Source organism: Microbacterium sp. NPDC056234, from assembly GCF_042267585.1.
Classification (GTDB): Bacteria; Actinomycetota; Actinomycetes; order Actinomycetales; family Microbacteriaceae; genus Microbacterium.
This window is the reverse complement of record NZ_JBHJTE010000005.1, coordinates 298,824-356,494: the sequence shown is the minus strand read 5'-3', so window position 1 is coordinate 356,494 and position 57,671 is coordinate 298,824. Positions and strand designations below refer to the sequence as shown.

Genomic DNA, 57,671 nt, shown 5'->3' with positions numbered 1-57,671 from the left:
CGGTGCGATCCGCACGCTCGGCCCGAATCCGGCGACCGCGCCGATCATGCTGCACCCCGGCGATGCGATCACGACGCGTCGCCGCACCGTCTACATCATCCTGCTCGGCGCACTGACCGCCCTCGGACCGTTCACGATCGACCTCTACCTGCCGGCGTTCCCCCTGCTGGAGAGCGACTTCCAGACCACTGCGGCGGCGATCCAGCTGACCCTCACCGGCACGATGATCGGATTCGCGATCGGTCAGCTCGTCGTCGGCCCGCTCAGCGACAAGGTGGGCCGGCGCATCCCGCTGATCTCGGTGACCGCGCTGCACGTGCTCGCGAGTCTCGCGGCCGCGCTCGCTCCCGATCTGATCCTGCTCGGGACGGCTCGCGTGTTCATGGGCATCGGAGCCGCTGCCGGCGGCGTCGTCGCGATGGCGATCGTGCGCGACCTGTTCGGCGGGCGACGGCTCGTCGTGATGCTGTCGCGCCTCGCTCTCGTCTCCGGCGTCGCGCCCGTGGTGGCACCGCTGCTGGGCTCGGCGCTGCTGGCGATCATGGACTGGCGCGGCATCTTCATCGTCCTGGCCTGCTACGGCGGGGCGATGCTCGTGTGCGGTCTGTTCCTGATCCCCGAGACGCTGCCCAAGGAGCGCCGTCACGACCGCGGCTCGTCCACCGTGCTGCAGCGCTACAAGAGCGTGTTCACGGACCGCGTGTTCATCGGCGTTCTCGTCATCGGCGGTATGACGTTCTCGGGTCTGTTCTCGTACCTGTCGGCATCCTCGTTCCTCTTCCAGCAGACGCACGGCCTCAATGCGCAGCAGTACGGCTGGCTGTTCGCGGCGAACTCGGTCGGCCTCGTCGTCGGCGTGCAGACCGCCTCGCGCCTGGCGGCCCGATTCGGTCCGCAATGGGTGCTGGCGTTCTCGACGTCGGCCCTGCTGCTCTCGGGCGCGGCCATCATCGTCACCGATCAGCTCGGGCTCGGGCTGTGGGGAACCGTGATCCCGCTGTTCCTGTTCATGACCTCGTGCGGCTTCACCTTCCCGTGCGTGCAGGTGCTCGCGCTCGACCGTCACGGCAAGGCGGCGGGGACCGCGGCATCCGTCCTCGGCGCCTGCAACAACGGTGTCGCGGCGATCATCTCCCCGATCGTGTTCCTGATCGCCGGCAGCGGAGGCGTCACGGCGACGACCATGGCCTCGGTCATGGTCGGGTGTGCGGTCATCGGCATCCTCTCGCTCTGGCTGATCGTGCGACCGCGCACCGTCGGAATGCTGAACCCCTGAGGCGGATGCCGGCATCCCCGGCGTCGCACGGCAGAATGGGCGGATGAGACGGCACTTCCTGTGGTGGGGGCTCGGCACCCTCCTGGCGGCGATCGCCCTGGGCGCGTACCTGACGATCGACGGAGGCGCGGCCGAGCCGTCCACGGTGGACAGCTGGTGGCACGACCTGATGGTGGACGTCGCGCCTGATGAGCTCATCACGCTCGCGCACGTGATGAATCGCATCGGCGGGGGGTGGATCGCGATCCTCGTCGTCCCTGCGGTGGTCGCCGTCGGGCTGCTGCTCGCGAAGCGCTGGCGTTCGGCGGTGTACGCGCTCGCCGCCTTCGCGGCCAGCGCTCTGCTCGTGCAGCTGCTCAAGCAACTGTTCGGGCGCGCGCGCCCCGAGGACATGCTCGTGCTGAGCGACTACGGCTCGTATCCGTCCGGGCACACGGCGAACGCGGCGACCATCGCCGTGGTGCTGTGCGTGCTGTTCCCCCGTGTGTGGATGTATCTGCTCGGCGTGCTGTGGGTGTTCACGATGGCGCTGTCGCGCACCGTGCTGTCGGTGCACTGGCTGACGGATACGGTGGGCGGCGCGCTGGTCGGAGCATCGGCCGCGCTGCTGATCGCGGCGCTGCTGGTGCCGTGGGTGCGACGAGACGTGATGCCCGTCGCGCCGGCTCGGCACGACGGCACGGATAGGGTGGGTGCGGCCGACGACGCAGCCGGCCGCACGCATATCGCGAAGGAGCAACCCGTGCCGCAGATCCGCCCGTATCGCCCAGAGGACCGCGATGGCCTGTTCGAGGTCTGCGTGAAGACCGCGGACTCCGGAACGGATGCGACCGGCATCTTCCCTGACGACGAACTGTGGGGGCTGCTGTTCGCCGTGCCGTACGCCGAGCGCGACCCGGACCTGTGCTGGGTGGTCGAGGCCGACGACGGTCGCGTCATCGGCTACATCGTCGCCACCGACGACACGGATGCCTTCGAGCGATGGTTCCGGGACGAATGGTGGCCGCGCTACACCGAACGTTTCCCGAGGGCGGTCGATCCGCAGACCCGCGAGGAGAAGATGATCGACTACGCGTACGGTCGGGCGCCAGGGCGCGAAGCACACGCGGCGGAGTACCCCGCGCACCTGCACATCGATCTGCTGCCCGAGACCCAGGGGCAGGGCCTCGGCCGTCGTCTCATCGAGACGCTGTTCGCCGAGTTGCGCCACCGCGGGGTTCCGGGGCTGCACCTCGGCATGAGCCCGACGAACACCGGAGCGGGGGCGTTCTACGACCGCATCGGGATGCATCGGCTGCCGAGTCCCGAGGGGACCGTGGTGTACGGAGTCCGGTTCACGGAATGACCAGCATTCGGCGGTGACGGCGGGATCCGGTCCCTCGTCGCGGGACGTGCCAGCTGCCGACGAAGAACGCCGAAGGGCCCCACTTCGTGAGGCCCTTCGGCGTTCTGGCGGTGACGGCGGGATTCGAACCCGCGGTTGCTTGCACAACACACGCTTTCCAAGCGTGCTCCTTCGGCCGCTCGGACACGTCACCAGGGAACAACCTGTCCATCTTATCCGATCGCCCGCGCGCTCGTGACCACGATCGGTCCGCCGCGCTGTTCCGCGAGATGTGCTTTGCGGGGTGACGCGTGGCCACGGCGGCCGAGTCCCATGCCCCCGAGTACGTCTCGCGGGCCGGGCGCAGCGACGGCGCCTAAAATTGCCGGGTGGCAACTCCCAAGATCGTGCTGTTCTACGTGTTCACCCCGCTCGCCGACCCCGAGGCGATCCGGCTGTGGCAGCGTGACCTCGGCGAAGCACTGCGCCTGCGAGGCAGGCTGATCATCTCGAAGGACGGCATCAACGGCACTCTGGGCGGCGATCTCCCGGCACTCAAGAAGTGGGCCCGTTCATTCCGCTCCTATGCCCCGTTCAAGAACGCCGACATCAAATGGAGCGAGGGCACGGGCGTGGATGACGCCGGGCACAGCCTCGACTTCCCCAAGCTCAGCGTGAAGGTGCGTGACGAGATCGTCTCGTTCGGCGCCCCCGGCGAACTGCGAGTCGACGATCACGGCGTCGTCGGCGGTGGCACTCGTCTCACACCCGAAGAGCTCCATGAACTCGTCGCCGAACGCGATGATGTCGTCTTCTTCGACGGCCGCAACGCGCTCGAGGCGCAGATCGGACGATTTCGGGATGCCGTCGTCCCCGACGTCGATACGACCCGCGACTTCGTGGAACTGCTGGATTCCGGTGCCTACGACGACCTCAAGGGCAAGCCCGTGGTCACGTACTGCACCGGCGGGATCCGCTGCGAGGTGCTGTCGAGCCTCATGACCGCCCGCGGCTTCGGCGAGGTGTACCAGCTGGAGGGCGGCATCGTCCGATACGGCGAGACGTTCGGGGATGATGGGCTGTGGGACGGCTCGCTCTACGTCTTCGACGGCCGGGGGGCGGTCGAGTTCTCAGACCATGCCGCCGTCATCGGGGAGTGCGTCGGATGCCGCACGCCGACCAAGCGCACCGCGAACTGCCCTGACCCCTCATGCCGTGTCCAGCAGGTCGTCTGCGAGAGCTGCGATGCGCTGGCGTGCGCTGCCCACGCCGATGCCGCCGGGCGTGAGGCCACGCCGACAGCCTGACCTCACACGCCGACCGGGGCCGTCGGGCGCGCCACGAACAGCGATCGCGGCGCGAACAGTGCGCCGAACCGGGACCTGGCGTCGACCGACGCGTGCAGCTGCCCGAGAACGCGATGCAGCGGCTCGGCGAGATCTTCGGCATCCCGTGCCGGTCGACCGGGTGCGGTGCGCGCGTAGCTGGCACGTTCGATCGCGTGCACCAGCACGCCGAGCGAGGCCGGATCCGCACCTCGTTCCCTGGCGAGCTCCGCTGCGCGCACCCGAGGGCTCTGCGCGTCGGACGGATTGAGCCCGAGATCGACCATCGTGTCTCTCAGCTCGAGCCAGGCGCTCGCGGCGTCGCCGTGCCGCGCCCGTCCGGCCCTGGCGGCGCGGCGCAGGCTTCTCGCCGCCAAGGGCAGAAGGAGAACGATGAGGATCGCCCCGACCGTCAACAACACGGGTGTCGGGTCGAGCCGCTGGCGGACGACGTCTCCGCCGAGCGCCTCGTCGGGATTCTCGGGCGCGATCGTCGGAACATCGGACGGCGCGGCGGAGGGCGCGGTGGTCGGCGTCGGGGTCTGGCCCGGGCCGGAGCCGGTTCCCCCGGTCGTCGCGCCCCGCGCGAAAGCAGTGGGTGTGCCGAGGGTGGCGGTCGGCTCGAACGGCACCCAGCCGATCCCATTGAAATGCACCTCCGGCCACGCGTGCAGCTGGTCGCTCATGACGGCGTACACGTAGTCGTCCCCGCGCTTCTCATCGGTCAGCTGGCCGGGCAGATAGCCGACCACGATGCGCACCGGCATCCCGAGCGTCTTGGCCATCAGTGCGAAGGCGCCGGCGAAATGCACGCAGTAGCCGGAACGGACCTCGAGGAACGTCGCGACGGCGTCCGTGCCCGTTCCGTCGAAGTCCTCTTCCACGGGGGTGTCGATCGAGTACTCGAATTCACTGCGGAACCAGTTCTGCAATGCGATCAGCTTCTCGTAGTCGCTCGCGGAGTCGGCGGTGACCTCGGCCGCCGTCTGCGGGATGATGGCCGGCAGATCGGTGATCTCGTCCGTGTCGACCTCGCCGCCGGCCGCCGAGGTCGCCGCCACCTGCTCGAACGTCGGCTGCACGATGGCGGAGGTGACCGTGTAGTCGCGACCCGATGCATCGACCACGTCCGACACGACGGTGCGGTTGGAGGGCATCACTTCCCAGCCCGCCGAGACGCCGACGAGCCGCTCGGCGGGGTACGGGACGGGAAGCCGGGAGCTCGACAGCCCGAGCACGCGGATCGACGTCCGGCGGTCATCTCCCGTGAACTCCTCGTTCCACTCCGGATCGCCGAAGCCTTCGGACAGCGACTGAGTGGCTTCCCGATCCGGGCGCCAGACGTCGCCGTCGAACCGCGACAGCGTGGCGATCCGCAAGTACGGAGCGGTCTCGGACGTCGTCGCGAGCGACATCACCTGCGTGGCGTTCGGTCGTCGCAGATCGTCGCCCAGACGCAGCGACGCATCGACGGTCACACCGGAACCCGGCACCATCCACGAGGCGGATACCGGGAGCGTCGGCGCTACGACCACGGTGAGCGCGATCGCTCCGACACCGACTCCGGCCATCAGTGCGGTCGAGGTGCGCCGTGCCGATCGGCGATCGTGGCCGGCGCTGCTGCGCAGCAGCATCAGGATCAGCACGGCGAGCACGACGAACCACGCCACGTTCGCTTCGCCGAGCGTGATGATGATCGGCAGCGCGCCGACGACGGTGACGAGCACGGCCGCCGGCAGCGCCCTGCGGTGTGCGATCAGCAGGTCGATGAGGATGATGACGATCGCGAATGCCGTGCCGATCACCGTGCGCAGCGCCAGCGTGTCCGGCAGCGGCGCCGAGCCGTTGTAGACCTCGACGCCCGCCTGCACGGCGAGCTCGGCGAACACCGTCGCCGTGGCAGGCGTCGGGAGGACGCCCAGCAGCGCGGTCTGCGGCAGCAGCATCGCCGTCAGCAGGAAGACGGATGCCGCGAGCTGCACGAGCAGCGTCGTCAGCGTCCGCGCGAGCGCCGGGCGATCCGCCATGAGGACTCGGACGATCGCACCGGCGAGCGTCACGACGAAGATGAGCGTTCCCACGATGAGGGTCCATTGACCGGCCTGCACGACGGGCACGTACGGCCACAGCGCGACCACAGCCGCGAACGCGGCCAGCAGCGACCGGCCGACGATCCCCTCCCGGCTCGGTTCGACGTCCATCGCCCAGGCGCCCGTCGGCGTCTCAACGCGGGACACGGCCGCCTCCGGTCAGCATCCGCTCGGGGAGCGCGAGCTCCCACGATGCCGAGATGTCGTCCGTGAGGACGGCGCTGGTCCAGCCGGCCGCGGTCGCTGCGGTGATCACATCGGGTCCTGGGGCGGTGGCGAGCAGGATGGGCACGGCCGCGCCGCCGTGATGCAGCACGGAGTGGTCGGCCTCTGCGATGCGGCCTGTGATCACGACCAGTGGTCCTGGCGGTGTGCCGCCGACGATGGTCGCCAGGTCGCGGGCCTCGCCGCGCGGTGCGAGCATCGCGAGCGCCACGAGGAGTTCGTCGCGATCGTCCTCATGACCGCGCAGCGTGCCGATGGTGGACGCGGCGCTGTCGACGACGTCGACGCTGTACCCCTCGCTCGCGAGGTGCAGCGCGATCGACGCGCATGCGGAGACGGCGGCTTCGAAGGCGGGGTCGACGCCACGATCCGCTCGCGCCCAGCGGGCCGCCGCGCGGTCGATCACGACGATGGCGTCCGGGCTCGACTCCTCTTCCTCCTGGCGCACCATGAGCTCGCCGCGGTGCGCGGTCGCGCGCCAATGGATGCGCCGCATCGAATCGCCGGACACGTAGTGCCGCGGCGAGAGGTTGTCGCTGCCCTGGCCGAGCCTGCTGGAGGAGGTGTGGGCCGTGCCGCCGGCGGCGCCCCAGTGCGCGGCCAGCGGCGCCAGCGGGATCACCTCGGGGACGACGGTGACGGTCCTGGTCTCGCCGAACGCCTGCTCGCGCTGAGCGAGACCGAACGGATCCACCGTGCGCAGGATGAGCGGTCCGACCGGCCAGATCCCGCGGCGCACGCCCGTGATGGGGTACCGGAGGACACCGGCCTCCGGCGGGTATTCGCCCGCAGCGTCGCCCGTCACGGCATCCGGAAGCACATCGCGCCAGCGTCCATGCGGGATGCGCAGGGAGCGCAGCGCGAACCGCACCGTCACGCGGGACTGTTCGCCGACGGTCAGCAGATCCGTGGAGATCTGGCGGGTGACGGTGCCGCTGCGGCGCGGGAGGTGCACGACGAGGATCGCGAGCGCGGTGAGGACGAACAGCAGCACGGCGACGTAGACCAGGATCGGTGCCGAGACGATGTTCGCCGCGATGGCGAACAGCACGCCGAGCACGAGCGCACCGAGCCCGCGGGCGGTGAGAGGACGTCGACGGCGATCGGACATCGGCAACCGCTCAGAGGCGGGTCGCGACGGGCACGCGCACCCGGTCGATGATCTGCGCGAGCGCGGCCTCGACGGGCTGCGCCCCCGCACGGTGGACCCCGCGCGCAGGCAGCAGCCGGTGCGCGAAGACCGGGACGAGGAGGGCGGTGAGGTCATCGGGGATCACGAACTCACGGGCGTCCAGGGCCGCCCACACCTTGGCGGCGCGCACGAGCTGCAGGGTGGCACGAGGGCTCGCGCCCAGATGCAGGCTCGGGTCGGACCTGGTCGCCTGCGCGAGTGCGACCGCGTACTCCTCGATGCTCCCGGCGACGTGCACGGCGCGGGCGGCTTCGATGAGGGCGCTGACGTCCTGCGAGCCGACCACCGGGCGGATCGCCGCGAGCGGATTGACCGTGTCGCGCTGCCGGAGCATCAGCGCCTCGGCGGCGGGGTCGGGGTAGCCCATCGAGATCCGCATCATGAAGCGGTCGCGCTGGGCCTCCGGCAGGGCGTACGTTCCCTCCATCTCGAGGGGGTTCTGGGTCGCGACGACGAGGAACGGATCGGGCAGCGGGTGCGTGCGGCCGTCGACGGTGACCTGCTGCTCCTCCATGGCCTCCAGCAGCGCCGACTGCGTCTTGGGGGAGGAGCGGTTGATCTCGTCGGCGATGACGATGTGGGCGAAGATGGCGCCCTGTTTGAATTCGAACTCGCGGTCGACGGGGTTGTAGACGCTGACACCGGTGACATCGCCCGGCAGGAGGTCCGGTGTGAACTGGATGCGTCGCACTGTCGCGTCGACGCTCGCCGCGAGCGCGCGCGCGAGCATGGTCTTGCCGACGCCCGGGACGTCCTCGATGAGCAGGTGGCCCTCTGCGAGCAGACACACCAGAGCGCTGCGCACGGCATCCGCCTTGCCGTCGATGACCTTGCCGACGGAGTCGAGGATGGCGGAGGTCTGCTCCGCGAATCGCTCGGCCGTCATGGCGGATGCGTCCTGGTGCATGCGTCCCCTCTCGCCCTGCCTTCGACCCCTCATCGGGTGTGAACCGATCGTAACGCGCTCAGCACGCGGGCGTACCGCTGGATGCCGGATGCGGTTAGCCTCGAGGGCATGGGACTGTTCCGCAATGATCCGCAGCGCGTGCGACTGGAGTCGCAGGACGTCGAGCTGAAGGCAACGCGAGCACCGTGGAGCCTCTGGGCCGACGGGTTCGGCAAGCTGGGCATCCGTGCCATTCAGATCGTCGTCGTCGTGATCGTGGCCGCCGGAATCATCTTCGCGATCCAGCAGCTGACGCTCGTGACGATTCCGCTCATGATCGCCCTGATCCTCGCCTGCGCGTTCACCCCGGTCATGAACTGGATGCGCCGTCGGGGGGTGCCGTCGGTGCTCGCGACGCTGATCACCCTGCTGGCGATCGTGATCATCCTCAGCCTCCTGGGCTGGTTGATCGTCTGGGCCGTGCGCGACCAGTGGGACGAGCTGTACTCGCAGGCCGAGGAGGGCGTCCAGCATCTGATCGCCTGGCTGCAGACCCTGCCGTTCGAGTTCCTGCAGCCGGAACAGATCGACGAGTGGCTCGCGACGCTCACCGACTTCGTCACGAGCGCCCAGTTCGGCTCCGGCGCGCTCGCGGGCGTCAGCGCGGTGGCGAACTTCGTCACCGGGTTCGTGCTGATGGTGACGATCCTGTTCTTCTTCCTCAAGGACGGCCCGCAGATGTGGGAGTTCCTGCTGCGGCCGTTCCGCGGCGAGAACTACCTGCGCGCTCGCCGCATCGGCGACAAGACGGTCAGCACGCTCGGATCTTACGTCCGCGGCACGGCCACGGTCGCCGCCGTCGACGCCATCGGGATCCTGATCGGACTGATGATCCTGCAGGTGCCCCTGTACATTCCGCTGGCAGTGCTGGTCTTCCTGCTCGCCTTCATTCCCATCGTGGGTGCCACCGTCGCCGGAATCCTCGCCGCGCTCGTCGCGCTCGTGGCCAACGGCTGGGTCAACGCGCTCTTCGTCGTGGGGGTCGTCGTGCTGGTCAACCAGCTCGAGGGCAATTTCCTGCAACCGTTCCTGATGGGACGGTCCATGAAGTTGCACGCCTTCGTGATCCTCGTCGCCCTGACCGTGGGCACGGTGCTCGGCGGCATCGTCGGCGCGATCCTGGCCGTGCCGATCACCGCAGCGCTGTGGGGCGTGGTCCAGGTCTGGGACGGTCCGGACACACCCGCGCGGTGGGCGAGGGCGAAAGCACCCTCCGAAGCCCGGTAGACTGTCGGAAGCCCTCCGCGTGACGGCATCCAGGCCAATTCCCCCAGGACGGAAACGTAGCAAGGGTAACCGGGCTCTGTCGGGTGCGCGGAGGGTCTTTCCGTGTCCGGACGCTTGTCCTCTCAGCATCCTTCGGGTGCGCACTGACAGGATCTGGATGTGACCACACCGCGGACCCCAGCCGGACAGAGCGCCGTCGCCCGTTTCGCGTCGCCGGTGATCCTGCTGGCGCTGATGTGGGCGGTCCAGCTCGCGGACGCCGTGCTGCCTGGGTCGTTCACCGGATTCGGGCTCCGCTCGTGGGATCTGTCCGGCCTGGGCGGCGTCGTCCTCAGCCCGTTGCTGCACGCGAGCTGGGCGCACCTGGTCGCGAATTCGGTGCCGTTCCTCGTGCTCGGCTGCCTCGTCGCGATCGAGGGCGCCGCCCGGTTCTGGCTCGTGACGGCGATCATCGCACTCGTGGGCGGGGTGGGGACGTGGCTCGTGAACGCACCCGGCACGCTCACGGTCGGCGCATCCGTCCTCGTGTTCGGATACTTCGGTTACGTCGTCATGCGGGTGTTCGCGCCGGGCCGTGTGGCGCATCGCATCGGCTACGCGCTCATCGCCGTGGCGGTCATCGCGCTCTACGGCGCCGCGATGTTCATCGGCGTGTTCGGCGCAGCGGACGGCGTCTCGTGGCAGGCGCACCTGTTCGGCGCGATCGGCGGTGGTCTCGCAGTGTTCATCGGGCGATCCTCCGGACGATGGACGTGACCAATCGCCGCACGACAGCGACCCGGCGGCGTCCGGTGAAGCGTCGCCGCGCGCGTCGCCGCCGGCTCAGCGCCCGCAAACGGGCGGCGCTGCGGCTGCGGCGCCGGCTCATGCTGCGGCGGGTGCTGATCGGCGCCGGTGCCGTCGCGGCCATCGCGGCCCTGGCGGTGCTGCTGCCCATGACGACTGCACAGGCACCCGTGTGCGCCGCCGATCCGACGAGCTTCCCGACCGCAGGGATCGAGGGATGGCAGGGAGAGCAGCTCGAGAACGCCGCGACGATCGTGCTCACCGCGCGCGAGCTGGGCTTCGACCGCGCAGGTCAGGTCATCGGCGTGATGGCGGCGATGGGCGAGAGCTCGCTGCGCGCGATCGACTACGGAGACTGGGAGACATCGCGCGTCACCAACCCGGATGGCTCCCGTACCAGCAGCATCGGTCTCTTCCAGCAGCAGGAGTGGTGGGGAAGCGCCGAGCAGCGGATGGACCCGGCATCCTCGGCGGCGCTCTTCTTCGACCGCCTTGCGCGGTTGCCCGCCTGGCACGACATGGAGCCGTCGCTCGCGATCCATCGGGTGCAGATCAACACCGACCCGGCGCACTACGCCCCCTTCCGATCGGATGCCGAAGCCATCGTCGACGCGCTGTCCGGCACATGCGAGGTCACCGGCTGAACTTCTCCGGCACGCGGGCCATCCCGGCGCGGCGCGCCGCGCGTAGGCTGGGGGCGTGGCTCGGAGCATCTACATCACCTCGGCTGAGGGGCACACCGGCAAATCCACGATCGCCCTGGGGGTGCTCGACGCGCTCATGCGCGTGACGCCGCGTGTGGGGGTGTTCCGCCCGATCGCGCGCTCGTCCGCCGAGCGCGACTACGTCCTGGAGCTGCTGCTCGCACATGACGGCGTCCACCTCGACTACGAGGACTGCGTCGGCGTCACGTACGACGACGTCCGCGCCGACCCTGACAAGGCGCTCTCCACGATCATCGCCCGGTTCAAGGCCGTCGAAGCCCAGTGCGATGCGGTGGTCGTCCTCGGCAGCGACTACACGGATGTCGGCAGCCCGGCCGAGCTCGGCTACAACGCCCGCATCGCCGCGAATCTCGCCGCACCAGTGCTGCTCGTGCTGTCCGGCCGCGACCAGCAGCAGCATGCGGAGCAGCTCGGTACGACGACGGCGCGCACCCCCGCTGCGGTGAGCCAGCTGGCCGCTCTCGCGCTCGCCGAACTCGCCGCCGAGCGGGCCGAGTTGTTCGCGGTGATCGTCAATCGCGCGGATCCGGATGCCGCGGACGAGACCATCGACGCCGTGCACGCGGTGCAGTCGGAGGCGACACCGGTGTGGACGATCCCCGAGGACCGTTCGCTCGTCGCGCCGTCGATCCGCGGCATCCTCACCGCCGTCGACGGCCGCCTCGTCAAGGGCGACGACGACCTTCTCGCGCGGGAGGCTCTGAGCGTCGTCGTGGCGGGCATGTCGATGGTCAACGTGCTGCCCAGGCTCACGGCCGATTCGGTCGTCATCATCCCCGCCGACCGCACCGAGGTGCTGCTGGCCGCGCTGCTGGCCGACGCGGCGGGTACCTTCCCCTCGATCGCGGGCATCGTCCTCAACGGGCCGTTCCCGCTCCCGGAGTCGATCGAGAAGCTCCTGGACGGTCTGGCCTCGCGCGTGCCGATCATCGCGACCGACCTCGGCACGTACGACGCGGCCGTGCGGGTGATGGGGGCGAGGGGGCGCCTGGCCGCGGATTCCCGTCGCCGTTACGACACCGCGCTCGGTCTGTTCCAGACGCACGTCGACATCAGCGAGCTGACGCGACTGCTCGGGCTGGCCGAGGCCACGGTCGTGACGCCGCTCATGTTCGAGTACGGGCTCATCGAGCGGGCGCGCTCCGACCGCAAGCGCATCGTGCTGCCGGAGGGCGGTGACGACCGCATCCTCAGGGCGGCTGCCACTCTGCTGGCCCGTGACGTCGCCGAGCTCACGATCCTGGGCGACGAATCCGCGATCCGTGCGAGAGCCGTCGAACTGGGGCTGGACATCGCGGCGGCCGAGATCATCAGCACGACGGATCCGTCGTATGTCGAGAAGTTCGCCGCCGAGTACGCACGGCTGCGTGCGCACAAAGGCGTGACGCTGGCGCAGGCGGCCGACACCGTCACCGACGTGTCGTATTTCGGCACGATGATGGTGCATCTCGGACTGGCCGACGGAATGGTGTCCGGCGCCGCGCACACCACGGCGCACACGATCCGACCGTCGTTCGAGATCATCAAGACCCGACCGGGCGTCGACGTCGTCTCGAGCGTGTTCCTGATGGCGCTCTCCGACCGGGTGCTCGTGTACGGCGATTGCGCGGTGATCCCCGATCCGACCAGTGCGCAGCTGGCTGATATCGCGATCTCCTCGGCGCAGACGGCACGGCAGTTCGGCATCGATCCGCGGGTCGCCATGCTGTCGTACTCGACGGGGGAGTCCGGGTCCGGCGCTGACGTCGACAAGGTGCGCGAGGCCACGGCGCTCGTGCGCGAGCGGGCGCCGGAGCTTCTCGTCGAGGGCCCGATCCAGTACGACGCCGCGGCCGACGCCGCTGTCGCGAAAGCCAAGCTGCCGGAGTCCGACGTCGCCGGCCGGGCGACCGTCTTCGTCTTCCCCGACCTCAACACCGGCAACAACACCTACAAGGCCGTGCAGCGCTCGGCCGGCGCCGTCGCGATCGGACCGGTGCTGCAGGGATTGAACAAGCCGATCAACGATCTGAGTCGCGGCGCGCTCGTGGACGACATCGTGAACACGGTCGCGATCACGGCGATCCAGGCGCAGGGCGGTGCGGCGTGAGTGTCGTCCTCGTCATCAACAGCGGCTCCTCGTCGCTGAAGTACAGCCTGATGGACATGGATCGCGAGCTCCCGCTCGGCGAGGGGCTGATCGAGAGGATCGGGCAGGACGCCGGAGACATCACGCACACCGTGCGCCGACTGTCCGACGGCTCTGCGGCACCGACCGTCCTCGATGAGAAGCACCGCGGCTCGCGGGCGATCGCGGATCACGATGAGGCGTTCCGGGTGATGCTCGAGCAGTTCGACGAGCACGGACCGGACCTGGGCGATAATCCGCCCCTCGCGGTCGGCCATCGTGTCGTGCACGGCGGCGCGCGGTTCTTCGCCCCGACGCTGATCGACGACCTCGTGGAGATCAACATCGAGGACCTGTCGGAGCTCGCACCTCTGCACAATCCCGGCGCCGTCGCCGGGATCCGCGCGGGGCGCCGGGCGTTCGCAGATGTGCCGCACGTCGCCGTGTTCGACACGGCCTTCCATCAGACGCTGCCACCGGCTGCCTACACGTACGCGATCGACAGGACCGTCGCAGAGCGACACAGGGTGCGCCGCTACGGCTTCCACGGCACGAGCCACAAGTTCGTCTCCGAGCAGGCCGCGATCTTCCTCGATCGCCCGCTCGAGGGTCTGCGGCAGATCGTGCTGCACCTCGGCAACGGCGTGTCGATGACCGCTATCGACGGCGGGCGCTCCGTCGAGACTTCGATGGGCATGACGCCGCTCGAGGGGCTCGTGATGGGGACCCGGTCCGGTGACATGGACCCGGCGGTGCTGATCCATCTCGCGCGCCGCGCCGGGATGAGCGCCGACGATCTCGACACGCTGCTGAACAAGCGCAGCGGACTGCTGGGGCTGGCAGGGCGCAGCGACATGCGCGACATCCTCGCGGGAGTGGATGCCGGAGAGGATGCCGCGACGCTGGCGTTCGACGTGTACATCCACCGCCTGCGTGCGTACGTCGGGGCGTACATCGCGCAGCTCGGGGGAGTGGACGTCATCTCGTTCACCGCCGGGGTGGGCGAGAACGCGGCGCGGGTGCGCGCCGAAACGCTGGCCACCTTCGCATTCCTGGGACTGCAGATCGACCAGGGGCTCAATGAGCAGCGGCGACCAGGCATCCGGCGCATCTCGACGGCGGAGTCGACCGTCGAGGTTCTCGTCGTCCCCACGAACGAGGAGCTCGAGATCGCGCGACAGGCCCTCAGCCTGGCCTGACGCGTTCCGATCCCCGCCTCCGCGGCATAAGTGGCTCGCCACCCCTCTGAGCACAGATCAAGCTAACTGTTTCAAACAGTATCGAACTTCCTGTTACCCAAGCGTTACCGTTCTGAATTGACGCGCCCGCGTGATTCCGCGAAGCTTGAGCCGCACACACAGCGGAAAGTCGCTCAACAGCGACAAAGTCCACACAGAGACGTGGGATCAATGACTTCACAATTAACAACAGAAGTGAACAAGCCGAGGCGCATCTCGGACAAGGTCTTCGCCTTCCTTCTCGTCGTCCCCGGGCTCGCACTGCTCGCGGCCGTCGTCGTCTATCCGCTGATCACGAGTCTCGTCACCGCCTTCTTCGAGCAGAGCCTGCTGTACCCGGGCCGCGAGTTCGTCGGGCTGCAGAACATCATCGACGTCCTTCAGGGCGAATTCATGACGCTGTTCGGTCAGACGATGGTCTTCACGATCGGCACGACGGTGCTGCCGTTCATCATCGGGTTCGGACTGGCGCTGGCGCTCAACACGCGTATCGCCGGGTCCAAGGTGATGCGCGGGCTCATGCTCATCCCGTGGCTGGTCCCCGGTGTCGTCGTGTCGTTCCTGTGGATGTGGATCTTCAACGCGAACTACGGCGTCATGAATGCGCTGCTGCAGGGGATCGGTCTCATCGACGAACCCCAGGCGTGGCTCGCTCAGCCGGGCACGGCGATGCTCGCCGTGATCGTCGCCAAGACATGGCAGTCGTTCCCCTGGATGATGGTCATGCTTCTCGCCGGTCTGCAGACCGTGCCGCGCGAACTGCACGAGGCCGCCGAGATCGACGGCGCCGGCACGATCCGGCGCTTCTTCTCCATCACGGTTCCGCAGATGCAGGGCATCATCGGTCTCGTCCTGCTGCTCGAGTTCATCTGGAACTTCCAGCACTTCGACATCATCTACGTCCTCACCGGCGGGGGACCGGCCGGCAGCACGCAGACGTTCGCGACCGCGGTGTACGAGACCGCCTTCCACAGCTTCGACCTCGGCCACGCCGGCGCGCTGGGACTGCTCTGGCTCCTGCTGCTGATGATCCTCGTCGTCGTCTATGTGCGCTTCTCGGAGAAGGGGGAGAAGAAATGACCGCCACGCTGCTGCCGGAGAATCCGGCCGCCTCAGCGGGCGCCACCGCTGCCCAGGTGCTTCCGCCCCGGAAGGTCCGCAAACCGCGTCCGGCATCCGCCGAGCGGCGGGAGCGGCCTGGCGTGCGCATCGCCGCCTGGCTCACGATCATCGTGTTCGGCGGATTCGCGCTGCTGCCGGTGTACTGGCTGCTCGCGACATCGCTGACGCCGAAGACCGACGTCTTCGCGTATCCGCCGAAGCTGTTCCCGACGGAGATCTCGTTCGAGGCGTACGCGTCGCTGTTCTCCAACCCGCAGCTGTTCGTCTATCTGCAGAACAGCGTCATCGTGTCCGTGATCACGGCGGTCCTCTCGGTGCTGGTGTCCGCCTACATGGGCTACTCGTTCTCGAAGTTCCGCTACACCGGGCGCCGCGCCCTGATGTACTTCGTGCTCGCGTCGCAGATGTTCCCGCAGGCGCTGCTCCTGGTGACGCTGTACACGGTGTTCTCGGCCTACAACCTCCTGAACACCTACACGGCACTGGTGCTGTCGTTCACGACCTTCACGCTCCCGCTGTGCGTCTGGATGCTGAAGGGCTTCTTCGACACGATCCCGGACGAGCTCATCGAGGCCGCGCGCGTCGACGGCGCGTCGCGGCTGCGCATCATCCACTCGATCGTGCTGCCGCTGTCCGCACCAGGGCTCGTGGCGGCCGGCCTGTTCGCGTTCGTCCGCGGGTGGAACGACTTCATCTTCGCGCTGACGCTCGCCGGGCCCGAGAAGCAGACGCTGCCGCCGGGACTCGTCAACACCTACGTCGGCGAGGCCTCCACAGCGTGGCCTGAGCTCATGGCGGCATCCCTCGTGGTCTCGCTCCCCGTCGCCATCGCCTTCATCCTGCTCCAGCGCTACCTCGTCGGCGGCATGACCGCCGGCGCTGTCAAGGGCTGATCCGCACCGACTCTCCACTCACCAGACACATCGACAAGGAGGACGATATGTCCGCATCACCCCTCATGAGCCTCGAGCTCAACCGTCGTCGCGCGCTGCAGCTGTTCGGCATCGGCGCCGCGGCCGTGACGCTGGCGGCGTGCGCGCCGACCGGGACCGGTTCCGCCACTGGGCCGGCCGCCGGCGGCAGCTCGACAGCCGGACTCAACGGCGCAGACCCGACCGACTTCTCGTTCGCCTCGTGGTCGTTCACGGAGGAAGCCGCAGCACCCGCGCTGGAGGCCATCGTCGCGTCCTACCAGGACAAGCAGTCCGTGACGGTGACGGATGTCTCGTTCCCGTACAACGAATACTTCAATCAGCTGCTGCTCCAGGTGCGCGGCGGGCAGTTCACCGGTGCCGCGCACGTGGACGTCGCATGGCTCGGCTCGTTGGCCGCGCTCGGCAAGCTCCAGGACCTCTCGCCCCTGGCGGAGGGCCGAGGTTACACGGACGCCGCGCTGAAGGCCGCGCAATTCGACGGCACCCAGTACGCGCTCCCGTGGACGATCGGTGCGATCGGGCTCGTCACGAATTCCGAGATCCTCGCCAAGGTGGGCGTGACGCCCGAGGAGTTCCCGACCACGATCGACGCGTACGAGAAGACCCTCAAGGATCTGAAGGGGCTCGGCGGAGGACTCATCCCGTACGCCGCATCCACCAAGGCGGCGCAGCTGAAGGACATCCTGATCTGGATGCAGACCTTCGGGAGCCCGCTCGTCGAAGGCGACACCGTCACGATCGGCGACGACGCCTCGATCGAGGCCGTCACCTGGTACAAGAGCCTGTACGACCAGGGTCTCATCGCAGCGGACGTCGACAGGTTCGACGCGCGATCGCTGTTCGCCCAGGGGCGCACGGCCATCTACGACGACGCGCCCGTCGGGCGCAACGCCGTCGTCGGCGAATCGCCAGACCCCGACCTCGCGACGAAGCTCGCGCCGGTGTCGCGGCCGGTCCTCAAGGACGGCGACACGCCGCGGGCGCTGGTCTGGGGCGGTGCGATCGCCGTCATCGACGGAGAAGGCGCGCCGACCGCCGGGGACTTCGCCCGGTTCGCCACCAGCGACCTGGACACCGTCCTGGCGGACTACGCGGTGCGCGGCCTGCCGCCGGTGACCACCGAGGCGCAGGAATCGGACGTCGTGACGGATGACGTGTTCGGGACGCTGTTCAGCGAGCGCATCACCACGACGGCCACGAGCAATCCGTTCTGGGCCTTCACCAGCTATTCCCAGATCGAGAGCGAGATCGCCGAGCACGTGCAGGCCGTTCTCGTCGGCTCGGCGACGCCGGCTGACGCCATGAAGGCGGCCGGCGAAGCGGCCCAGAAGCTCGTGGGCTGAGCCATGCACCGTCGTATCGCGGCCGGCGTGCTCGCCGGCGCGGTGCTTGCGGCGGCGGGGATCCTCCCCGCCGCCGCGGCACCGCCGCAGAAGACCGTGGAGGACCTGCCGTTCCGGGTCGACGCCTCCAACCAGGCAGGGTGGTGGAACCCGATCGACCAGGTCGGTGGCATCGCCTACTTCTCGTACAACGCGCCGGGCCCGACCGCCGCGACGCACGAGGTGCATATCGCGGCGCGTTCCCAGGACGGCACCTGGACGGACGGCTGTCTTCAGGATGCGGCGGGCGCGTGCGTGAGCTTCGTCGACGACAACGGCCACAACCAGCCGTCGATCGTCGTGGACGGCGGGGGCACCATCCACGCCTTCGTCTCGATGCACCACGAGCAGTGGAACTACTTCCGCTCCCGGACACCCGGCGACGTCACGAGTCTCGTCGACGCCACGGCGGAGATGCCGGATCCGACGGCGGCCATCACGTATCCGATCACCGCGCACGGCGTGGACGGCGACGCCTGGCTGCTGGTCCGCAGCGGAGCCGACCCGCAGCGCCGGCGTGACGGAGTTCTCTATCACTACGAACCGGAGGCCGGAGCCTGGCAGCGCGCGACGACGATCGCGGGCGCGGCAGGGTACTCGTTCTACCCCGATGACCTGCAGGTGGATCCGGACGGCCGAGTGCACGTGCTGTGGGAATGGGGCCCCTGGCCCGCCGACCCGTCTCGCCATCTCGGCTCGTATGCCGTGTACGACCCGGCCACTGGCGAGACCGAGGACGTCGCCGGACAGGCGATCGCGGGGCCTGTCACGCCGGACAGCGGCGGCGCGGTGATCTGGCGCGGTTTCGGTGCGGACGAGGACATCTCCAGTTACACGCCGGCGCTCCAGACGGCGAAGATGGCGCTGCGCGGCGACCGCCTCGTCGGCATCACGTACCGCTTCATCGAGAAGGATGCGACGGCGTACGATGTGCGGCACGCGTCCTGGGATGGCACCGCATGGTCCAGCGAGACCCTCGTGGACGTCTCGGAACTCGGGACGGGCACGGCGACCAGCGCGACGATCGACATGACGGCGCATGGATCGACCGTGCGGGTGTACGCCGCCGTCACCGCACAGGTGTGCGGCGAGCTGCGCAGCCAGGTGGTGAAGATCGAGCAGACCGAAGGCCAGGACGGCTGGACGTACGAGTCGATCGGCGAACAGCGCAGCGGTCAGCAGCGCCTGCGTGCGACGACGACGGCCGCCGGCACCGACCTGCTGTACCTCAGTGCTCCGAATGCCAACCCGGCCCGGCTGTCCTATGCCGAGGTCCCGAGGCTCGCGCCGCGCCGAAGCGGCGAGGATCTCGCGGACATCGTCGCTGCGCTGCGCGGGGATCTCGGTGGCACCAACGTCGCGCAGGGGGCGACCGCCACGGCGTCGTCCCAGCTCCGTCCCGACACGGGGCCGGAGCGTGCCGTCGACGGGATCTGCACGGACGCCAGCCGCTGGATCTCCGCGACCGATGACCCTGCGCCGAGCATCGAGGTCAGGTGGTCCGAGGCCGAAGCGCTCGCCGAAGTCCGCGTGCGCAGCGGTTACAGCGTGGACCCCGGAACGTCAGCGGTGCTGCGCGGATTCACGGTGTTCGTCCACACCGCGACGGGCTGGACCGAGGTCGGCTCGTACACCGCCAACACGGATCGACTCGTCAGAGTCGACGCCGGAGGTCTGATCGCCGACGGCGTTCGTCTGGAGATCTCGGACCCCTCGGCCTCCGAGACCGACGTCGCGCGCATCTTCGAGATCGAAGCGATAGCCGCGACCGGCTGAGCGTCACCCCCACCCCGCACACCCACCCACGAAAGGAACCCATCAGCATGCGCACGCAATCCGTCGAGACCGACGTCGTCGTCGTCGGAGGAGGCCTCGCCGGTGTTTCGGCGGCCATCTCAGCGGCCCGGCTCGGACAGCGCGTCGCGTTGATCGGGAACCGGCCCGTCCTCGGCGGCAACTCGTCGTCCGAGGTGCGGGTCTGGGTGTGCGGGGCGACCGCTCACGGCAACCAGCGCTGGGCGCGTGAAACCGGTGTCATCGGCGAGCTGTACGTCGAGAACCAGTACCGCAATCCGGAGGGCAATCCGATCCACTGGGATGACGTGGTGCTGGACGCCGTCAGGGCGGAGGAGAACCTCACGCTGTTCCTGAACACGGACGTCCGTGAGGTGGCTGCGCACGGGCCGGAGGATGACCGGGTGATCGATTCGGTCACCGGCTGGACGATGGGGTCGGAGATCACCACGGTCTTCACCGCGCCGATCTTCCTCGACTGCACCGGCGACGGGCTCGTCGGCCACCTGGCTGGAGCGCGCTACCGGCTCGGCAAAGAGAGCAAGGCCGAATTCGGCGAGGAGTGGGCACCCGAGGAGCCGAAGCGCGAGTTCCTCGGATCGACGCTGCTGTTCTACTCCAAGGACCTCGGCCGACCGGTGGAATTCGTGGCGCCCGATTCGACCATCGACATCACGACGACGCCCATTCCCGAATCGCGCATCATCCGCTCGGGCGACAGCGGCGCGGCGTACTGGTGGGTCGAGTGGGGCGGCGAGCTCGACATCGTCGATGACAACGAGCGCATCCGAGACGAACTGCGCGGCGTGATCCTCGGCATCTGGGACTACATCAAGAACTCCGGACGCTTCGACGCCGACACCCTCGATCTCGAGTGGATCGGCAACATCCCCGGCAAGCGCGAATATCGCCGCTTCGTCGGCGACTACACGCTTCATCAGGGCGACATCGTCGATCAGACATCGTTCGAGGACGGCGTCGCGTTCGGCGGATGGTCCATCGATCTGCATCCCGCAGGCGGCATGTACGCGAGCGGAGCCGGCGCCGTTCAGCGCTTCTCGAACGGCGTGTTCGAGATTCCCTACCGGACGCTGTATTCGAAGAACGTGCGCAACCTGCTGATGGCCGGTCGGCTCGTCTCCGCGACCCACATCGCTTTCGGCGCGGCCAGAGTCATGGCCACCTGTGCGGCGATGGGGGAGGCCGCAGGCGCGGCCGCCGCGCTCAGCGTCGCCGGGGGCATGACGCCGCGCGGAGTGTACGAGCAGCATCTGCCACAGCTTCGCCAGACCCTGCTGCGCGCCGATGCCACGCTGATCGGCGTCGCCAACGAGGATCCGGATGATCTGGCGCGCGTCGCCTCCGTCACGGCATCCGGCTTCACGCGCACGATCGGGACGGATGCCGCCGGCGACGGCATCCCGCATCCGCTGACCGACGACATCGGGATCGTCGTCCCTGTGACGGACCGCTTCGGTGGCATCGCCCTGCGCGTGGCGAGCGGTGCCGACACCACGCTGGTGGCCGAGGCGTACGTATCCGATCGCCCCCAGAACGTGATCCCGGTGGAGCGAGTGGCTGCGGCATCCGTCCCCGTACCCGCCGGCGCTGCGCGCTGGATCGACATCGAGCTGCCGTACGCAGCCGATCGTGCGCGCAACGTCATCGTCGTCATCCGGCATGACCCTGACGTGACGCTGTTCACGACCGACGAGCTGCCTCCTGGCGTCCTCACGCTCGTCCACCGCATCGACAACGATGATCAGAACGTCGAGATCAGCCGAGGCGAGCTGGTCGTGCAGTGGCCGACCAAGCCGCTCCGAGGACGCTCGGTGCTGTTCCGGGCGCTCCGGGAATCCGACGTCCTCGCCCCTGAGCGCGCGACCAGCGGATTCAACCGACCCTACGACGGGCCGAACATGTGGGCGTCCGCCCCGATGACGCCCGGACGCGACGAGTGGCTGCGCCTGGACTGGGACGAACCCGTCACCGCGAGCGAGATCAGGCTGGTGTTCGACGACGACGTCGATCTCGAGCTCAACACGCTGCACCATCACCGCAGCCCCGACCGCGTCATCCCGCAGCTGGTGCGGGACTACCGCGTCGAGGTGCTCGGAGGCGACGGATGGCGTGCGGTCGCGCACGAGCGGGACAACCGCCGCCGGCATCGTCGGCACGCGCTGCCGACCGACCTCGGCCCGTTCTCGGCGGCGCGCCTGGTGATCTCCGCGACCAACGGCGCACGGCAGGCGCGCGTCATCGCGTTCCGGGTGCAGAAGTGAGCTGCACGAGGACGGTAGCGTGAGATCCCAGAGCATCTCGACGAGGAGCGTGGCCGTGAACGAAGCGCATGCGCGCACTGCGCCGGTGAGCAGGCGGGTGAGGACGGGCATCGTCGCGCTCGCCGTCCCCGACCTCAATGAGCCGTACTTCGCGGAGCTCACGTCGCTGTTCGTCACGAAGGCGCACGAGCGAGGATTGTCGATCCTCATCCAGCAGACCGCCGGAGGGCACGAACGCGAGGTCGACATCGCCAACGGCGTCGGCCTTCCCCCCATCGACGGGCTCGTCCACATCCCTCGCTCGCTGACCGTCGGCGATCTCACTCGGCGCACCGCTCCGGGGCCCATCGTGCTGCTCGGCGAGCACATCCAGGTCAGCCCCTTCACGCATGTCACGGTCGACAACAAGGGCGGCACGGATGCCGCGACCGTGCACCTCGCGGATGCGGGATGCCGTCGGATCGCGTTCATCGGCCGCCGAGACGCGCTGCCGTCGGATGCCGCGGATCAGCGCTTCGCCGGCTACCGAGCGGCGGTGGACCGACTCGGTCTCGGCGGCGACGCGGCGCTCATCGCGACCGTCGACGCCTTCACGCCGGAGGAGGGGCGCCGCGCGATGGCGGATCTCATCGCACGGGGCGTCGAGTGCGACGGGGTGGTCTGCTCCAACGACTCGCTGGCATTCGGCGTCCTCGCTGCACTGCACCACGCGGGCATCCGCGTCCCGACGGATGTGGCGGTGATCGGGTTCGACGACGTGCATGCGGCACGCTTCTCCGCCCCGACGCTCACCTCGGTCGCTCCGGATGACGGCGCTCTGGTGGATGCAGCGCTGGATCAGCTGGAGCGTCAGATGAACACGCCGCCCGGCATGGACATGCCGGTGCAGCACGTCGTCGTCGGCGCACGCATCGTGCAGCGCTCCTCGACCGCCCGCTGATCAGGCGTCGGCAGCGTCCTCGACCGGTGCGAGCGTGAGCTCGACGTGGCCGTCGAGCTTCCCGGCCGCATCGGCGGAGAGCGCGTCGTCCATGATGAGGCGGTCGATCTCGTCGACGTCGACGATCGTGGTGAGTCCGACGGCGCCCCACTTCGAGTGATCGGCCAGGACGACGGACGTGCTCCCGGTCGCGATCAGGGCGCGGTTGGTCTCGGCCTCGAGCAGATTCGATGTCGTCAGGCCGGCCTGCAGATCGACGCCGCGCACGCCGAGGAACACCACGTCGCAGTGCAGCACGTCGAGCGCGCGCACGGCGATGGGCCCCACGAGTGCGTCCGCCGGGGTGCGCACGCCGCCGGTGAGCACGACCGTCTCCGTGTACGGCTCGTCGGCACGGTCGGGGCGGGCGAACACATCGGCGACCGGAAGCGAGTTGGTCACGATCGTCAGGTCGGGGATGCCGCGCAGCACGCGGGCGAGAGCCCAGGTCGTCGTGCCGCCGGAGAGCCCGATCGCCATCCCCGGCTCGACGAGCGCGGCCGCGCTGGTGGCGATCGCGTTCTTCTCGGCAAGACGCAGGCGCGACTGGGAGGCGAAATCGACATCGGGGCGTTCCGGCACGCGCGGAATCGTCGCGCCGCCTCGGACCTTGTCGAGTACGCCCTGCTGCGCCAGGACGTCGATGTCGCGGCGGACCGTCATCTCGCTGACGTCCAACGCCGCAGCGAGGTCGGCGACGGCCGCGGCTCCGGAGCGGCGCACCTCTGAGACGATGCGCGAGCGGCGTTCGGCAGCGAGCACCCTGACCCCTTTCGATCTGCACGCCAGTCTGCCATCACCGTGCCCGGTTCCGTGCGCTGCGGGTCGGCCGGGCGTAGCGTCCGGCGCGCTCCGCGCATTACGCTGGCAGAGGCACACGGAGGTGCCGGCCCGAAACTCCGACAGCTTCTTGGAGGCCCGCGTGTCCGACTCCCTGCCCGATCTGCGCACCATGTCCGGTGTCCTGTTCGACCTCGACGGCGTTCTGACGCCGACGGCCGAAGTGCACATGCGTGCGTGGAAGGCGGTGTTCGACGAGGTCTTCGCCCGATGGGGCATCGAACCCGCGTACACCGACGAGGACTACTTCGCCTACGTCGACGGCAAGAAGCGGTATGACGGGGTCGCGAGTCTGCTGCGCAGCCGCAACGTCGAAATCCCCTGGGGCGCCGTCGACGACGATCCGGCGGAGGAGACCATCTGCGGCATCGGCAACCGCAAGAACGCCGCCTTCTCGGCATCCCTTCGGGCCGAGGGGATCACGCCGTACCCCGGTTCGCTGGCTCTGCTCGAGCAGCTGCGGGACGCGGGGATCCGCATGGGAGTGGTCTCGAGCTCCAAGAACGCCGAGGAAGTGCTCAGCGGCGCCGGCCTCCGCGACTTCTTCGAGATCGTCGTGGACGGCGTCGTCGCCGAGCGCGAGGCGCTCGCCTCCAAGCCGGCCGCCGACATGTTCGCCGCCGGTGCTGTGGCTCTCGGCGTCGACGTCCTCACCGGCGCCGCCGTCGAGGATGCCGTGGCCGGCGTCGCCTCCGCATCCGCCGCCGGCTTCGCGACGATCGTGGGTGTCGACCGCGGCGCTGGACCCGATGTCCTGCGGGCGTCCGGTGCCACCTGTATCGTCGATGACCTTGCCCGACTTCTCCCGACGACCCCTTCGGAGACCGCATGATCGATCGTGACCGCTTTCCCGTCGACCCGTGGCGTCTCGTCGAGACGCGCTACACCGAGGACGGCGTCTCCGAGACGCTGTTCGGCGTCGGCAACGGCTATCTGGGGCTGCGCGGCAACCACATCGAAGGGCGCGGTGCGCACGAGCACGGCACCTTCATCAACGGCCTGCACGAGACCTGGCCGATCCGTCACGCCGAGCAGGCGTACGGGTTCGCCGAGGTGGGGCAGACGATCATCAACGCGCCCGATGCCAAGGTCATGCGGGTGTACGTGGACGACGAGCCGATCTCGTTCGACGAGGCCGATGTCCGCGAATACTCGCGCGTGCTCGACATGCGCACCGGCATCCTGAGCAGAGAACTGGTGTGGGAGACGCCGTCCGGCAAGCGCGTCCGGATGCGCGACGAGCGCATGGTCAGCTTCGAGGAGCGCCACCTCGCGATCCTTCGGCTCGAGGTGACCGTGGAGAACGCGGACGCTCCGGTCACGATCAGCTGCCAGATCCTCAACAGGCAGGACGGCGGCAACGTGTACGGCGGGACGCCGCCGGTCGCCGCGCAGAAGGCCGGTTTCGATCCGCGCCGCGCCGAGAAGATCACCGAGCGGGTGCTGCAGCCGGTCGAGTACTGGCAGGACGGCCTGCGTTCCGCGCTGTCGTACGAGGTCACCGAGTCGGGGATGACCGCCGCCGTCGTCGCCGACCACATGATCGAGACCGACAACGACTACAACGCACGGCAGCTGTGCGAACCCGACATCGCGAAGAACGTGTTCCGGGTGCAGGCGAAGGCCGGCATCCCGATCCGCATCACGAAGCTCGTCAGCTATCACACGTCCCGCGGCGTCCCGGCGCGCGAACTCGTCGACCGGTGCCGCCGTTCGCTCGACCGGGTCGCGATCGAGGGCATCGACACGCAGTTCCGTGCTCAGTCGGAGTGGCTGGATGCGTTCTGGACGCGCAGCGACGTGCGCATCGAGGGTCAGGACGCCCTGCAGCAGGCGACACGGTGGTGCCTGTTCCAGCTGGCGCAGGCCTCGGCGCGCGCCGACGGTTCCGGAGTGCCGGCGAAGGGCGTCTCCGGTTCGGGGTACAGCGGCCACTACTTCTGGGACACGGAGATCTACGTCCTGCCGTTCCTCACGTACACGTCGCCGCAGTGGGCGCGCAACGCTCTGCGTGCCCGCGTGCTCATGCTCCCCGCCGCGCGCCGCCGTGCCGCGCAGCTGAACGAGGCGGGGGCGCTGTTCCCCTGGCGCACGATCAACGGCGAAGAGGCGTCGGCGTATTACGCGGCCGGCACGGCGCAGTACCACATCAATGCCGATGTCAGCTTCGCGCTCGGGAAGTACGTGCGTGCCACGGGTGACGTGGACTTCCTGCATCGTGAGGGCGTCGACATCGCCGTCGAGACCGCTCGCCTGTGGGCCACGCTCGGATTCTGGCGCGGGACCAACGGCGACGCGACGTTCCACATCCACGGCGTCACCGGGCCAGACGAGTACACCACCGTGGTCAACGACAACCTCTTCACGAACGTCATGGCCCGCTTCAACCTGCGCCTGGCTTCACGCGTGGTGCGCGAGCTGGCGGCGAGCGATCCGCACGCGTACGACGCGCTGGTGGAGCGCACCGGGTTGGATGCCGGCGAGGCGGATGCCTGGGAGCAGGCCGCCGATGCGATGTACATCCCCTTCAGCGAAGGTCTCGGCATCCACCCGCAGGACTCCCTCTTCCTGGAGCGGGAGGTCTGGGACCTCGCCCACACGCCGGACGAACAGCGCCCGCTCCTGCTGCACTTCCACCCGCTGGTGATCTACCGGTTCCAGGTGCTCAAGCAGGCCGACGTCGTTCTCGCCCTGTTCCTGCAGGGCAACCACTTCACCGCCGAGGAGAAGCTCGCCGATTTCCAGTACTACGACCCGCTGACCACGGGGGATTCGACATTGTCCGCGGTGGTGCAGTCGATCCTCGCGGCCGAGGTGGGGTATCAGGACCTCGCGAGGGAGTATTTCGAGCAGTCGCTGTTCGTGGATCTCGGCGATCTGCATCACAACGCGGCGGACGGCGTGCATGTGGCGTCGGCCGGCGGCGTGTGGACCGCGCTCGTGAGCGGATTCGGCGGCATGCGCGATCACGGCGGCGAGCTGAGCTTCGACCCGCGGCTGCCGGCGGACTGGCCGTCGCTGTCGTATCCGTTGCAATGGCGCGGCACAGCACTCGACGTCACCGTGACGCGGGACGAACTGCGGGTGGGCATCCGCTCGGGAGACCCGGTCTCGTTCACCGTTCGAGGAGCGTCGTACACGGCGTCGGAAGGGCAGGATGCCGTGGTCGCCCTGGACGGCCAGGGGCCCCTCATCCCTGGACGTCCTACGCTGCGGCAGTTCGCCGACGCACGGCGTGACGACGGCACGCTGATGTCGGCATCCGTGCCGGTCGTCACGAGTGCGATCCCGGTGATCACCGGCTTTCCCGACTGAGGTCTCGATGTCGGCGGCACGCCGTAGGCTGGACGAGTGACCACAGCCCTTTACCGCCGCTATCGGCCTGAGAACTTCGCGGAGATGATCGGGCAGTCGCAGGTGACCGAGCCGCTCATGACGGCGCTGCGCGGTGATCGTGTCGGACACGCGTATCTGTTCTCCGGTCCGCGCGGGTGCGGCAAGACGACGTCCGCGCGCATCCTCGCGCGCTGCCTGAACTGCGCCGAAGGTCCGACGGACACGCCCTGCGGTGTCTGCCCGAGCTGCATCGAGCTGTCCCGCAGCGGCGGAGGTTCGCTCGACGTCGTCGAGATCGACGCGGCCAGCCACAACGGCGTCGACGATGCGCGCGATCTGCGCGAGCGTGCGACGTTCGCGCCCAGCCGCGATCGCTTCAAGATCTTCATCCTCGACGAGGCCCACATGGTGACCCCGCAGGGGTTCAACGCGCTGCTGAAGCTCGTCGAAGAGCCGCCCGCGCATGTGAAGTTCATCTTCGCGACGACCGAGCCCGAGAAGGTGCTCGGCACGATCCGCTCGCGCACGCACCACTATCCCTTCCGACTCGTACCGCCTGCGGCGATGCTCGAGTACGTCGAGAAGCTGTGCGGCGAAGAAGGCGTCCAGGTCGAGCAGGGGGTGCTGCCGCTCGTGGTGCGAGCCGGTGGCGGATCGCCGCGCGACACGCTCTCGCTGCTGGACCAGCTGATCGCGGGATCCGATGGCGACCACGTCGCATATGAGCGCGCGGTCTCTCTCTTGGGGTACACGCACGCAGCGCTGCTGGACGAGATCGTCGACGCTCTGGCCGCCGGCGATGCCGCTGCCGCCTTCCCCGCGGTGGACCGCGTCGTCCAGACCGGCCAGGACCCGCGCCGTTTCGTGGACGACCTGCTCGAGCGGCTGCGCGACCTCATCGTGATCGCCGCCGTCGGGGACGGCGCCGCCGCCGTGCTGCGGGGCATCCCCTCTGACGAGATGCAGCGCATGCAGTCGCAGGCCTCGGCCTTCGGACAGGCGCGTCTCTCGCAGACGGCCGACATCGTGAGCGCGGCATTGGACGACATGTCCGGCGCGACCTCGCCGCGGCTGCACCTCGAGCTCATGATCGCCCGGGTGCTCGCCCCGGCCATGGCGGGTGCATCCGGTGCGGGGCCCGCGGCCGGCGTGCCTGCCGCGGGCATGGTGTCGACGCCTGCCACTGCGTCTGCACCTGCACCTGCTGCACCTGCGCCCGCCGCTGCGCCGGCGGCTGCCGCGCCTGTGGTCCAGACCACACCGGTGGATCCGGCGCACGCTGCCGCGGACGAGTTCGGCCGTGCCTCCGCCGAGAAGAATGCGCCGCAGCCCGCTCCGGTCTCGGACGGGACGCCGTCCGCGCCCGAGCCGGTGGGCGCGCCCGACACGGCCTCGCCCGAGCCCGCGTCCGTCGCTGACCCGGCTTCGGAAGCCGCTCCGGCGCCTTCCGCCGCGCCGATGACATCGGGTCCCGTCGACTTCGACCGCATCCGAGCGTCCTGGCCTGCGGTGCTGAAGCGACTGGAGAGCATCAGTCGCACGGCATGGCTGATGGTGACCGCGATCCAGCCGCTGGACTACGAATCGGCCACGGAGGTGCTCACGCTCGGCTTCGCGAGCCCTCAGGATGTCACGCGGTTCAAGGGCCCGACACCGGGCCCCGGACCCTCGGACCACCTGCGCACCGCGATCGAGCAGGAGCTCGGCGTCAAGGTGAAGTACAAGCCTGCGCCGCTGCCCGCGGGCGGAGCCTCCACGCCCACTGCCGCGGCTCCGGTGGCCCCGGCATCCGAGCCGGCTGCTCGCCCGAGCGCGTTATCGTCCTCGCCCGTGACGGAGTGGGCGGTGGCGCCGATCCCGAAGGGGAACGAGGCGCCGCAGACTCCGCTGCCCGTCGATGACGAGCCCGCCGAAGTCGAGTCAGCGGCGTCCGCGCCGCAGCCGCCGGTCGACGGGCGCGTCTCCGACGACGAGCCACCGTTGCCGGATGATGACCAGGCTCCGGACGAGGACGAGCCGCCGTACGATCCGTCGGACGAACCAAGCCCATCCGGGTACGGGTCCGCACCGGCATCCGCGCGTGTTGCTCCCATGGCACCCGCACCGGCGCCCGGGACGTCCGCCTCCGTCACCACGTCGGCACCGCAGGCGTCCCAGGCGCGACCGGCACCGCAGGCGCCTGTCGTCACCGCCCGCTCCGCCGCCCCCGAAGGCATCCAGCGCTACGGCGAAGCCGTGATCCGGCAGGTCCTCGGCGCCACCTTCCTGCGTGAAGAGCCGTACGAGCCGCCGACGCAGACGAGGTTCAGCTGATGTACGACGGAATCGTTCAGGAGCTCATCGACGAGTTCGGTCGCCTTCCGGGCATCGGTCCGAAGTCCGCCCAGCGCATCGCGTTCCACATCCTGCAGACGCCGTCCTTCGACGTCGCGCGGCTGTCGGAGCTGCTCACCGAGGTCCGCGCCCGTGTGCGGTTCTGCGAGATCTGCGGCAACGTCTCCGAGCAGGACCGCTGCACCATCTGCCGCGACCCGCGTCGCAACGCCGCTCTCATCTGCGTGGTCGAGGACGCCAAGGACGTCGCGGCGATCGAGCGCACGCGCGAGTTCCGCGGTCTCTACCACGTCCTCGGCGGTGCGATCAGCCCGATCGCCGGAATCGGCCCGGACGATCTGCGCATCGCCCAGCTCATGACGCGTCTCGCGGACGGCACGGTGCAGGAGGTCATCCTCGCCACGAATCCGAACCTCGAGGGGGAGGCGACGGCGAGCTACCTCAGCCGGCTGCTCACGACGATGCAGATCACGGTGTCGCGCCTCGCCTCAGGGCTTCCGGTCGGCGGCGACCTCGAGTACGCCGACGAGGTCACCCTCGGTCGTGCCTTCGAAGGGCGTCGCACGCTGTGACGGCCTGCGCGCAGGACGACCGGTGAACGCGCACGCCACCGTGAGCCGTCGCGGCTGGCTGCTGTTCGGCGCCATGGCACTGCTCTGGGGCGTGCCGTACCTCTTGATCCGCATCGCGGTGGAGTCCTACTCGCCGCCGGCGATCGTCGCCGGCCGCACGCTCATCGCGGCGCTCCTGCTGCTGCCGTTCGCGATCCGCAGCGGCGCTCTGCGGCCGGCGCTCAAGAAGTGGCCGTGGGTGCTCGCCTTCGGTCTCGTCGAGATGGGCGGACCGTTCGTGCTGCTCGGCCACGCCGAGCAGACTCTGCACTCCGGCCCGACCGGCCTTCTCGTCGCGACAGTGCCCCTGTTCGCGGCGCTGATCGCACTCGGCGGAGGGGATCGCACCGTGCTGCGTCCCGTGCGGCTCGGGGGACTGCTGGTCGGGTTCGCGGGCGTCGCGATCGTCGTCGCCGGACCCGGTCTCGCCTCCGGCGACCTGATCGCGGCGGGGGAGGTGCTGCTCGTCGCCGTGCTGTACGCGATCGCGCCGTTCATCATCGCGCGAAAGCTCGGCGATGTGCCATCGCTGGGCACGATCACTCTCGCGCTGCTCGCGATCGGCATCATCTACCTCCCGATCGCCGCGGCGACACAGCATGAGATGCCGACGCTCGAATCGACCGGCGCGCTGCTCGCCCTCGCTGTGATCTGCACCGCGATCGCCTTCCTCGCCTTCTTCGCGCTGATCCGCGAGGTGGGACCGGTTCGCGCACCCCTGTTCACGTACGTCAACCCGATCGTCGCCATCATCCTCGGCGCCATCGTGCTCTCAGAGCCGATCACCCCCGGGCTGCTCATCGGATTCCCCCTCGTGATCATCGGATGCTGGTTCGCCGCAACCGGCGGGCGCCTGCGCTCGGCTCCCACCGTGACGCCGACGCCGCCGTCGGCACCGTGATCACGGCATCATCAACCCTCGCGGGTGCAGCGGACGTCACATACGCAATGCGGCATACGGCGCGAAAGTAGACTGTCCCGTGGGCGGATCCGCCTGAAATCCCTGGGAGTGTTCACGTGGCCCTCATCGTGCAGAAGTACGGCGGCTCGTCTGTCGCCGACGCAGAGAGCATCAAGCGCGTCGCCAAGCGCATCGTCGACACCCGTCGTGCCGGGCACGACGTCGTCGTCGCCGTGAGCGCGATGGGCGACACCACAGACGAACTGCTGGATCTGGCGGCCGAAGTGGCGCCCATCCCCGCTCCGCGCGAGATGGACATGCTGCTCTCGAGCGGTGAGCGCATCTCGATGGCGCTGCTGGCGATGGCCATCCACTCGATGGGATTCGAGGCACGTTCGTACACCGGGCCGCAGGCCGGAATGCGCACGGACGACCGGTACGGCTCCGCGCGGATCGTCGAAGTCAACCCGAAGCGCGTCCGCGAGGCGCTCGACGAGGGCGCGATCGTGATCGTCGCCGGGTTCCAGGGACTCAACGACGACACTCAGGACATCACCACCCTCGGTCGCGGCGGGTCGGACACCACCGCCGTCGCGCTGGCCGCAGCGCTCAAGGCCGATGTCTGCGAGATCTACAGCGACGTCGACGGAATCTTCACCGCCGATCCGCGGGTCATCCCGCAGGCGCGCAAGCTCGACCACGTCTCCAGCGAGGAGATGCTGGAGCTCGCCGCCAACGGCGCCAAGGTCCTGTACATCCGCGCCGTCGAGTACGCGCGCCGTCACGGCGTCCTGATCCACGCCCGTTCGTCGTTCTCGGCGGCAGAAGGCACATATGTTCTTGGTCGGGGGATGGTCAACCCCCGCGAATCTGAGGGAGAAGTCATGGAAGAACCGATCGTCGCAGGCGTCGCCACCGACCTCAGCCAGGCCAAGATCACGATCATCGGTGTGCCCGATGTGCCGGGCAAGGCGGCGGAGATCTTCCAGATCGTCGCGAAGTCCGGCGCGAACGTCGACATGATCGTGCAGAACGTGTCGGCCGCGGCCACCGGACGCACCGACATCTCCTTCACGCTGCCCAAGGCGGATGCCTCGGCCGCGCTCAAGGCACTGGCCGGCGAGCAGGCGGACATCGGCTTCGAGAGCCTCGTCCACGACGATCAGATCGGCAAGTTGTCGGTCGTCGGTGCGGGGATGCGCACGCATTCCGGCGTCTCGGCGAAGCTGTTCGAGGCGCTGTCGATCGCGGGCGTGAACATCGAGATGATCTCGACGTCGGAGATCCGCATCTCGGTCGTGCTGCGCGGCGACGAGCTCGCCGATGCGGCGCGCGCCGTGCACACCGCCTACGGCCTCGACAACGAGATCGAGGCGACGGTCCACGCAGGCACCGGCCGCTGATCCGGCGGGCGACCGCGCAAAGTCCGTCTCACGGGGCATCGGCCCTTCCGCGGCACGGTAGACTCGCCGAAACCCTGACATCGGCGCCAGGCGCGGCATCCGCACTCCGACGCCGTGCCGAGCGCCTCGCCTGCAGTTCTGCATCAGCCCGAGGAAAGCTCATGACCCGCATCTCCGACTCAGGATTCTCCGTCGCCATCGTCGGCGCCACCGGCCAGGTTGGCACCGTCATGCGCGAGATTCTCAGCGAGCGATCGTTCCCGATCCGCGAGCTGCGGCTGTTCTCGTCCGCACGCTCGGCGGGCAGCGCGATCGAGTTCGGTGGCGTCACGGTCATCGCCGAGGATGTCGAGACCGCCGACCCGGCCGGTATCGAGATCGCGCTGTTCTCGGCGGGAGCCACGGCCAGCCGCGCCTACGCCCCTCGTTTCGCCGAGGCCGGTGCCGTCGTGATCGACAACTCCAGCGCCTGGCGCAACGACCCAGAGGTTCCGCTGGTCGTCAGCGAGGTCAATCCGCACGCGATCGACGAGCGCCCCAAGGGGATCATCGCCAACCCGAACTGCACCACGATGGCCGCGATGCCAGTGCTGAAGGCGCTGCACGCCGAAGCAGGTCTCGAGCGTCTCATCGTGTCCACATACCAGGCGGTCTCCGGTTCCGGCCTCGCCGGCGCCCAGGAGCTGCTCGGACAGGTCGAGGGGGTCCTCGCCCAGGGCGACACGCTGCGCCTCGTGCACGACGGATCCTCCATCGACTTCCCGCAGCCCGAGAAGTACGTCGCCCCGATCGCATTCGACGTCATCCCTCTCGCAGGCAACCTCGTCGACGACGGGCAGAACGAGACGGACGAGGAGAAGAAGCTCCGCAACGAGAGCCGCAAGATCCTCGAGCTGCCTGACCTCCGCGTCGCAGGCACGTGCGTGCGTGTTCCGGTCTTCACCGGCCACTCGCTGTCGATCCACGCCGAATTCTCGGGCGAGATCACCCCGGAGCGCGCGACCGAGGTGCTCTCCGCAGCCCCCGGCGTCGCGCTCGAGGAGGTCCCCACCCCGCTGTACGCGGCGGGCAAGGACCCGAGCTTCGTCGGCCGCATCCGCGCCGACCAGTCCGCACCGGAGGGCAAGGGGCTCGTGCTGTTCATCAGCAACGACAACCTGCGCAAGGGCGCGGCGCTGAACGCCGTCCAGATCGCCGAGATCGTCGCAGCGCGCCTCGCCGTCGCCGTCTGACCCCGGCGGCGCGTCGCCTCGGTCAGGGGCCGTGCCGGGGCGAACTAGACTGTACGGGTGACTGAATCCGTCGACGTCGTCCTCATCGGTGGCGGCATCATGAGCGCCACCCTCGGTACGCTGCTGCACGAACTGCAGCCGGACTGGAAGATCGTCGCCTTCGAGCGACTGAGCGACGTGGCGCAGGAGAGCTCCAACCCGTGGAACAACGCGGGCACGGGGCACGCCGCCCTGTGCGAGCTCAACTACATGCCGAAGAACCCGAACGGCCCCCTCGATCCCGCCAAGGCGGTGTCGATCAACGAGCAGTTCCAGCAGAGCCGCCAGTTCTGGTCGTCGCTGGTCGAGCGGGGCGTGCTGGATGAGCCGTCGACGTTCATCAACGCCACGCCGCACATGACCTTCGTGCGCGGTGAGAAGGATGTCGCGTACCTCAAGGAGCGCTACGAGGTGCTCAAGCAGCAGCCGCTGTTCGAGGGCATCGAGTACTCCGAGGACTCCCGTGTCATCAACAAATGGGCCCCGCTGCTGATGCAGCGCCGCCGCAAGGGGGAGCCGTTCGCGGCGACGCGCGTGCCCGCAGGCACCGATGTCGACTTCGGTGCTCTCACCCACCAGCTCTTCGATCACCTCACCTCCAGCGGCGTCGACCTGCGCACCAACCAGGAGGTGCGCAGCCTCAAGCGCCAGAAGGACGGCACATGGCTGGTCAAGTACCGCACGGGCCTCGGTCTCACCCCGAACGAGGTCAAGGCGCGTTTCGTCTTCGTCGGTGCCGGCGGATGGGCGCTGAAGCTCCTGCAGCGCTCGGGCATCCCCGAGATCAAGGGCTACGGCGTCTTCCCGATCGGCGGGCAGTTCCTGAAGACGACCAACCCGAAGGTCGTCGCGCAGCACAAGGCGAAGGTGTACTCGCAGGCATCCGTCGGCGCCCCGCCGATGTCGGTCCCGCACCTGGACACCCGTGTCGTCGACGGCGAGGAATCGCTGCTGTTCGGCCCGTTCGCCACCTTCAGCCCGAAGTTCCTCAAGAACGGCTCGTGGTTCGACATCGTCGGTCAGGTGCGTACGCACAACCTGTGGCCGATGCTGCGGGTCGCGTTCGCGAACCCGGATCTCATCACGTACCTGGTCGGCGAGCTGGTCAAGAATCACCGCAAGAAGGTCGACAGTCTCCGTGAATTCATGCCGACGGCGAAGGACGAGGACTGGACGCTGATCCAGGCCGGTCAGCGTGCCCAGGTCATGAAGAAGGACCCCGAGAAGGGCGGCATCCTGCAGTTCGGCACCGAGGTCGTCTCCGCAGAGGACGGCTCGATCGCCGGTCTCCTCGGCGCGTCGCCCGGTGCTTCGACGGCTGTTCCGATCATGCTCGAGCTGCTCCAGAAGTGCTTCCCCGAGGACTACCCGTCGTGGGAGCCGACGCTGCGCGAGCTGATCCCGACCTACGGCGCGAAGCTCAACCCGGATGCCGCGATCGCTGAACGATCGATGGCGTCCACGGCCGCCACTCTCGGCATCAACCGCTAGCAGGCGACCGTGGCGAAGCTCTACTTCCGCTACGGCGCGATGAATTCGGGCAAGTCCACGTCGCTGCTGCAGGCCGCGTACAACTACGAGGAGCGCGGGCAGCACGTCCTGCTCGCGAAGCCCGAGATCGACACCAAGGGCGCGGCGCAGATCGAGAGCCGTCTCGGTGTCACTCGTGACGTCGACTTCCTGATCGGTCCTCACGACGATGCGCGCGAGTTGTTCCAGCGGGAGCGGGAGCGGGTGCGGCGGCGCGACGACGAGGGGCTCATCCCGTCCGAGCGGCCGGCGGACATCGCCTGTCTGCTCATCGACGAGGCGCAGTTCCTCGCACCGGACCAGATCGACGATCTGTTCCGGATCGCGGTCGTCGACGGCATCCCGGTGATGGCCTACGGCATCCGCAACGACTTCCTCACGCATGCGTTCCCCGGCTCCGCGCGCCTGTTGGCGATCGCGCAGTCGCTGGAGGAGCTCAAGACGATCTGCCGCTGCGGGCGCAAGGCCGTGTTCAACGGACGGGTGGTCGGCGGACGCTTCGTCTTCGACGGCGATCAGGTGGCGATCGATCAGGGGGCAGGCGGGGGAGCGCCGGTCGATGTGGTCACCTACGAGTCTTTGTGCGGCAACTGCTACCTCGAGGAGTCCGGCGGCCGCCTGGGCTGAGCCCGCGGCCCGCGTGCCCTCGTGATTCCGGTCGCGGTAGGGGGCGCTATGCGGCGCGGGTTCCGACACGAACGGCGACCGGAGCAAGACGCGACTCCGGTTGCGTGGTCTGACCACAGTCGGCTATCCTGTGGTCAGACCACAGGAGGATCGGATGCCGGAGTCCACGCCGCGCGCCTGGCGGACCGTGCTCGAGCACATCGAGGCGGACCTGCTCGACGGCCGCCTCGGCCCGGGGGACCGTCTTCCCTCCGAGCGGGATCTGTCCGCGGATCTCGGCGTCGGCCGATCCAGCGTCCGCGAGGCGCTGCGCGTCCTCGAGGTGATGGGGCTGATCCGCACGGCGACCGGCTCAGGGCCGCAGTCGGGCGCCATCGTGATCGCGACACCCACGGGTGGCATGTCGGCGCTGCTGCGTCTCCAGGTGGCCGCACAGGGCTTTCCGCTGGCGGACGTCGTCAAGACCCGTCTCGTCCTCGAGGATGCCGTGGCCACCGCCCTCGCCGCGGACGGTGACCGCGACACGGGCGAGGCGCATCGCATCCTCTCCGCGATGGACTCGGACGCGCTGACTCCGGCTGAGTTCCTCGCGCTCGACGCACAACTGCATCTCGCGCTGGCCGAAACATCCGGAAACGCCGTGATCGCCGCGATGATGGCGGGGCTGAGGACTGCGATCGAGTCCTACGTGCAGGCGGGCGTCGCCGGCATCGACGACTGGTCGACGATGGCCGAGCACCTGCGCGCGGAGCACCACGCGATCGTCGAGGCGATCGACGCCGGGGACGGCGATCACGCGCGCTCCCTCCTGAAGACCCACATCACCGGCTACTACACCGCGGCGGGGCTGACCCGCGTGCGTGCCACCCGCCCCTGAGCACCACGAAAGGACCATGATGGTCAAGCGCCAGCTGCCCAACCCGGTCGAACTCCTCGACCTGATGAAGTTCAAGAAGCCGGAACTGGACGGTCGCAAGCGCCGTCTGGATGCCGCACTGACGATCTCCGACCTGCGGACGATCGCCAAGCGCCGGACCCCCAAGGCGGCGTTCGATTACACCGACGGCGCCGCAGAGGGCGAGCTGTCGCTGTCGCGCGCCCGTCAGGCGTTCGAGGACGTCGAGTTCCACCCCGGCATCCTCAAGCCCGCCCCGCAGGTCGACACGTCCGTCGAGATCCTCGGCGGCCCGTCCGCCCTGCCGTTCGGCATCGCACCCACCGGCTTCACCCGCCTGATGCAGACCGAGGGGGAGGAGGCAGGAGCGGGAGCTGCTGCCGCCGCCGGCATCCCGTTCACGCTGTCCACCCTCGGTACCACCTCGATCGAGGGCGTGAAAGCCGCCAACCCCTACGGTCGCAACTGGTTCCAGCTGTACGTGATGCGCGACAGAGAGATCTCCTACGAGCTCACGCGCCGTGCCGCAGCCGCCGGCTTCGACACGCTGCAGTTCACCGTCGACACGCCGGTCGCCGGCGCGCGCTTGCGCGACAAGCGCAACGGCTTCTCGATCCCTCCGCAGCTGACGATCGGCACCATCGTCAACGCGATCCCGCGGCCGTGGTGGTGGTACGACTTCCTCACGACGCCCAAGCTGGAGTTCGCTTCGCTGAGCACCACAGGAGGCACGGTCGGCGAGCTGCTGGACGCCGCGATGGACCCGACGATCAGCTACGACGACCTCGCCGTGATCCGCGACCTGTGGCCCGGCAAGATCGTCATCAAGGGCGTCCAGAACGTGGAGGACTCGGTCCGCCTGCGGGATGCCGGGGTCGACGGCATCGTGCTCTCCAACCACGGCGGACGCCAGCTCGACCGTGCCCCGATCCCGTTCCACCTGCTGCCCAAGGTCCGCCAGGCGGTGGGGGAGGACTTCACCGTGATGATCGACACCGGCATCATGAACGGTGCCGACATCGTCGCCTCCGTCGCGCTCGGTGCGGACTTCACGCTGATCGGGCGCGCCTACCTGTACGGACTGATGGCCGGCGGGCGGCAGGGCGTCGACCGCACGATCGCGATCCTGCGCACCGAGATCGAGCGGACGATGCGTCTGCTCGGCGTCTCCACGCTCGCCGAGCTCGAGCCGGGCCACGTCACGCAGCTGCAGCGACTGGTCCCGGTGGCCGGCGTCGGTGCGGAGGCCGTCGTTCGCTGACGAGGGCGCCGCTCAGGCGTTCACGCGCCTGAGCGGGGGCCACGGCACGATCATCGAGGTGCGCCGGCGGTAGTCGGCATACGCCGGATAGCGAGAGGCGGAGATCGACTCCGTGAAGATCGTCGACCCGATGAACAGCGCCGTCAGCAGTACTGGGCCGACGATCGAGGCGTTCACCGCACCTCCGAGGAATCCCGCACCGGATGCCACGGCCGCCGTGGCGCCGATCGCGTAGAACATCCACCACTGGGCCTGCTCGAAGAAGAAGTTCGGATGGCGGCTGAAGCGGAACAGTCCTTCCGTGAGGAAGCCGTCGCCGAGGGCGCCGCCGGCCGCCTTCTTGCGCCGGTGGAAGTTCCACTGCTGCTGGTCGGCGATCGTCTCGCCGACCAGCAGCGCGAGGAACAGAGCGGTGAAGGCGGCATCCCACCCGGTGAACGGTGCCGGATCGCGCAGCGCGACGCCCGCGGGAAGCGTGATCAGCACGAGCAGCGTCATCTGGAACGCGACGATGAACAGCAGGTTGAAAACCTGGAACAGCCAGGAAGGGAGCCGCGCGCGCAGGATCGCCCAGCGGTAGTCCTCAGTGCCGGTGTAGCCGCCCTTGCGGGCGAAATTGAACGTGAGACGCACGCCCCACGCGGTCACGAGGAGGGCCATGACCACCAGGCGCGTCGCATCGATGCCCGATGCCAGGGCATCCGCGGCGAAGATCCAGACGTAGACCACCGGCACGATCGACCAGGCGCGGTCCACCCAGGAGGTGTCGCGCGTGATGAGTGAGAGCACCCAGCATGCCGCGCTGGCGACGGCGGCCACGATGATGACGAGCGAGAGCGGGTCCATGCCGCCATCGTAGGGCGTCCTGCGCCCCGCGAGCGGTCAGAGCGTCGTGAGCAGTTCGTCGAGCTTGTCGGCGGTGTCTTCCCAGCCCTCGACGGCGATCGAGCGGACGCCGAGCGCCAGGACGGGATAGTCGTTGCCCCCGACGTCGAGTCGGTCGCCGTAGAAGAGCATGTCGGACAGGGGGATGCCGGTGTGCTCGGTCAGGGCCGACATGCCGTAGGCCTTGTCGATGCCTGCGCGGGTGATGTCGATCGAGGTCGAGCCGCCGGCGCGGACTTCCAGGCCGGGGAGGCGTGCCGCGACGGCATCCCGCAGAGCCAGGCGCTTCTCGCCCGTCGGGTCCCAGTCGTGCTTGGCCTCACGCGGCGCCTGCTGGCCGAGGGCGGAGAAGGTGATCTGCGAACCGCGGTCCTCGAGGATCTCACCCCAGGGTTCCGCTTCCCACAGGCCGAGGCGCTCGGCTTCTTCGCGCAGGGCGGTGAGCGCGGCATCCTTCTCGTCCTGTGCGAGATCGTGCGCGTACACCGCGGCGAAGTCCTCGCCGTCGTGACGCAGGTAGCGGGTGCCGCACGTGGGGAGGAGGTGCAGGCGTCCGAGTTCTGCGCCATCCGCGTCGCCGAGCTGGGCGATGACCTGGGACCGGAACTGGTCCTCGTTGCCGCCGGAGATGATGGCCACCTCGACCGTGCGCAGCAGGGCCCGCAGCAGGTCGGCGATGCGAGGATCGATGGCGCCCTTCGAGGGGGCGAGCGTGTCATCGAGGTCGAAGGCGACGAGGCGCGTGGGGGTCATCTGCTCTCCAGTGTGGTGATACGCGAGAGGGCCCACCTTCCGGCGGGCCCTCTCTGTTGTCGGGGTGACAGGATTTGAACCTGCGGCCTCTTCGTCCCGAACGAAGCGCGCTACCAAGCTGCGCCACACCCCGTTTGACAACCGTTCGAGTCTACAACGAATCTTCCGTGGGACCGAATCGGGGCGGCTTCGCCGTCACGCGCGGGCCGTGAGGGTCAGCAGCGTCGCCTCAGGGCGGCACGCGAACCGCACCGGCGCATAGATCGAGTGGCCGCAGCCGGCGCTGACGTTCAGCGGCACCGTGCGGTCGTCGTGCGTCCACGTGCTCAGGCCCTTCGCCTGCGTGAGCGGGATGTCGCAGTTCGCGACGAGCGCCCCGAAGCCGGGCAGGCACACCTGGCCGCCGTGAGTGTGGCCACCGAAGATGGCGTCGGCGCCGAGGTCGACGTACGTGTTCAGTACGCGCTGGTATGGCGCATGGGTCACGCCCAGCAGGGGAATGGCGTCATCGCGCGAACCGAGTGCGGCCAGCGCGTCGGGGAGGACATCCAGCTGGTCCCAATCGCGGTGCGCGTCGCTCACCCCGACGAAGTCGATGTCGGTGCCGGCGACTCGCAGGCGTGCCGCCGTGTTGTTCAGGTCGGTCCAGCCGAGTTCGTCGGTGAAGTAGGAGTTCATCGCCTCGGTATCGAGGAAATCGGGTTCCTCCGGGCGTTCCGACGGGCCGGTGAAGTACTTCAGCGGATTGCGCGGGGAGGGCGCGAGCACATCGTTGGATCCATGCACGAAGACCCCGGGGATGCCCGCCAGAGGCGCGAAGGCACGGCGGATGCCGGCGATCCCGTTCTCGTGGCCGAGATTGTCCCCGGTGTTGATGACCAGGTCGGGCTCGAGTTCAGCGAGCGATGCGAGCCAGTTCTGCTTGCGGTGCTGCCACGGTGCCATGTGCGCATCGGAGACGTGCAGCACGCGTATGGGGGCGGACCCGGCCGGGAGTGCCGCGGCGGACACAGTGCGGACGGTGAAGAGGTAGCGCTCGATGCCGATGCCCCAGACCGCGGCCGCGACGCCCGCGGCCCCCACCGCGCCGAGCGCGATGAGGGCCGGGTGAGCCGAAGAGGACTTGGTCATCAGTCGTCGTCGCCGTTGCCGTTCCCGTTGTTGCCGTTGTCGAGCGCCTTGCAGACGACGGCGATGCTGGTGCTGCGGTTCACCGCGGTACCGGCCGGAGGGTTGGTCGACTCGACTTCGGCGTTGGGCAGGCCGCACGACGCATCCCAGCTGAGGTTGCTGAGGCCTGCGCTGGCGAGCTCGCTCTGCGCCTTGCTCGCCTTGTCTCCGACGACGTCGGGGACTGTCGCGCCCTGACCGTTGCTCGGCGAGATCGTGACTGTGGCACCGCCGGCGATCCGGCCCGCACCGGGGGACTGCGCGGCGATCTGATCCGTCGGCAGGTTGCTGTCCACCGGTGCCCCGACTGTCACGGTGAATCCCGCGTCCGTGAGCGTCTTCGTGGCGTCATCGATCGTCTTGCCGACGACGTCGGGAAGGTCGCGCAGGATCGTGCGAGTCAGGTTCTTGTCCGGCGGCGGGAACTCGTCACCGAGATACCATGCGTTCGCTGCACGCTGCATGTCCTTGGCGAGCGGGAAGCGAAGGTTGTTCAGCGGCGTACCGTTCGATGAGAAGTTGCGAAGCGTTCCCTCGCCAATGACATTGCCGACCCAGACGGCGGTCGCGACCTTGGAGCTGGACTCGACCATCGTGGTGTGGGTCTTCTGATGTGTACCGGTCTTGCCGATCACGGGGACACCGTCATTCGGATTCGCCTGACCACCGGTGCCGCCGTACATGACACCGCGCAATGCAAAAGCAGCCGTTGCGGCGACCTCGGGAGATATCACCTGGTCGCACGAGGACTCCGGCAACGGCAGTTCAGTGCCATCCTGATCGACGATCTTGTCGATAGCACGCGGAGTGCAATACATGCCCTTATTAGCGACGGTGGCGTAGGCGTTCGCCATAGCAAGCGCCGGGATGTTCTTGTCACCGATCACGTTGTTCAGAACGTTCTCGCCGGTGGTGGCCGTCGTACCGTTGATCGGTCGACCCAACGTAACGCCGAGACGCGTGGCCATGCTGTTGATGTCGTAGATGTCCAGCTGTGTTGCCATGGCCAGGAAACCGGTGTTCAGCGAGCGTTTCGTGAACTCCATCACGGTGCCCGTGTAGCCTCGGATCCCGCCGGAGTTGCCGATTTCCTTGTTGTTCGAGTGTTTCTCGCCCTGCACAGTGTAGGAAGTGAACGTACGCAAGCTGCCATCGAGAACCTCGTTGACTGAGTGCCCCTTCTCGAGCCAGTCCAGCAGGGTGAAGAGCTTATAGGTCGAGCCGACCGGGAATCCTCCCGCGCTGCCGTGAGCCTGATCAGCCGCGTAAACCTGGGCCGACTGTCCGCGGGCAGGATTCGCCGACTCATTGAAATCCGTATTCTGCGTCATTGACAGAATGCGGCCAGTGCCTACCTCGACCTGCACGCCGGCAGCGCCCAACTCGATGCCGTCGAGCGCCGGCGCGACGTTCGCCGTCATCGTGTCGACGGCTGCCTGCTGGATGTCGAGGTTCAGCGACGTGTAGATGTCCAACCCGCCGCGCTGCAGCGTGTCGCGGCGCTCCTCAGGCGTGTCTCCGAAGGCTGGATCGGATTGGATGACCGACTTCACGTACTGGCAGAAGTACGCGTTCTTTTCGGCTTCGGCGCAACCCTGCGTGGCGGGGTTGATGGCAGGAACGATCGGCTCTGCGAGCGTGGTGTCGTACTGCTCCTGCGTGATCTTGCCATCCGCGAGCAGGCGGCCGAGAACGTAGTTGCGGCGGTCGAGCGTCTGCGAGTAACCATCCGCCTCGCTGTTGATGAGAGCGCCCGTCTTGTCCGTCATTGATCCTTCACGCATGTCGATGCGGTAGGAGTTCGGATTCTGCACCATGCCGGCCAGCGTGGCCGCCTGGTTGATGCTCAGGTTCGCCGCCGGGACGGTGTAGTAGTACTGCGACGCCGCTTCGATGCCGTAGGTGGTGCCGCCGAAGTTCGACAGGTTCAGGTAGCCGAGCAGGATGTCGTTCTTCGAGTACTCCTTCTCGATCTGCAGGGCGTAGCGCATCTCCTGCAGCTTGCGCTTCATGCCGTCAGTGCCGGAGGCGTTCGTGGCATCGGTCCAACAATCGAGCAGTGCCTTCTGGTACTTCTGGGCGTCGTACACGCCCTCCGGGTTGAACTCCGCGTCGTTCGGCGAGGTGTCCTTCTCGCAGCGCTGCACGAGCACGTTCTTCACATACTGCTGGCTGATGGTCGACGCGCCACGGCTGGAGGTTCCCTTGGCGTAGTCGACAAGGGCCTTCGCGGTGGCTCCGATGTTGATGCCGCTGTGGTCGTAGAACGTCTTGTCCTCGCTGGAGAGGATCGCGTCGTACAGGATCGGGGCGACCTGGTCGTACGTCACCGGGATGCGGTTCTGGTCGTAGAACGACGCGAGCTTCTCGGTGCGGCCATCCGAGTGCGACGCCCAGAGCGTGGTGGGCTCCATCGGAGCATCCGGCTTGAGGTCATTCGGAATGTCCTCGAAGAGGTCGACGGCGGCCGAGCCCGTGAGGCCCGTCATCGCGATCGCGGGGGTCACGGTTGCCGTGACGAGAACTCCGGCGACGACACTGAGCCCGACGAGTCCGAGGAGGCCGCCGAGCACACCCTTCAGCGTGCGATTGTTCTGAGGCATACGCTAGATCGTAGGGGAGTTCCCTGAAAAACCACCTCGACGCGGGCCCCCGGGCACGTCGTCGCCGACGTGCAGGAGTGCCATGACCACGTGGGAATATCTCACCACGCCGCTGTTGATCCACAACACCGCAGCGATCCTCAACAACTGGGGAAAGCAGGGCTGGGAGCTGGTTCAGGTCGTCCAGGGGCCGGAAGGCGGCCTCGTGGCCTACTTCAAGCGCCCCGCCGCCGAGGAGGGTGCGAACAGCGCCGGTCTCGCGGCCGCAGAGCAGGCCGCTCGCCAGTTCGACGGCGGTGCGGCATGAGCGTCGGGGCTCGCCTGACCGAGCTCGGGATCGAGCTGCCGGCCGTTGCGGCTCCTGTCGCGGCGTACGTGCCTGCCGTCGTGCACGGCGGCCTCGTCTACACGTCCGGTCAGCTGCCGTTCGCGGACGGTGCGCTGCCGGCGACAGGCAAGGTCGGCGCCGGTGTCTCGGCGGATGATGCCAAGGCCTACGCCCGCACGTGCGCGCTGAACGCGCTCGCCGCCGCCGCGGATGCCGCGGGCGGCCTGGAGAAGATCGCCGGCGTGCTGCGGCTCGGCGGTTTCGTGGCATCCGATCCATCGTTCACCGGGCAGCCCGGTGTCATCAACGGTGCCAGTGAGGTCCTGGGCGAGATCTTCGGGGATGCCGGAAAGCATGCTCGCGCAGCCGTCGGTGTTCCGGTGCTGCCGCTGGACAGCCCCGTCGAGGTCGAGGTCACCTTCATCCTCGCGTGATGCGCGAAGGCCTCCTCCCTCTTACGGGGAGGAGGCCTTCTGGGTTCCCGGGGTTACTTCACCTGGGCCGAGATGATGCTCATGACCGCCGTGTCGGCGAGCGTCGTCGTGTCGCCCACCTCACGTCCTTCGGCGACATCGCGCAGCAATCGCCGCATGATCTTGCCGGATCGGGTCTTCGGAAGCTCGCCCACGATGTACACGTCGCGCGGTCGAGCGATCGCACCGATCTGCTCGCCCACCCAGATCCGCAGCTGCTGGGCCAGTCCCTCGGGGGTGTGCTCCGCGAGGAAGCTCTCCTTGAGGATCACGAACGCCACCACAGCCTGGCCGGTGGTCTCGTCCGCCGCCCCGACGACCGCGGCCTCCGCGGTCGCCTCATGCGCGACGAGCGCCGATTCGATCTCAGCGGTCGACAGCCGGTGGCCGGAGACGTTCATCACGTCATCCACGCGGCCGAGCAGCCACAGGTCGCCGTCCTCGTCGAGCCGCGCGCCGTCGCCCGCGAAGTAGTAGCCCTGGTCGGCGAACTTCTCCCAGTAGGTCTCGACGTACCGCTCCGGGTCGCCCCAGATGCCGCGCAGCATGCTCGGCCACGGTTCGGTGACGACCAGGAGGCCGCCGTTGCCGTTGCCCACCACGGCGCCGGATTCGTCGACCACGTTGATCGAGATACCGGGCAGTGGCACCTGCGCCGAGCCCGGCTTGGTCGCGGTGATGCCCGGGAGCGCCGAAACCATGATCGCGCCGGTCTCGGTCTGCCACCAGGTGTCCACGATCGGCGTCTTGCCGGCGCCGATCACGTCGCGGTACCAGATCCAGGCCTCGGGGTTGATCGGTTCGCCGACCGAACCCAGCAGTCGAAGGCTGGACAGATCGAACTTCTTCGGAACGCTCCGACCCGTCTTCATGAAGGAGCGGATCGCCGTCGGCGCGGTGTAGAAGATCGTGACGCCGTACTTCTCGATGATCTCCCACCAGCGTCCGGGGTGCGGCGCGTCGGGCGTGCCTTCGTACAGCACCTGCGTGGCGCCGTTCGCGAGCGGGCCGTACGCGACGTAGCTGTGCCCGGTGATCCAGCCGATGTCGGCGGTGCACCAGTACACGTCGGTCTCCGGATGCAGGTCGAACACGTTCTTGTGCGTGTAGGCGGCCTGGGCGAGATAGCCGGCGGAGGTGTGCAGGATGCCCTTGGGCTTTCCGGTCGTGCCGGACGTGTAGAGGATGAACAGCGGGTTCTCGGCGGGGAAGGCCTCGGCGGTGTGCTCAGACGATGCGGCGGGCACCGCATCGTGCCACCAGATGTCGCGGCCGTCGACCCAATCGACGTCGTTCTCGCCTCGGCGGACGACGAGGACGTGCTCGACGGTCTTCTGGTCCCCGTCTCCACGGTCGCTCAGCGCCTGATCGACGGCGGGCTTCAGCGCGGAGACCCGGCCCTTGCGGTAACCGCCGTCCGCGGTGATGACGAGCTTCGCACCGGCGTCGTCGATGCGTGACCGCAGGCTGTCCGCACTGAACCCGCCGAACACGACGGAGTGGATCGCACCGAGACGAGCGATCGCGAGCATCGAGACGACCGCCTCGGGGATCATCGGCAGATAGATCGCCACGCGGTCGCCGTGGCCGACGCCGAGGTCGGCGAGGACGTTGGCCGTGCGCTTGACCTCGTCGGTCAGCTCGGCGTACGTGATCCGGCGGGAATCGCCCGGTTCGCCCTCCCACAGCAGAGCGACGCGGTCGCCGTTGCCCGCCTCCACGTGGCGGTCCAGGCAGTTGTACGCGACATTCAGCTCACCGTCGTCGAACCACTTCGCGAACGGAGGGTTGGACCAGTCGAGCACGTTCGTGAACGGTGTGTGCCAGTGCAGCAGTTCGCGGGCCTGTTCGCCCCAGAAGCCTTCGCGGTCCGCGGCTGCGCGCTCGTAGAGCTCGGGCTTCGCCACGGCATCCGCGGCGAACTCCGCGGACGGCGGGAACTGACGGGTCTCGTCGAGGAGGTGGTCGATCTGGCTGCTCATGCACGCGCTCCTTTGCGGCGGGACGTGGTCGTGCAGGGCACACGACCGTGACACGGTGAATCTAGTGCGCGCCCCGGACATCCATTACCGCCGAAAGTCGGTACGGAAGCGGGTTTTGTCAGGACAGTGGCGTTGCGTACACTCGACGACAGCCGAATTCTCATTCCGGCCTTGGCGTGCCCTCAATCCCCCGATCGGGGCACGTCGTGGGCGGCATCTCATTCCCCCCGTGAGGTGCCGCCCCTTCTGCGCTCCGAGGAGATTCGCCGCCTCGCGTCGACTTGTTCTGCACCGGTCCGAATGCGTGGATCTTGTGCACCGATCGCGGGTTCGGACCGCTCTGGGGCCGTCGTCGGCTTCTAGCGTCGAGGCATGGCCACTCCGTTCGTGATCGCTCCGTTGGGCACCGAGTCAGCATCCGATGCTGTCGCGATCGACCCCGCGTTCGGTCCGCTCGCGGTGCACTGCGCAGACGAGTCCGTCACGGATGTCTTCGTCAACGGAGCCGACGGCCTGTTCATCGACCGCGGTCGTGGCACGGAGCCCGTCCAGAGCTGGCGGGCTTCCGAACGCGAGGTGCGTGACCTCGCGGTCGCGCTCGTCGGGCTCGGCGGGCGGCATCTCGACGACCGCTCGCCGTGCGTCGATGTCCGTCTCGAGCGCGGCATCCGCGTCCACGCCGTGCTCGCACCCGTCTCGACCGGCGGCACGGCTCTGTCGATCCGGATTCCGCGTGTCCACGCCGGTGATCTCTTCGCGCTTTGCGCACTCGGATGCTTCGACGATCGCCGCCGCGTCTGGCTGGAAGACCTCGTCGCCCGGCGGGCCAACATCCTCATCACCGGTGGCACCGGAACGGGCAAGACGACTCTGTTGAGCGCGCTGCTGTCCGCCGCGCCCGAACGCGATCGGATCGTGACGATCGAGGACGTCGCAGAACTGCGCCCGCACCACCCTCATCACGTCGCGTTGGAGGCGCGCCAGGCCAATCTCGAAGGGGCGGGCGGGATCACCCTCGCCCGTCTCGTGCGCGAGTCCCTGCGGATGCGGCCCGACCGCCTCGTCGTCGGAGAGTGCCGAGGAGAAGAGGTGCGGGAGCTGCTGACCGCACTGAACACCGGGCACGACGGCGGTGCGGGAACCCTGCATGCTTCGAGCCTCGCCGATGTTCCCGCTCGGCTCGAGGCGCTCGGGGCGCTGGTGGGCATGGACGCGACAGCGCTCGCGCGTCAAGTCGTGAGCGCATTCACGATCGTGCTGCATCTGGCACGCGGATCCGATGGAGTGCGTCGCATCGAGAGCGCAGGGCGATTCGAACTCGTGGGGGAGCGGCTCGGCATCCAGGAGGTGAGCCCGTGGTGACGCTCCTGCGCAGGAAGGCGCCGGATGCCGGTGCCTCCGCGGCGCACGCGGCCGTCACTGTCCGCATGCTCGCAGTGCTGCTGCAGGCCGGGGCTGCGCCGGTTACCGCCTGGCGGCACCTTGCAGCGACCGGGGATCAACGCGCCGCGCGTGTCATCGAGCGGTGCGATGGCGGGGTGTCTCTCCCCGTCGCGATCGAATCCGAGGGCGGAGCATGGCGGGACGTCGCAGCGGCGTGGGAGATCGCCGCGCACGTCGGCGCGCCGCTCGCCGACGTCCTGCGGTCGCTGGCCGAAGCCCTGCAGGATGCCGCTTCTGCGGCGGATGACGTGCGCATCGCGCTCGCGGAGCCTGCAGGCACCGCCCGCCTGCTGCTGTGGATGCCGCCATTCGGACTGCTGCTCGGCTTCGCGCTCGGCTTCGACACGCTGAGGGTGATCACGACGCAGCCGATCGGCATCGCCTGCGTGGTCGGCGGACTGCTGCTCGTCCTCACCGCCCGATTCTGGACGTCGCGACTCGTGCGCGCTGCCGAGCCGGATGGGCGCACACCGGGCATGCACACCGAACTCGTCGCCGTCGCATTGTCGGGCGGCGTGTCGATCGAGCGCGCGATGCGCCTCGCCGCGGACAGCCTGCCTCGCGGCGGAGAGGCTTCGGCGCGAACCGACGGAGTGCTCGAGTTGTCGCGGGCGGCGGGTATTCCTGCGATCGAACTGCTGCGTGCGTCGTCCGCCCAGGAGCGCCAGGACGCGCGGATCGGCGGCCGGCTGAGGGCGGCGAAGCTGTCGAGCCGGCTGCTCATCCCGCTCGGGGTCTGCACACTGCCGGCGTTCCTGCTCCTCGGAGTGGCGCCGCTGCTGCTCAGTGTGCTCGCCACGACGCCGCTGCCGATGCTGTGACCCCGGATCGTCCAGCGATCCATACAGAGAAGAAGGAAGAGAAGAGGAACACCATGAATCGAAATGAATCGCTCCCGGCTCTCAGTCGCACCAGAGCGGCACGACTGTTCGCCGACGAGTCGGGAGCAGCGACGGCCGAGTACGCGATCACGACCATGGCGGCGGTCGCCTTCGCGGGCCTGCTCGTCGTCATCATGCGCTCCGACGAAGTGCGCGGCATCCTGACCGATCTCGTGCGCCGGGCGCTGACGGTGTCGTGATGACCCGGCGTCGGCCTCGGGACGAGGGTTCGGTCGCCGCCGAGTTGGCGGTCGCGGTGCCTGCCGTCCTGGTGGTGCTGCTCCTCGGCGTCTCGGCGCTGGGTGCGGCCGCCCGGCAGGTGAGTCTCCAGGATGCCGCGGCCGACGCCGCTCGCTTGCTCGGCCGTGGCGAATCCGCGTCGGCTGCGACCGCCGCGGTCACGCGCGCCGTGGACGGCGCCAGGGTCAGCACCGGCATACGCGACGATCTCGCCTGCGTCACCGCGCACGCGGACGTGCAGGTCGGACGGCTCATCTCGATCCCGGTGCAGGCATCCAGTTGCGCACTCGCCGGGGGCCTGTGATGGCTGGAACGAGTATCGCGGCGGGCGTTCTCGCGATTGCGGCGACACTCACGTTCGGCCTCGCAGCCGTCGGTGGTGCTGCGGTGACCGCGCAGCGCGCCGCCGGAGCGGCCGATGCCGCAGCGCTCGCCGCGGCGGATGCGGCCTCGGGGGCGGTTCCGGCCCCGGAGGGGCCGTGCGCGCTCGCAGCGCGGGTGGCCGCGGCATCCGGAGCCGAGCTCGCACAGTGCGAACTGGCAGGGCTGGTGGCGACGGTCACCGTCCAGGCGAAGTACGCTGGACTCGCAGCCGTCTCCCGAGCCCGCGCCGGGCCACCCGAGGGATTCTGACGGTCTATTCCACACAGCCGCTGTGAACACATCCGAACAGCGGTGTGTATGGTGTGCTTCGAAGAAAGGACGCACCCTTGGCTGAAGGCAAGAAGCTCGTCATCGTCGAGTCGCCGACGAAGATGCGGTCGATCCAGGGCTACCTCGGCGATGGGTACGAAGTGCTCAGCTCCGTCGGGCACATCCGCGATCTCGCGGACAAGAAGGACATCCCCGCCGCCGACAAGCAGGCGTACGGGAAGTACTCGATCGACATCGAGAACGGGTTCGACCCGTACTACGTCGTCTCCGACCGCAAGTCGAAGACCGTCGCCGAGCTCAAGCGTGCACTGAAGTCCGCGGACGAACTCCTCCTCGCCACTGATGAGGACCGCGAAGGCGAGGCGATCGCCTGGCACCTGCTGGAGACCCTCAAGCCGAAGGTCCCCGTCAAGCGCATGGTGTTCCACGAGATCACCAAGGACGCGATCCAGGCGGCCATCGGCAACACCCGCGAACTCGATCTCGCTCTCGTCGACGCGCAGGAGACCCGTCGCATCCTCGACCGTCTGTACGGCTGGGACGTGTCGCCCGTGCTCTGGTACAAGGTGAAATCCGGCCTGTCCGCCGGCCGCGTGCAGTCCGCGGCGACCCGCATGATCGTCGACCGGGAGCGCGAGCGCATGGCGTTCGTGTCCGCGGACTACTGGGATGTCGAGGCGCTTGCCGCCTCCGCCTCCGCGTTCAAGGTCCGCCTGGTGCGCGTCGACGGCGGTCAGCTCGCCCGAGGCACCGACTTCGACGACACCGGCAAGCTGAAGAAGGCCGTCGTCATCCTCGACGAGGAGAAGGCGCAGGCACTCGCGCACGCTGTCGACGCCGCAGGCACAGGCACCGTCACCAAGGTCGAAGCCAAGCCGGGTACACGCAGCCCGTACGCGCCCTTCACCACCTCGACTCTCCAGCAGGAGGCGGGACGCAAGCTCTCCATGAGCGCGAAGCAGGCGATGAGCGTCGCCCAGCGTCTGTACGAGAAGGGGTACATCACCTATATGCGCACCGACTCCACGGCGCTGAGCACCCAGGCGGTGCAGGCGGCGCGGAGCCAGGCGGTCTCCCTCTACGGCGACAGCGCAGTGCCCCTGAAGCCGCGCGTCTACAAGTCGAAGAGCAAGAACGCGCAAGAGGCGCACGAGGCGATCCGCCCGTCCGGGGAGACGTTCCGCACCCCGGCATCCGTGTCCTCGCAGCTCGATCGTGAAGAGCTGCGTGTCTACGACCTGATCTGGAAGCGCACGGTCGCCAGCCAGATGGCCGATGCCAAGTACGAGACCACCACGGTCACGATCGCCGTCCAGGCGGACGGCCGGCTGGCCGAGTTCACGGCATCCGGCACGGTCTACACCTTCAAGGGCTTCCTCGAGGCGTACGAAGAGGGCCGCGACGAGAAGCGCAATTCGCAGGACGCCGCCGAGAACCAGTCGCTTCCCGCCGTCGCCGTCGGCGACGAGCTGGGCATGTCGGATGCCGAGGCCAAAGGCCACCGCACCACCCCGAAGCCCCGTTACACGGAAGCCTCGCTCGTCAAGGCGCTCGAGGAGCACGGAATCGGCCGCCCCTCGACGTTCGCCAGCATCATCGGCACCGTGATCGACCGCGGCTACGCGACCAAGCGCGGGCAGGCACTCGTGCCGACCTGGCTCGCCTTCAGCGTGGTGAAGCTGCTCGAAGAGCACTTCGCCGACCTCATCGACTACGACTTCACGGCAGCGCTGGAAGACGACCTGGATGCCATCGCCCGCGGAGAGCAGAACCGCGTCGAATGGCTGAAGGAGTTCTACTTCGGCTCCGAGCAGCAGGTGGGTCTGCGGCAGGTCGTCGACAACCTCGGCGAGATCGACGCACGGGCGCTGAACTCGACGCGCATCACCGACACGGCGACGCTCCGCTTCGGCAAGTACGGACCGTACCTCGAGGTCGCGGACCCCGAAGACCAGGACGCCAAGCCGCGGATCGTGAACGTTCCGGAGGACCTCGCGCCCGACGAGCTCACCGCGGCGAAGGCACAGGAGCTCATCGACGCGCCGGTCGCCGGCGACCGGGTGCTGGGGGAGAACCCAGACAACGGCAAGATCGTCGTCGTCAAGGACGGTCGATTCGGTCCGTACGTGCAGGAGAACGACCCGGTCGACCCGGATGCCGTCGACGAGACAACCGGCGAGGTCGCCGAGGCGCCGAAGCCGAAGCGCGGCGCCAAGAAGGAGACGGCTCCCAAGCCCCGAACGGCGTCGCTGTTCCGCTCCATGTCGGTTGAGACCATCGACCTCGACACCGCGCTGCAGCTGCTGAGCCTGCCGCGCGTCGTCGGTGCCGACCCCGAGTCCGGCGAGGAGATCACGGCGCAGAACGGGCGATTCGGGCCGTACTTGAAGAAGGGCACCGATTCGCGCTCGCTGGAGAGTGAATCGCAGATCTTCGACGTCACGCTCGAGCAGGCTCTCGAGATCTATTCGCAGCCGAAGTACGGCGCGGGCTCGCGCCGCGCGTCGAGTGCGCTCGCCGAGTTCGAGGCGGATCCGGTCAGCGGCAAGCCGATCCGAATCCGGGACGGCCGTTTCGGCGCCTATGTGACGGACGGCGAGACGAACGTCACCATCCCACGCGGTCAGCAGGTGCAGGACATCACGTTCGAGATCGCCGTGCAGATGCTCGCCGACAAGCGCGCCAAGGGCCCGGTGAAGCGCGGCGCGGCCAAGAAGGCTCCCGCGAAGAAGGCTCCCGCCGAGAAGGCCCCGGCCAAGAAGGCTCCGGCCAAGAAGCCGGCGGCCAAGAAGAGCACGGCGGCCTCGGCGAAGACGGATGCCGAGAAGGCCGCAGCCCGGTCGGCGGCCGCGAAGAAGGCCGCGGCGACCCGCGCCGCGAACGCCGCTGCGAAGAAGTCGTGACCGCTGGAGGCGGGCTCTGGATCACGCTCGAGGGCGGCGACGGCGCGGGCAAGACGACCCAAGCCGACCTGCTCGAGTCGTCGTTGCGGGATGCCGGACGCACCGTGCTGCGCACCCGCGAGCCCGGGGGCAGCGAGGTCGGACAGCTGGTCCGCGACATCGTGCTGCATCACCGCGGTGACATCGCCCCCCGCGCCGAGGCACTGCTGTATGCGGCCGACCGCGCACACCACGTCGCGACGGTCGTCCGTCCCGCGCTCGCGCGCGGTGAGGTCGTCATCCAGGACCGCTATCTGGACTCCTCGGTCGCCTACCAGGGCGCCGGTCGCGTGCTGGACGCCGATGAGATCCGCAACCTCTCGCTCTGGGCGACGGAGGGTGCTCTTCCCGACCTCACCGTGCTGCTCGACCTCGACCCGCAGGTCGCACGGATGCGCCTCGACGCAGCCGAGAAGCCGTTCGACCGGCTCGAGGCCGAGAAGCTCGAGTTCCACCTGCGCGTGCGTTCGGCCTTCCTGTCGCTCGCGGAGGCCGAGCCTGCTCGCTTCCTCGTTCTGAATGCCGCGGCATCTGCGTCCGAGATCGCCGCTGACATCCGCGCGCGGGTCGCATCGGTGTCCGGTGATCGCTGACCATTCGCGCCGGTGCGACGTCGGCGGCGGCCGTTAGGCTGGAGCCATGACCACCGCCCCTGCCGCCCCGTTCCCGTGGGCCGATGTCTGGGGGCAGGAGGACGCGGTCGAGACGCTGCGCACTGCGGTATCGGATCCGGCGTCGATGTCGCACGCCTGGCTGATCACCGGGCCACCGGGATCCGGGCGTTCGACCCTCGCGTACGCGTTCGCCGCCGCGCTCATCTCGAACGGGCCGGATGACGAGCACACCATGCGCCAGGTGCTCGCGGGCACGCATCCCGATGTCACCGCGCTTCGGACCGACAAGGTCATCATCACGATCGCTGAAGCGCGCGCCCTCGTGGAGCGCTCGTATTTCGCACCGTCGATCGGCCGCTACCGTGTGATCGTCGTCGAGGACGCCGATCGCATGGTCGAGCGCACATCCAACGTCCTGCTCAAGGCGCTGGAAGAGCCGCCGGAGCGGACCGTCTGGGTGCTCTGCGCCCCGAGCGAAGCGGACCTTTTGCCGACGATCCGCTCACGCTCACGCGCACTGCGGTTGCGCGAACCGGACGTGGCCGACGTCGCGCGGCTCATCACGCAGCGCACAGGCGTCGACGAGGCCACGGCCGAACAGGCCGCCAGGCACGCGCAGCGTCACATCGGCATGGCGCAGCGTCTCGCGACGGATGATGCGGCCCGGCGTCGCCGGGACGACACGCTGCGGTCTGTGCTCGGTGTGCGCGGTGTGCGCGACGCCGTCGATGTCGCCGGCACGATCATCCAGGCGGCCACCGAGGACGCCAAGGCTCTGACGGCCGAACGCGATGAGGCCGAGCGGGCATCGCTGCTGCGCACCGTCGGCGTCGCAGAAGGTCAAGCGGTGCCGCAGGCGCTGCGGTCGCAGGTCTCGGCGCTCGAGGACGAGCAGCGCAAACGTGCGACCCGCAGTCTGCGTGACGGGATCGACCGTGTGCTCACAGATCTGCAATCGCTCTATCGCGACGTCGTGATGCTGCAGTACGGCCGCGGCGACGACCTGATCAACCGTGAGCTGAAGCCCGAGCTGAGTGCGCTGGCCGCCGACTGGTCGGTGGCACGTACGCTGGTCGTGCTGGACCACCTGACCGAGACCAGGGAATCGCTGGAGCGCAACGTCGCCGCGCTGCTGGCCTTGGAGAGCTTGCTCGTGACCATCGCGAGCGGGAGGAAACCGTGACCACTCGAATGACTTCTCGCCTGCGCCGCATCGCGATGGCGACGGCCGCGCTCGCCGCGGCATCCCTCGCCCTCTCCGGATGCCTGTACGCGGCCATTCCCGAAGAGGCCGCGCCGCGGCCGTCCACGACGAAGACTCCCGACACCGACGGCGTCTCCGCGGATCTGCTGCCGTTCTACGGGCAGGAGCTCACCTGGGAGCAGTGCGGCGGCGGTTTCGACTGCACCTACGTCACGGCTCCGCTGGACTGGGAGGACCCCGCGTCCGGCCAGACGATCGAACTCTCGGTCGTGCGCCACCAGGCCACGGGCAGCGCGATGGGCTCCCTGCTGACGAACCCGGGCGGACCGGGCGCGAGCGGGGTCGACCTCATCCGCGACAGCCTGGATTACGCCGTCGGCGCCGATCTGATCGAGAACTACGACGTGATCGGATTCGACCCCCGCGGCGTCGGGGACTCGACCGCCGTGTCGTGCTTCGACGCGGCGAACATGGACAAGTACCTCTACGACATCCCCGCGGCGCCTCGCGGCACCGAGGAGTGGGAGAACGAACTGCTCGGCGCGCATCAGGCCTTCGCCGACGCCTGCCACGCGAACAGCGGCAACATCCTTCCGCACATCACCACGGTGAACTCCGCGCGGGACATGGACCTGCTCAGGGCCGTGCTCGGCGACAAGCAGTTGAACTACCTCGGGTACTCGTACGGCACCTTCCTCGGTGCGACCTACGCCGACCTGTATCCGGACAGGGCTGGTCGGCTCGTGCTCGATGGCGCAATCGACCCCTCCACGCCCGGCCTTGCCGTCAGCACCACGCAGGGCATCGGATTCGAGTCCGCGTTGCGCGCATACATGGCTGAATGCCTGGACTCGGGGGACTGCCCGTTCAGCGGATCCGTCGACGACGCGATGACCGACCTCGGTGCGCTGCTGGCGTCCGCCGATCGCAGGCCGCTCGAGAACGGCGACGGTCGCGAGATGGGGGCGGACTCGATGATGACGGGCATCATCGCGGCGCTGTACTCGAAGGAGAACTGGAGCATCCTCACGCAGGGGCTCACGGAAGCGCTCCAGGGCGATCCGTACACGCTGTTCCTCCTCGCCGATTTCTACAACGGTCGTGAGGAAGGCATGTACATCGACAACTCCAGCGAAGCGTTCCGCGCATACAACTGCATGGACTACCCGGTGGAGGACGATCCGGATGCTGAGGCGGCAGCCGAGAAGCTGCTCGCCGAGAAGGCGCCGACGGTCGCGCCGTACTGGTCCGGGCCCGACTCCTGCTCGGTCTGGCCATACCCGCCGACGGGTGCGCGCGAGGAGATCCACGCGGAAGGCGCCGGGCCCATCCTCGTCGTCGGAACCACGAATGACCCTGCCACGCCGTACGAGTGGTCCGAGGCGCTCGCGCAGCAGCTCGAAGAGGGCGTCCTCATCACACGGGTCGGCGAGGGACACACGGGCTACAACAAGGGCAACAGCTGCGTCGACGATGCTGTGGAAGCATTCCTGCTCGAGGACACCGTCCCGGAAGACGGCCTGCGCTGCGAGTGATTTCGCAGTAGGCGATCGACAGGGTAATATCGTTGATCGTGCCGCTGTTCGCAGCGCACGCCGCCTTAGCTCAGTCGGCAGAGCATTTCACTCGTAATGAAAAGGTCGTCAGTTCGATTCTGACAGGCGGCTCCAGAACAGAACCCCGTTCTCTCGTCAGAGAGGACGGGGTTCTTTCGTCGACCCCGGCCCGCCAAAACGGAGTACACTCATTAATGAGAAAACTCCGTAACGAGGTGATGAGATGACCGGCCGCCGCGACCGCAACATGCAGGAGAAGCAATCCCGCATCGTCGCCGCGGCATCCGAGCTCTTCGAAGAACAGGGTTTCGCGGCCGTCACCACGCAGCAGATCTCCGATCGCGCCGATGTGGCCGCCGGCACGCTCTTCCGCTATGCGTCGACCAAGGGCGAACTCCTCCTCATGGTCTACAACCAGCGCTACCGTGACGTGATCGGCGAGGGCGAGGTCCGCGCGGCGGGCGAACCGGACCCCGTCGGCGCAGCGTCGGCATTCGTGTCGCCGGTGATCGGCTGGGCTCAGCAGCATCCCGAGAACAGCACCGCGTATCAGCGCGAGCTGATGTTCGGTGGTGCGACCGACCGCTTCCGCGCCGAAGGGCTCGCCCTCGTCGTCGAATTCGAGGCGAAGCTCGCTGCGCTGCTGCGCGGGGCTCCTGGAGCACACGGAAGACCCGCCGACGCGACGGACGACGACGCGCATGCCGCTGCACGCGCGATCTTCGCGGTCGTGCACCTGGCGATCGCCAGGCTCGCATTCCAGCCGCACACCGCGGTGGACGCCGCGCAGCTGCGGCGTCAGATCGAACAGATCATCACAGGCTTCCGCGCCCAACCCCGCGCGGAACCGCAAGGGAAGGAACGGCAATGACCGACATCACGAATGTCACCGTGCTGGGTACGGGCGTGCTGGGATCGCAGATCGCGTTCCAGACGGCCTACAGCGGTTTTCAGGTGACCGCCTACGACATCAGCGACGACGCGCTGGCGACGGCGAAAAAGCGCTTCCAGGCGCTCGCCGAGACCTATCGGGCCGACGGCGTCGACGGGGCGTCCGAAGGCAAGGGCGAACAGGCGATCGAGCGCATCCGCTATTCGGCGGATCTGGCAGACGCCGTCGCCGACGCCGACCTCGTGATCGAGGCCGTGCCCGAGGTACTGGAGATCAAGCAGCAGACGTACGAGAAGCTCGCCGCGGTGGCGCCCGCGAAGACCATCTTCGCGTCGAACTCGTCGACCCTGCCGCTGAGCGCGTTGAAGGATTACACCGGGCGGCCGACGCAGTTCATCGGGCTGCACTTCGCGAACCAGGTGTGGAAGTTCAACACCGGCGAGGTCATGGCAACGACCGATACCGACCCCGCCGTCTTCGACACGCTGCTCGAGTTCGCCGCCGAGATCGGCATGGTGCCGATCCCGATCCACAAGGAGAAGCCGGGCTGGCTGCTCAACTCGCTGCTGGTGCCGTTCCTCAGCGCGGCGCAGGATCTCGCATTCGGCGGCTACGCGGAGCCGGAGGACATCGACAAGGTGTGGCGCATCGCGACCGGGGCGCCGAAGGGACCGTTCGAGATCCTGGACATCATCGGGCTCACCACGCCGTACAACATCTCGGTGAACGGCGACGAGCACCAGCAGCAGATCGCCGCCTGGCTCAAGGAGAACTACATCGACAAGGGCAAGCTCGGCATCGCCACGGGCGAGGGCTTCTACACGTACAACTGATCCGCGCGACGGCCCCGGTCCCTGTGCAGGCCCGGGGCCGTCGGCGTACGCTCGAAGCATGACCACGGCTCTTCTCATCGTCGACGTGCAGAACGATTTCACCGAGGGCGGTGCGCTCGCCGTCGAGGGCGGTGATGCCGTCGCCGCCGCCGTCTCGGCGATGCTCGCCGATCGGGCCGATGAGTACGACGTCATCATCGCCTCCCGCGACTGGCACGACGCCGAAGGGGACAACGGCGGGCATTTCGCGTCCG

At 68.5% G+C, this 57,671-nt stretch carries 48 protein-coding genes, 3 tRNA genes and 1 other RNA gene (1 of these 52 only partly in view); 41 read left to right on the top strand and 11 right to left on the bottom strand.

All coding sequences use genetic code 11. The features are described from left to right. The first annotated feature begins 46 nt into the window (after positions 1-46). The gene (locus ACFCYE_RS15535) at positions 47-1,276 is read left to right on the top strand and encodes a multidrug effflux MFS transporter (protein WP_376180178.1); all 1,230 of its coding nucleotides are present in this window, start codon (positions 47-49) and stop codon (positions 1,274-1,276) included. Between the two features lie 43 nt (positions 1,277-1,319). Beyond that, complete coding sequence (locus ACFCYE_RS15530) at positions 1,320-2,621, top strand: GNAT family N-acetyltransferase (protein ID WP_376180125.1); 1,302 nt, start codon at positions 1,320-1,322, stop codon at positions 2,619-2,621. A 105-nt stretch (positions 2,622-2,726) separates the two neighbouring features. On the opposite strand, the gene ACFCYE_RS15525 is transcribed toward ACFCYE_RS15530, so the two are convergent. Continuing rightward, positions 2,727-2,814: transfer RNA gene (locus ACFCYE_RS15525), tRNA-Ser, on the bottom strand. Between the two features lie 175 nt (positions 2,815-2,989). Between ACFCYE_RS15525 and ACFCYE_RS15520 the strand changes: the two genes are divergently transcribed. Further along, positions 2,990-3,907 (top strand): rhodanese-related sulfurtransferase, encoded by a 918-nt coding sequence (locus ACFCYE_RS15520; protein WP_376180123.1) that lies wholly within the window; start codon positions 2,990-2,992, stop codon positions 3,905-3,907. A gap of 2 nt (positions 3,908-3,909) precedes the next feature. Here ACFCYE_RS15520 and ACFCYE_RS15515 read toward each other — a convergent pair whose 3' ends face one another. From ACFCYE_RS15515 to ACFCYE_RS15505, 3 genes are read right to left on the bottom strand one after another with little or no spacing between them, the layout of a single operon-like run. Beyond that, entirely contained in the window at positions 3,910-6,162 is a 2,253-nt protein-coding gene (locus tag ACFCYE_RS15515; RefSeq protein ID WP_376180121.1) for a transglutaminaseTgpA domain-containing protein, read from the bottom strand. Further along, positions 6,149-7,351, bottom strand: coding sequence for a DUF58 domain-containing protein (locus tag ACFCYE_RS15510; RefSeq protein WP_376180119.1), 1,203 nt, complete (start codon positions 7,349-7,351; stop codon positions 6,149-6,151). The genes ACFCYE_RS15515 and ACFCYE_RS15510 overlap by 14 nt, the downstream gene beginning before the upstream one ends. Positions 7,352-7,361: 10 nt before the next feature. After that, the gene (locus tag ACFCYE_RS15505; RefSeq protein ID WP_376180118.1) at positions 7,362-8,339 is read right to left on the bottom strand and encodes an AAA family ATPase; all 978 of its coding nucleotides are present in this window, start codon (positions 8,337-8,339) and stop codon (positions 7,362-7,364) included. Positions 8,340-8,447: 108 nt separating this feature from the next. On the opposite strand from ACFCYE_RS15505, the gene ACFCYE_RS15500 reads away from it, so the two are divergent. The 12 genes from ACFCYE_RS15500 (at position 8,448) to ACFCYE_RS15445 (ending at position 22,916) form a co-directional block, all read left to right on the top strand. Further along, positions 8,448-9,605, top strand: coding sequence for an AI-2E family transporter (locus ACFCYE_RS15500; RefSeq protein ID WP_376180116.1), 1,158 nt, complete (start codon positions 8,448-8,450; stop codon positions 9,603-9,605). A gap of 9 nt (positions 9,606-9,614) precedes the next feature. Beyond that, positions 9,615-9,705: signal recognition particle sRNA small type (ffs, locus tag ACFCYE_RS15495), an RNA gene on the top strand. Between the two features lie 59 nt (positions 9,706-9,764). Continuing rightward, positions 9,765-10,361: a rhomboid family intramembrane serine protease gene (locus tag ACFCYE_RS15490; RefSeq protein ID WP_376180114.1), complete on the top strand. Its 597-nt coding sequence runs from the start codon at positions 9,765-9,767 to the stop codon at positions 10,359-10,361. Then, positions 10,352-11,035, top strand: coding sequence for a hypothetical protein (locus tag ACFCYE_RS15485; RefSeq protein ID WP_376180112.1), 684 nt, complete (start codon positions 10,352-10,354; stop codon positions 11,033-11,035). Before ACFCYE_RS15490 ends, ACFCYE_RS15485 begins: the two co-directional genes overlap by 10 nt. Before the next feature lie 55 nt (positions 11,036-11,090). Continuing rightward, positions 11,091-13,205, top strand: a complete 2,115-nt coding sequence (pta, locus tag ACFCYE_RS15480) for a phosphate acetyltransferase (protein WP_376180110.1) — start codon at positions 11,091-11,093, stop codon at positions 13,203-13,205. Beyond that, positions 13,202-14,422: an acetate/propionate family kinase gene (locus ACFCYE_RS15475; protein WP_376180108.1), complete on the top strand. Its 1,221-nt coding sequence runs from the start codon at positions 13,202-13,204 to the stop codon at positions 14,420-14,422. The genes pta and ACFCYE_RS15475 overlap by 4 nt, the downstream gene beginning before the upstream one ends. Positions 14,423-14,656: 234 nt before the next feature. Further along, the gene (locus tag ACFCYE_RS15470; protein ID WP_376180106.1) at positions 14,657-15,541 is read left to right on the top strand and encodes a carbohydrate ABC transporter permease; all 885 of its coding nucleotides are present in this window, start codon (positions 14,657-14,659) and stop codon (positions 15,539-15,541) included. Continuing rightward, a complete protein-coding gene (locus tag ACFCYE_RS15465; RefSeq protein ID WP_376180104.1) occupies positions 15,538-16,476 on the top strand; it encodes a carbohydrate ABC transporter permease in 939 nt (312 codons plus the stop codon). The genes ACFCYE_RS15470 and ACFCYE_RS15465 overlap by 4 nt, the downstream gene beginning before the upstream one ends. 47 nt (positions 16,477-16,523) lie before the next feature. Beyond that, positions 16,524-17,861 carry an ABC transporter substrate-binding protein gene (locus tag ACFCYE_RS15460; protein WP_376180102.1) on the top strand — a complete coding sequence of 446 codons (1,338 nt, stop codon included), beginning with the start codon at positions 16,524-16,526 and terminating at the stop codon, positions 17,859-17,861. Between the two features lie 3 nt (positions 17,862-17,864). Beyond that, positions 17,865-19,676, top strand: coding sequence for a BNR-4 repeat-containing protein (locus ACFCYE_RS15455; RefSeq protein ID WP_376180100.1), 1,812 nt, complete (start codon positions 17,865-17,867; stop codon positions 19,674-19,676). Between the two features lie 47 nt (positions 19,677-19,723). Continuing rightward, positions 19,724-21,976, top strand: coding sequence for an FAD-dependent oxidoreductase (locus ACFCYE_RS15450; protein WP_376180098.1), 2,253 nt, complete (start codon positions 19,724-19,726; stop codon positions 21,974-21,976). Positions 21,977-22,031: 55 nt separating this feature from the next. Then, a complete protein-coding gene (locus tag ACFCYE_RS15445; RefSeq protein WP_376180096.1) occupies positions 22,032-22,916 on the top strand; it encodes a LacI family DNA-binding transcriptional regulator in 885 nt (294 codons plus the stop codon). On the opposite strand, the gene ACFCYE_RS15440 is transcribed toward ACFCYE_RS15445, so the two are convergent. Further along, positions 22,917-23,717 (bottom strand): DeoR/GlpR family DNA-binding transcription regulator, encoded by an 801-nt coding sequence (locus ACFCYE_RS15440; protein ID WP_376180094.1) that lies wholly within the window; start codon positions 23,715-23,717, stop codon positions 22,917-22,919. A 160-nt stretch (positions 23,718-23,877) separates the two neighbouring features. On the opposite strand from ACFCYE_RS15440, the gene ACFCYE_RS15435 reads away from it, so the two are divergent. The 11 genes from ACFCYE_RS15435 to ACFCYE_RS15385 all read left to right on the top strand — a co-directional run bounded on the left by ACFCYE_RS15435 (position 23,878) and on the right by ACFCYE_RS15385 (position 37,964). Next, positions 23,878-24,627 carry an HAD family hydrolase gene (locus tag ACFCYE_RS15435; RefSeq protein WP_376180092.1) on the top strand — a complete coding sequence of 250 codons (750 nt, stop codon included), beginning with the start codon at positions 23,878-23,880 and terminating at the stop codon, positions 24,625-24,627. Then, entirely contained in the window at positions 24,624-27,110 is a 2,487-nt protein-coding gene (locus tag ACFCYE_RS15430) for a glycoside hydrolase family 65 protein (protein WP_376180090.1), read from the top strand. Before ACFCYE_RS15435 ends, ACFCYE_RS15430 begins: the two co-directional genes overlap by 4 nt. 36 nt (positions 27,111-27,146) lie before the next feature. Next, a complete protein-coding gene (locus ACFCYE_RS15425; protein ID WP_376180088.1) occupies positions 27,147-29,444 on the top strand; it encodes a DNA polymerase III subunit gamma and tau in 2,298 nt (765 codons plus the stop codon). Further along, positions 29,444-30,037, top strand: coding sequence for a recombination mediator RecR (gene recR / locus ACFCYE_RS15420; RefSeq protein ID WP_376180086.1), 594 nt, complete (start codon positions 29,444-29,446; stop codon positions 30,035-30,037). Before ACFCYE_RS15425 ends, recR begins: the two co-directional genes overlap by 1 nt. Before the next feature lie 22 nt (positions 30,038-30,059). Then, a complete protein-coding gene (locus ACFCYE_RS15415; RefSeq protein ID WP_376180084.1) occupies positions 30,060-30,977 on the top strand; it encodes a DMT family transporter in 918 nt (305 codons plus the stop codon). A gap of 116 nt (positions 30,978-31,093) precedes the next feature. Continuing rightward, positions 31,094-32,380, top strand: a complete 1,287-nt coding sequence (locus ACFCYE_RS15410; protein WP_376180082.1) for an aspartate kinase — start codon at positions 31,094-31,096, stop codon at positions 32,378-32,380. A gap of 161 nt (positions 32,381-32,541) precedes the next feature. Then, the gene (locus ACFCYE_RS15405; RefSeq protein WP_376180080.1) at positions 32,542-33,612 is read left to right on the top strand and encodes an aspartate-semialdehyde dehydrogenase; all 1,071 of its coding nucleotides are present in this window, start codon (positions 32,542-32,544) and stop codon (positions 33,610-33,612) included. A 57-nt stretch (positions 33,613-33,669) separates the two neighbouring features. After that, positions 33,670-35,142 carry a malate:quinone oxidoreductase gene (locus ACFCYE_RS15400; protein ID WP_376180078.1) on the top strand — a complete coding sequence of 491 codons (1,473 nt, stop codon included), beginning with the start codon at positions 33,670-33,672 and terminating at the stop codon, positions 35,140-35,142. Positions 35,143-35,151: 9 nt separating this feature from the next. Continuing rightward, positions 35,152-35,808 carry a thymidine kinase gene (locus tag ACFCYE_RS15395; RefSeq protein WP_376180076.1) on the top strand — a complete coding sequence of 219 codons (657 nt, stop codon included), beginning with the start codon at positions 35,152-35,154 and terminating at the stop codon, positions 35,806-35,808. A 154-nt stretch (positions 35,809-35,962) separates the two neighbouring features. Continuing rightward, positions 35,963-36,685 (top strand): FadR/GntR family transcriptional regulator, encoded by a 723-nt coding sequence (locus ACFCYE_RS15390; RefSeq protein WP_376180075.1) that lies wholly within the window; start codon positions 35,963-35,965, stop codon positions 36,683-36,685. A gap of 19 nt (positions 36,686-36,704) precedes the next feature. Further along, on the top strand, positions 36,705-37,964 hold the full coding sequence (locus ACFCYE_RS15385; protein WP_376180176.1) for an alpha-hydroxy-acid oxidizing protein: 1,260 nt from the start codon (positions 36,705-36,707) through the stop codon (positions 37,962-37,964). A gap of 12 nt (positions 37,965-37,976) precedes the next feature. Here ACFCYE_RS15385 and ACFCYE_RS15380 read toward each other — a convergent pair whose 3' ends face one another. From ACFCYE_RS15380 to ACFCYE_RS15360, 5 genes are all read right to left on the bottom strand, one after another. Beyond that, complete coding sequence (locus ACFCYE_RS15380) at positions 37,977-38,810, bottom strand: DUF1295 domain-containing protein (protein ID WP_376180073.1); 834 nt, start codon at positions 38,808-38,810, stop codon at positions 37,977-37,979. 36 nt (positions 38,811-38,846) lie between these two features. After that, complete coding sequence (locus ACFCYE_RS15375) at positions 38,847-39,602, bottom strand: HAD-IIB family hydrolase (RefSeq protein ID WP_376180071.1); 756 nt, start codon at positions 39,600-39,602, stop codon at positions 38,847-38,849. Positions 39,603-39,661: 59 nt separating this feature from the next. Then, a tRNA-Pro gene (locus tag ACFCYE_RS15370) sits at positions 39,662-39,735 on the bottom strand. 62 nt (positions 39,736-39,797) lie between these two features. After that, complete coding sequence (locus ACFCYE_RS15365; protein WP_376180069.1) at positions 39,798-40,733, bottom strand: metallophosphoesterase; 936 nt, start codon at positions 40,731-40,733, stop codon at positions 39,798-39,800. Continuing rightward, positions 40,733-43,375 (bottom strand): transglycosylase domain-containing protein, encoded by a 2,643-nt coding sequence (locus ACFCYE_RS15360; protein WP_376180068.1) that lies wholly within the window; start codon positions 43,373-43,375, stop codon positions 40,733-40,735. The genes ACFCYE_RS15365 and ACFCYE_RS15360 overlap by 1 nt, the downstream gene beginning before the upstream one ends. Positions 43,376-43,457: 82 nt before the next feature. On the opposite strand from ACFCYE_RS15360, the gene ACFCYE_RS15355 reads away from it, so the two are divergent. Both ACFCYE_RS15355 and ACFCYE_RS15350 read left to right on the top strand, forming a co-directional pair. Then, positions 43,458-43,682 (top strand): hypothetical protein, encoded by a 225-nt coding sequence (locus tag ACFCYE_RS15355; protein ID WP_376180066.1) that lies wholly within the window; start codon positions 43,458-43,460, stop codon positions 43,680-43,682. After that, positions 43,679-44,137 (top strand): RidA family protein, encoded by a 459-nt coding sequence (locus tag ACFCYE_RS15350; RefSeq protein WP_376180064.1) that lies wholly within the window; start codon positions 43,679-43,681, stop codon positions 44,135-44,137. The genes ACFCYE_RS15355 and ACFCYE_RS15350 overlap by 4 nt, the downstream gene beginning before the upstream one ends. 53 nt (positions 44,138-44,190) lie before the next feature. Here ACFCYE_RS15350 and acs read toward each other — a convergent pair whose 3' ends face one another. After that, a complete protein-coding gene (acs, locus tag ACFCYE_RS15345) occupies positions 44,191-46,158 on the bottom strand; it encodes an acetate--CoA ligase (protein WP_376180063.1) in 1,968 nt (655 codons plus the stop codon). Between the two features lie 372 nt (positions 46,159-46,530). Between acs and ACFCYE_RS15340 the strand changes: the two genes are divergently transcribed. The 13 genes from ACFCYE_RS15340 to ACFCYE_RS15280 form a co-directional block, all read left to right on the top strand. Then, positions 46,531-47,520 (top strand): TadA family conjugal transfer-associated ATPase, encoded by a 990-nt coding sequence (locus tag ACFCYE_RS15340; protein WP_376180061.1) that lies wholly within the window; start codon positions 46,531-46,533, stop codon positions 47,518-47,520. After that, positions 47,514-48,422: a type II secretion system F family protein gene (locus ACFCYE_RS15335; protein ID WP_376180059.1), complete on the top strand. Its 909-nt coding sequence runs from the start codon at positions 47,514-47,516 to the stop codon at positions 48,420-48,422. Before ACFCYE_RS15340 ends, ACFCYE_RS15335 begins: the two co-directional genes overlap by 7 nt. A 53-nt stretch (positions 48,423-48,475) precedes the next feature. After that, positions 48,476-48,682: a DUF4244 domain-containing protein gene (locus ACFCYE_RS15330; protein WP_376180057.1), complete on the top strand. Its 207-nt coding sequence runs from the start codon at positions 48,476-48,478 to the stop codon at positions 48,680-48,682. After that, positions 48,682-49,026, top strand: a complete 345-nt coding sequence (locus ACFCYE_RS15325) for a TadE family type IV pilus minor pilin (protein WP_376180055.1) — start codon at positions 48,682-48,684, stop codon at positions 49,024-49,026. The genes ACFCYE_RS15330 and ACFCYE_RS15325 overlap by 1 nt, the downstream gene beginning before the upstream one ends. After that, positions 49,026-49,355: an Rv3654c family TadE-like protein gene (locus tag ACFCYE_RS15320; protein ID WP_376180053.1), complete on the top strand. Its 330-nt coding sequence runs from the start codon at positions 49,026-49,028 to the stop codon at positions 49,353-49,355. Before ACFCYE_RS15325 ends, ACFCYE_RS15320 begins: the two co-directional genes overlap by 1 nt. A 77-nt stretch (positions 49,356-49,432) precedes the next feature. Then, the gene (topA, locus tag ACFCYE_RS15315; protein WP_376180051.1) at positions 49,433-52,279 is read left to right on the top strand and encodes a type I DNA topoisomerase; all 2,847 of its coding nucleotides are present in this window, start codon (positions 49,433-49,435) and stop codon (positions 52,277-52,279) included. Further along, complete coding sequence (gene tmk, locus ACFCYE_RS15310; protein ID WP_376180050.1) at positions 52,276-52,911, top strand: dTMP kinase; 636 nt, start codon at positions 52,276-52,278, stop codon at positions 52,909-52,911. Before topA ends, tmk begins: the two co-directional genes overlap by 4 nt. Before the next feature lie 46 nt (positions 52,912-52,957). Continuing rightward, a complete protein-coding gene (locus ACFCYE_RS15305; protein WP_376180048.1) occupies positions 52,958-54,115 on the top strand; it encodes a DNA polymerase III subunit delta' in 1,158 nt (385 codons plus the stop codon). 8 nt (positions 54,116-54,123) lie between these two features. Then, the gene (locus ACFCYE_RS15300; protein WP_376180175.1) at positions 54,124-55,671 is read left to right on the top strand and encodes an alpha/beta hydrolase; all 1,548 of its coding nucleotides are present in this window, start codon (positions 54,124-54,126) and stop codon (positions 55,669-55,671) included. A gap of 59 nt (positions 55,672-55,730) precedes the next feature. Further along, a tRNA-Thr gene (locus ACFCYE_RS15295) sits at positions 55,731-55,806 on the top strand. A 109-nt stretch (positions 55,807-55,915) separates the two neighbouring features. Continuing rightward, positions 55,916-56,563: a TetR/AcrR family transcriptional regulator gene (locus ACFCYE_RS15290; protein ID WP_376180046.1), complete on the top strand. Its 648-nt coding sequence runs from the start codon at positions 55,916-55,918 to the stop codon at positions 56,561-56,563. Next, entirely contained in the window at positions 56,560-57,417 is an 858-nt protein-coding gene (locus ACFCYE_RS15285) for a 3-hydroxyacyl-CoA dehydrogenase (RefSeq protein WP_376180044.1), read from the top strand. The genes ACFCYE_RS15290 and ACFCYE_RS15285 overlap by 4 nt, the downstream gene beginning before the upstream one ends. 58 nt (positions 57,418-57,475) lie before the next feature. Continuing rightward, positions 57,476-57,671: the beginning of an isochorismatase family protein gene (locus tag ACFCYE_RS15280; RefSeq protein ID WP_376180043.1), read on the top strand. It continues 386 nt past the right edge of the window; only the first 196 of its 582 coding nucleotides appear in the window; it begins with the start codon at positions 57,476-57,478; its stop codon lies beyond the right edge, outside the window.

Bases quoted from the DNA above. Each gene is read 5' to 3' on its own strand.
- ACFCYE_RS15535 (WP_376180178.1), top strand. From the start codon at position 47: ATGCTGCACCCCGGCGATGCGATCACGACGCGTCGCCGCACCGTCTAC.
- ACFCYE_RS15530 (WP_376180125.1), top strand. From the start codon at position 1,320: ATGAGACGGCACTTCCTGTGGTGGGGGCTCGGCACCCTCCTGGCGGCG.
- ACFCYE_RS15510 (WP_376180119.1), bottom strand. From the start codon at position 7,351: ATGTCCGATCGCCGTCGACGTCCTCTCACCGCCCGCGGGCTCGGTGCG.
- ACFCYE_RS15505 (WP_376180118.1), bottom strand. From the start codon at position 8,339: ATGCACCAGGACGCATCCGCCATGACGGCCGAGCGATTCGCGGAGCAG.
- ACFCYE_RS15500 (WP_376180116.1), top strand. From the start codon at position 8,448: ATGGGACTGTTCCGCAATGATCCGCAGCGCGTGCGACTGGAGTCGCAG.
- ACFCYE_RS15485 (WP_376180112.1), top strand. From the start codon at position 10,352: ATGGACGTGACCAATCGCCGCACGACAGCGACCCGGCGGCGTCCGGTG.
- ACFCYE_RS15465 (WP_376180104.1), top strand. From the start codon at position 15,538: ATGACCGCCACGCTGCTGCCGGAGAATCCGGCCGCCTCAGCGGGCGCC.
- ACFCYE_RS15460 (WP_376180102.1), top strand. From the start codon at position 16,524: ATGTCCGCATCACCCCTCATGAGCCTCGAGCTCAACCGTCGTCGCGCG.
- ACFCYE_RS15455 (WP_376180100.1), top strand. From the start codon at position 17,865: ATGCACCGTCGTATCGCGGCCGGCGTGCTCGCCGGCGCGGTGCTTGCG.
- ACFCYE_RS15450 (WP_376180098.1), top strand. From the start codon at position 19,724: ATGCGCACGCAATCCGTCGAGACCGACGTCGTCGTCGTCGGAGGAGGC.
- ACFCYE_RS15430 (WP_376180090.1), top strand. From the start codon at position 24,624: ATGATCGATCGTGACCGCTTTCCCGTCGACCCGTGGCGTCTCGTCGAG.
- recR (WP_376180086.1), top strand. From the start codon at position 29,444: ATGTACGACGGAATCGTTCAGGAGCTCATCGACGAGTTCGGTCGCCTT.
- ACFCYE_RS15405 (WP_376180080.1), top strand. From the start codon at position 32,542: ATGACCCGCATCTCCGACTCAGGATTCTCCGTCGCCATCGTCGGCGCC.
- ACFCYE_RS15390 (WP_376180075.1), top strand. From the start codon at position 35,963: ATGCCGGAGTCCACGCCGCGCGCCTGGCGGACCGTGCTCGAGCACATC.
- ACFCYE_RS15385 (WP_376180176.1), top strand. From the start codon at position 36,705: ATGGTCAAGCGCCAGCTGCCCAACCCGGTCGAACTCCTCGACCTGATG.
- ACFCYE_RS15380 (WP_376180073.1), bottom strand. From the start codon at position 38,810: ATGGACCCGCTCTCGCTCGTCATCATCGTGGCCGCCGTCGCCAGCGCG.
- ACFCYE_RS15375 (WP_376180071.1), bottom strand. From the start codon at position 39,602: ATGACCCCCACGCGCCTCGTCGCCTTCGACCTCGATGACACGCTCGCC.
- ACFCYE_RS15365 (WP_376180069.1), bottom strand. From the start codon at position 40,733: ATGACCAAGTCCTCTTCGGCTCACCCGGCCCTCATCGCGCTCGGCGCG.
- ACFCYE_RS15360 (WP_376180068.1), bottom strand. From the start codon at position 43,375: ATGCCTCAGAACAATCGCACGCTGAAGGGTGTGCTCGGCGGCCTCCTC.
- ACFCYE_RS15355 (WP_376180066.1), top strand. From the start codon at position 43,458: ATGACCACGTGGGAATATCTCACCACGCCGCTGTTGATCCACAACACC.
- ACFCYE_RS15350 (WP_376180064.1), top strand. From the start codon at position 43,679: ATGAGCGTCGGGGCTCGCCTGACCGAGCTCGGGATCGAGCTGCCGGCC.
- acs (WP_376180063.1), bottom strand. From the start codon at position 46,158: ATGAGCAGCCAGATCGACCACCTCCTCGACGAGACCCGTCAGTTCCCG.
- ACFCYE_RS15340 (WP_376180061.1), top strand. From the start codon at position 46,531: ATGGCCACTCCGTTCGTGATCGCTCCGTTGGGCACCGAGTCAGCATCC.
- ACFCYE_RS15330 (WP_376180057.1), top strand. From the start codon at position 48,476: ATGAATCGAAATGAATCGCTCCCGGCTCTCAGTCGCACCAGAGCGGCA.
- ACFCYE_RS15325 (WP_376180055.1), top strand. From the start codon at position 48,682: ATGACCCGGCGTCGGCCTCGGGACGAGGGTTCGGTCGCCGCCGAGTTG.
- ACFCYE_RS15320 (WP_376180053.1), top strand. From the start codon at position 49,026: ATGGCTGGAACGAGTATCGCGGCGGGCGTTCTCGCGATTGCGGCGACA.
- ACFCYE_RS15305 (WP_376180048.1), top strand. From the start codon at position 52,958: ATGACCACCGCCCCTGCCGCCCCGTTCCCGTGGGCCGATGTCTGGGGG.
- ACFCYE_RS15300 (WP_376180175.1), top strand. From the start codon at position 54,124: ATGACTTCTCGCCTGCGCCGCATCGCGATGGCGACGGCCGCGCTCGCC.
- ACFCYE_RS15290 (WP_376180046.1), top strand. From the start codon at position 55,916: ATGACCGGCCGCCGCGACCGCAACATGCAGGAGAAGCAATCCCGCATC.
- ACFCYE_RS15285 (WP_376180044.1), top strand. From the start codon at position 56,560: ATGACCGACATCACGAATGTCACCGTGCTGGGTACGGGCGTGCTGGGA.